Origin of the sequence: Variovorax paradoxus (genome assembly GCF_000834655.1) — a bacterium.
GTDB lineage: Bacteria > Pseudomonadota > Gammaproteobacteria > Burkholderiales > Burkholderiaceae_C > Variovorax > Variovorax paradoxus_F.
The window spans coordinates 1-57,546 of sequence record NZ_JXQQ01000028.1 but is presented as its reverse complement, the minus strand read 5'-3'; the positions used below and the strand labels follow the sequence as shown (position 1 = coordinate 57,546).

Below are 57,546 nucleotides of genomic sequence, written 5' to 3'. Positions count from 1 at the left end.
CCGGCATCGTCATCATCACCGGCGCAAGCCGTGGCCTCGGCGCCAGCGCCGCCATTCAGGCGGCCAAGCGCGGCATGGGCGTCATCGTCACGTACAACAGCCACAGCGCCGGCGCCGACGCCGTGGTCCGGCAGATCGAGACCGGCGGCGGCAAGGCTGTGGCGCTGGCGCTGGACGTCGCCAAGGTCTCGTCGTTCGCAGGCTTTCGCGACAGGGTCGCAACGGCGCTCGCATCGACCTGGGACCGCGACCGTTTCGATGCATTGGTCAACAACGCCGGCTATGGCCAGTTCAACGCGATCGAGGCGGTCACCGAAGCCGAGTTCGACGGCCTGCTGGGCGTGCACCTCAAGGGCCCGTTCTTCCTGACGCAGGCGCTCTTGCCACTGATGGCCGATGGAGCGCAGATCATCAACATGACCAGCGCGACGACCCGTGTGGCGACGCCGGGAGCAGCGCCGTATGCAGCCTTCAAGGGCGGTCTTGAGGTGCTGACGCGCTACATGGCCAAGGAGTTCGGCCCGCGCGGCATCCGCGCCAATTCGGTTTCTCCCGGAGCGATTCGTACCGACATGACCAGCGGCGCGTTCGACCAGATGCCCGAGTTCGAGACCATGCTTGCCGGGCAGACAGCCCTCGGCCGTATCGGCGCACCCGACGACGTCGGCCGCGTGATCGCCGGATTGCTGTCCGCAGACAGTGGCTGGATCAACGCGCAGAACATCGAAGTCTCCGGCGGCTACAACATCTGAGCGGGATCTCCAATGCTTGACCATGTCTTCATTTCCGTGAGCGACGTGCAGCGCTCGATCGACTTCTATACGGCAGCTCTGGCGCCGCTGGGCATCACGCGCCAGCACGACTACGACGGTCGGGATGGGCCGCCGGGGCACCCGGACCTCAAGGGCTTCGGAGCGAAGGGGCGAGTGTTTTTCTGGTTGCGTCAGGGCGTCGCTGACGGGCGGGCTGCGCATATCGGCTTCGTCGCATCGAACAAGCTCGAAGTCGATGCTGCCCACGCGGCCGCGATGGCTGCGGGGGCTATCGACAACGGCCCCCCGAGCGCGCGCCTCTACTACGACCCTCGCTACTACGCAGCCAACGTGTACGACCCGGACGGCTACAGCCTCGAGTTCGTCTACAAGAGCTGGCAGCAGGCATGAGCCGCGTCCTTGCCTGCACGCCGACGATCGCGGTCGAGGCGGCCCGGCGCATCCTGGGCGGCCAGCATTCCCCTGGGTTCGAGACGCGCGCCCGGATGTCTGGCGCGGGATTCGCCCAGGCTGCCGAGGGCACGCGAATCATCGACCTTGGGGAGTCGACGCGATAGGCGCGCACCGAGAGGCACAAAGGAAGCCGGGGGCGGAAGGACTCATCAGGCAGCGGTACCGACGCGCCGGAAGATCGATCCATTGCTGCGGATCTGCTCCACGCCATCCACAGTCTCCAACACCAGCTCGGTGAGGTCGCGGCCGTCGTTGACCGAAACCTTCACGGTCATGCCCGCGCGCGTGTCGTCCAGGGGGCGCAACAGTTCGCTGTCGGCCCACATCAGGTAGCCGGGCAGCTCGGCCAGCACGCCCAATGGCGCACGCATCGGGCCATTGCGCATGACCGCCGAGTCCGGCGACTCGTTGGCCAGCTCCCAGGTGGCGCCCACGCGCGCCAGCCAGGCCGCCGAGAGCGGCGCCTCCAGCGGCGGCAGTTGCTGGCCCAGGGGCGCCGTCGTCCAGTAATGGCCGGCGCCGCCGGGCCGGCGTTGAACGAGATAGCGCATGCCGCGAAGAACGACGAACTCGAATGCGAAGCCGTCGCCCGTCTCGCTCCACCATCTGCCGTCGCTGCGAAGCGCAAGGCGTTCGTGCATCGCGGTCCACGCTCCCGCCTTCCAGCGGTGCAGGTTCAGCCGGCCGGCCACGAACGCGGCCCGGATCGGTCCGAGATAGTTGCCGTAGATGCCGGCGACCGCCGTGTCGGGCGCCGCTTCGGCTGCGAGCGCAGGCGGCGCACGACCGACGGCCCCCGGCAACGTGGGCACGATGCGGCGGTCTTTCAGCGCTTGCAGCACGATCTTCTCGGCCAGCGGGGCGACGCCGTAGCCGAGGCTGCTGCCGGTCAGCATCAGCACCATGTCGTTCTCCGGCAGCACGTAGAACTCGCTGCTGAAGAAGGCGGTGCCTCCGTTTTTCTGCCAGGCCGTCTGGCCCGCGGCCAGCACGCCCGACTGGCGCACGTTGTCCCAGCCCAGCCCGATCTGGTACTCGGGGCTCGGGTTGATGAGCAGCTTCGCCGTCTGATTGCGGCCCATCTCGGCGACGCCCGCGGCCGAGACGATGCGCCGGCCCTCGAACATGCCCGCGCCGAGGAGCATGCGGCCCAGGCGCAGCATGTCTCCGGGTGTGGAGGCCAGGCCACCCGTCGCGTAGGCAGACACGAATTCCTGCTTCCATTGCTTGCCGTCGTAGGGGTGGGCGAAGCTGCCCTCGGCGAAGGGCGCCAGCGTGAAGCTCGACTGGGTCATTCCCAGCGGTTCCAGGATGGCCGCGCGCACGAACTCGGGATAGCGCGTGCCGGTGAGCTTCAGCACCACGCGCTCGATCATCGTGAAGCCGTCGTTGCAGTACACCGAAAGCTCGCCGGGCTCGTGCTTGAGGTGCGTGTCGGCCAGCGCGGCCTCGGCGTTGGCCGCGTAGTCGGTGTGCGGTGCGAACGCAAACACATTGCGGATGTGCGTGCCCGGCAGGCCCGAGGCATGGCTGAGCAGGTGCCGCACCGTGATGCGCCGGTGGCCGTCGGACAGCATGCGAAATTCCGGCAGGTACTGGACCACCGGCGTATCGAGGCTGAGGAGGCCCCGGTCTTGCAGGATCATGGCCGAGAGCGCAGCCAGCACCTTGCTGACCGAACCGACGTTGAAGCGCGTCTGCGTGCCGGCAGCGATGCGGGCCTCGCGGTCCGCCCAGCCGAAGGCTTCCTGCCACACCACCTCGCCGTCGCTCCATAGCGCGACGGACACGGCGCTGGTTCCGCCGTCGGCCATGGCGGCCTTGATGGCTTCGCGGCCCCACTCTGCGACGGGGGCGACGCCTGCCGATGCGCCCGGTGACAACTGCATCGCGGTGGCGTTATCGCCCCCGCCGCAGCCGGCCACGATCGGCGCCAGCAGGGTCGCGCCCGCGCGTTGCAGGTAGCGGCGGCGGTTCAAGCCTTGGAAGGAGTTGCTGGTCATGGCGTAGTGGGGGAGTGGAAGGAGACGGCAGGCTGATCAACGCGTGATCAACGCGTGATCAAGGCGTGATCAAGGTGTCTGGGAGGGCGCAAGGTCCTGCGCGATGCGGCGGAACAGCTGGTCCGACGTGTTTCCTTCCGGCGAGGCAGGGCCCAGCGTGGTCGTGACGGCGATGGAGATCTTTTTCGCGGGAAGGTAGGCCATGAGGCCCGAATAGCCGAAGAAGCTCGGGTTCTGCATGACCCAGCCGTTCGAGACCAGGATGCCCAGCCCGTAGTAGCGCTCGGTGGACATTCGCGGGAAAGACGCGGTGCGCGGCTCCAGGAATTGCGCGAATGATCGGGGCGAGACCAGGCGGCCGGTTGCGATGGCTGCCGCCGAACGCATCACGTCGGGAACGGTGCTCGTCATGATCGAGCCTTCGGCGATGGTCCACGACGGGCTCCAGTCGGTGCTGTCTTCGTAGCGGCCGCGGTCGGACGAGAAGGCGTGCAGCACGGGCGCCGGAATGAACGGCGTGGAGTCGCTGCGCGTCTCACGCATGCCCAACGGTTCCAGGATGCCGGTGCGTATGAGGTCGGCGACCGGCCGGCCGCTGGCCATCGTCATGACGCGGCCCAGGATGACGAAGTTGGTGTGGGCGTAGGAAAAGCAGGTCCCCGGCTTGCATTTCATCGGCTGCGCGAGCGCGGCGGCTATCAGTTCGTCCTGCGTCCATTGCCGGTGCACGTCCTTGTAGAGCGGTAGGACGTCCAGGTCCACGTAGTCCGCATAACCAGAGGTGGAGTTCGCCAGCATCGCGAGCGTGATGTCGGCGGCATGCGGAAAGTCGGGCAGCCATTTCGAGAGCTTGTCGTCGATGCTGAGCACGCCCCGGTCCTGCAACTGCAACAGCGCGGTCGTCAGGTAGGCGATGGCGATCGATCCGCTGCGCCAGTGCATGTCCACGGTGGCCGCCTGTCCCGGGGCGGATTCGCCCCAGGCTTCGGTCAGCAACGGGGTGTCGTCGACGCTCACGCTCACGATGGCCGAGCGCAGGTCGAGTTCGGTCATCGTGTCTCGCACGACACGCCGCACCCGTTCGGCCGCCTTGGCCGAATCCGTGCAGCCTGCCTCGAGCGACACCTGGCCGAGCGCACAGTTCTGGCCATCGCCGCCGCCGGCGCAGGCTGCAAGAAGCGAGAGCACGCAGGCGGAACAAACAACGCCAATGCGGGTGCGCAGATCCGACGACTTCCTGGCGAACATGCCCGCCACTGGGGCAAGCCGTTGCCCAGTGCACTGGGGCCGCATTGAGAGGTCGGTCGTCATCGAGTCGGTGTCCGGTTGGTGATCGACTCGGTCGCACAAGCTACGGCGTCACCGTTCCGGCATGCCGCATCGTCGAGATCGCGTCGATTCTCGCGATCTGGCCTGCTCGCTGGTGCTTAAGTTGCATGTGTAATGCGCGACCGCTGGTCTCGTTCATCGAGCCGCGCTTAAGCTCGACCGATTCAAGAGAAGAGGTTGTTGCAGCCGTCCCCGGATGGTCTGGATCACGCACGGGAACCATGACTGCAACGCACGACTTCGCCGGTCTTCCGGCCGCTTCGCGACGACCGATGACGCGCCGCCATTGCCTGAACCTGGCCACGGCAGGACTGGCGGGTTCGATGCTGCAGGCCTGCGGCGGTGGCAACTCGGGAGCGGGCAACGTGGCCGCGTTGCCGTCCGACACGACCGTTTGCGAAGCGGTTCGCTGGTGCCGCGAGGCCATACAGGCGACGCTGAGCCGGAGCGGCAGCAGCACCACAGCCGTGTCCGTGGCCCTGCTGGCCGATGACCGCGTGGTGTGGCAGGAGGCCTTCGGTCATGCCGATCGCGAGCGGGGCGTTCTGGCCGCGCCCGAGATGCGCGTCAACGTCGGCTCGGTCTCCAAGATGTTCGCGACGCTGGTCATCATGATTCTTCGCGACCGGGGCAAGTTGGCGCTGGAGCAGCCGGTCGTCGAACTGCTGCCTTCTTTCAGGATGCGCTCGCCGGGCTTCACGCGCATCACGGTGCGCCACCTGCTGTCCCACGCGTCGGGAATGCCTGGCACCAACTATCGAAATGCGTTCGCTTTCGTACCCATCGCCGACTACGCACAGGACACGATGCAGGCGTTGTCGCAGTCGCACCTGAAGCACGAGCCCGGCGAACTGGCGGTGTATTGCAACGATGGATTCACGCTGCTCGAACCGCTGGTGCGCGAACTCACCGGCAAGGACTTCACCGACTTCGTTCAAGAGGAAATCTTCGATCCGTTGGGCATGCGCCTGACCGGATATCCGGTCGCGCACCTGCCCCACCTGCCCGAAGGTACCTTTGTGCATCCGTACTACGAGGGCAAGCGACGGCCGCAGGAGATGATGCCGGGCTACGCCACTGGAGGCGCGTTCTCCACGCCCGGCGACATGATGAAGCTCGCACGACTGTTCCTCGACCGTGGCACCTTTCAGGGGCGGCGCATCGTCTCGGCCGAGGCAATCCGGCTGATGGGCGAGGACCAGAGCGCTCATGTCCGCATTTCCAACCCTGCCGCGTCGTCGATGACCTGGGGGCTCGGATGGGATGACGTCCGCCAGCAGGGCGTGGCGGCAGGGGGCTTGCAGGGATGGCAGAAGGGTGGGGACACCTGTTTCTTTTCGTCCCGGTTTTTCGTTCTGCCCGAGCCGCGTCTGGCCATGATGATCAGCGGCAACGGTTTCGACTACGGCGCGCTCGCGCTGGCAGAAGGTGTGCTGCTGCGCGCGGCCCGAGAGCGCAGGGCGATCGCGTCGCTGCCTCCTGCCATCGTCTCGACCGTGCCGCCGCTGGCGTCGTCCACGGCCGACATCTCGAAGCTGGCCGGCATCTATGCGAGTGAGTCCGGGCCGCTGAAGATCGTGGCCGCGCGCGACGGCTCGCTGACGCTGAGTCTCTGGTCCGCGGCAGGCCACTGGGAGAGCGTGCAGGGGATCGGGGAACTGCGTGAACGAAGCGATGGCTCCTGGTGGTCCGATGGAAACGCCGTCGCCTGCATTCGCTTCCAGACCGTGGGTGGGCATTCCTATCTGATGTCGCGTGTGCTCTCGGGCAACAGGCTCTACTGGAACGGCACTGTGCTGGGCGAGAGGTTGCCGCCGCTGGAGGCGTCTTTGCCGGAGGCCTGGCGCGCACGCGTCGGCAGCCGCTGGGTCTGCACCAACGAGTCCCCGCAGTCGATGGTCAAACTGCTTGGGCCGACGACCGGCACCATCGGCGAACTGGCGGAACTGGCGGGTTACGTGCTGTGGAACAACAAGCAACTGCTGCGAGTACTCGACGACTTCACGGCGGGCATGACGATCAAGGTTCCTGGCTTTGCAGGTCGCGACCTTGTCGAACTGCGCATGGCCACGGTGCAGGACCCGACGGATTTCCGGCGACTGTCGGAGGAACTGCGCGAAGGAAGCTTCGTGTTCCAGCCAGAACCGAATGCGCAGGGAAGGCCTCCGTCGTCGTAATGGCCGCGCATGGCGGGTGCGTCCAGTTCACGTCGAGCCAACGCCTGCGCATGAAGGTTGTCCAAGCGAGCGTCCCCGCGGCGCAAAAAGAAGCCCGCACGAGGCGGGCTGAATGGCCCGTACTTGCGCGGGGGCCGGAGGGAGGAGCCCGGCGCGGGACGCGGCGGGCAGGTCAATGATGAGTCCCAAGATAGGAGACTTCTGGGAGGAGTCGTCCGGGCAAAAAAATACCCGCCGAAGCGGGTTCGAGGAGCCCTGTCGGGGCGCTCTAAGGACGAAACAGAGAGCTCTTCTTGTATGCGGCCCTGTTGCGTGACAGCCGTTCGATAGTCGCGGAGATGGATCGAAACGCCTGTAAGCCAAATTTAGGCTGTCGGCGTAGGACACACTTAAAAACGTGAAGTAGTTGGCAGGCGACAACCGTTGCGGGTTCGCTATAGCGTTTGAAGTGTCGGTCTCGTCTGACAGGAGGTGCCTCTGTGAAGCCCTAGATTTTGCGAACTCGCTTCGAAGTGCGAGTTCTCTGTGTGTGACAGCACTTAAAGAGATTCAACCCAGCCTGGTGCTGGGTTTTTTTTGCGCGGGAGGTTTTTGGAGGCGTGAATTTGTGCCACTTCACGCCACGAAGTTTGTGTAATTGTGTCTTGCTGTGCCTTATGTCGCAGGCCAGGCATTCCAACGGGCACATCGGTGCAGCACACTCTTCGCAACAAGAAGAGGTGTCTCATGGGAGTTAAGAATGAACTGTCACCTGAGGTGGACACATTTCTGTGTCGCTTCAGCATTCCGATCTGGCTCGACGAAGAGCGGTTCCAGTATTTCCCCGTGGTGGGGGTCTTTCGCAGCATGCCGTTCGATCAGGTCGATCGCTGGGTGATGCGGCCCGACGGCCGGGCACGCACCGACCGCGAACTGGCGGCCGAGGTTCTGCTCGAACTGCGCCGGCCGCTCGGCTCGTCGGGAAAGACGGCCTTGCTCCAGTTTGGCATCGGCGATGTGCTCGAAGTCGATCGGGCTGCAGCCATCATCGTGGCGACGTTCCTGGCCGAGCTTCCGCGTGGCGCCGAGCGGGAAATGGAGAGCGAACTCGCGGGCTAGAGCAGGACGGCCAATGAAAAAGCCCGCACGAGGCGGGCTTTGGAATGTGGTCGTGAACTCTCACGCGGTCCACGTTACGGCAAATGTTCAATTGCGGAAGCCACTTGTTGTTTTTCTCGTCGTAGTGACTTCGACGCGCCGGTGTGAGATTCGGCTTGCCTGGCCAGGCAACGCTCAAAGCAAATCTGAGCGAGGCGCGATTGTACCAGACGACGTTTTTGTGCCCCGCAAGGAACGGAATTCGGGCAAAGCCAAATATTTTTCATCCACTGCCGCTTTTGCAGGCACCGTGTTGCAGGCCACGCCAGGCAACGATCCTGAACGCTTCACACACGGTTTTCCACAACATTGTCCCCATTGAAAATGGAAAACCTGAAACGGCCGTGTGTTAGGCAAAGGTAATCCTCGCGCCGACCCGGGGTAGGCGCGCGCTGACAGACTCCAGGAGAGCTCGAGGAGGAACATCTCCAGACCGCACTCTCGCGGCAAGGAGCATGAAATGACCTTCGACTTCTTGTTTCGTCCCAACCATACCGCCTACCTCAAAAGGGCTTCGGCATTGCTGGAGGAAGCGCAGATGGCGCGCATCGAGCACCAGGCTGCCGCGGAGCATCACAGCGCATTGGCGCGGATGTATGCCGAGCGCGTCCGGCGGCTCGAGAGCGAGCTCTACCGGCAGCCGCGTGTCGCGGAACACGGGCCTGCCGACGTTCTTGCGGACGATCGGCCCCAGTTGTATTCGCTGGATGGCACCCGCAAGCCGGGTTTGACCTCGGCGACCTGAGCGCCTGCCGGGCACGCAAGTCGGCCGTCCCTATCCCGGACATGAATATTGCCAAACCCCCGGCGTGCTCAAACACGGCACCATCAGCACTCACTGTTGGAGAGCCGTATGAAGATGTTCAGAAGAGTCATTGGTGGAGCCATCTCGTTGGCCGGCGCCGTGGTGATCGTTGCGCAGCATTTCTGAAGGACGGGTACAAGCGGTAGGCAAGCGTTGCCGCATCGGCCAGACCCTCGAATGACCTTCGGCACTGGCGAGTGGCCGGTCGCCGAACTAGCCTTGTCGCCGGATTGCAGGCATGACGACTTGTTCAGTTCGGCTTAAGTCTGGAGAACCATACTGGATCTTGACGGTCTTCCGGCGTTGGTAGAGGTTGCTTCTGTACCCGCTTTTGCACCCGCTCCTTGCAGCGGTTCCTCGAAGCCGAAGGTCGTCAAGATTTCCTTATCCACGCCTTGTGCGAGGCCTGCCGTTCGTCAAGGACTTCAAGAAGCATGCGCCACTCGCTGTTGCACTATCTCTCCACGCAGCAATTGCCCGCCACCGTCGCAGGTGCGCAAGGCATTGCCGCCGTCCAGGCCCTGCTGCACGAGGGCTGTGTGAAGGCGACTTTCCCGCTGCCTCGTTCTCCCGAAAGCGATATGCCTGTGGCGACAGTCACAGAACTGACGCCGCTCGGCCACCGCGCCCTGCGCTGGCTGGGCAGCGCCTGAAGCGCCCGTTCAGCTAGCGCTGCGCCAACCGTCGCAGGGCCGTCGACAGCTCTTCCATATCGACCGGCTTGAGCAAGTGATGGTCGAAGCCGGCCTGGGCGATGCGCACCCTGTCGTCGGGTTGGCCCCAGCCCGTGAGCGCGATCAGCGCCAGCCCCGTGTGCGCGGGGTCGGCCCGAAGCCTTCGGGCCAGCTCGCAGCCATCCATTCCGGGCATGCCGATGTCCAGGATCGCCAGCGAAGGACGAAAGTCGTCGGCCGTTTTCAGTGCTTCGGCGCCGCTGAAAGCCACCGCGGTGCGCGCCCCGAGAAGGCCCAGCAGCGCCGCCAGTGATTCCGCCGCATCGCGGTTGTCGTCGACCACCAGGATGCTGTGCCGGGCGATGGCCACTTCGGGCGCGGGGGCGGCGCGCTTTTCGGTGGCCGCGTCGTGAGCGATCGACAAAGGCAAGGTCACCACGAATTCGCTGCCCTGGCCCAGCCCGCCGCTCTTGGCGCTGACCGTGCCGCCGTGCAGCTCCACCAGGCTCTTCACCAGCGTGAGCCCGATGCCCAGGCCTCCCTGGGCGGCCCTGGCCGTGCCGCTCACCTGCACGAACATATCGAAGATCGACGCCAGCATGTCCGGCGGAAGGCCGGCGCCGTTGTCTCGGATGCGGACCACCGCATCCGCGCCGTCGCGCTCGACGAACACGTCGATCAGGCCGCCTTCGGGCGTGTACTTGGCCGCGTTGTTCAGGAGGTTCGAGAACACCTGCGTGAGCCGCACCCCGTCGCCCTCGACAGCCAAGGAAGCATCCGTCGCATGCACCTGCAGCTTGTGGCGGCCGGCATCCATCAGCGGCCGGCTGAGCTCCACGGCATCGCGGATCACGTGGTCGACCATCAACTCGGCCAGCTGGAGTTCGATCTTTCCGCGGGTGATGCGCGACACCTCCATCAGGTCGTTCACGAGCCGCACCATGTGGTCGATCTGGCGGCCCATGAGCTGGTAGTACGGCTGCGCGGCCTCGGGCGTGAGCGTCTTGCGCGTGAGGATGGCGAGCGCCGTGCTCAGCGGTGCCATCGGGTTGCGCAGTTCGTGCGCGAGCGTCGCGAGGAATTCCGTCTTGCGCTTGTCGGCCTCGTTCAGGTCGTTGAGGATCCGGCGCAGTTCGTACTGGCGCCGGCGGGCCCGCAAGGCGCTTCGCAGCGCGCTGACCAGCGCCGCCACGCGGATCGGCCGCTCCAGCACCGTGACGTTGGCCATTCCCTCCATGGCCACGGAAACGGCGCGCGAATCGGCCCCTTGCTTGGCCAGCACGAGCACCGGAAGGTCCGACCACGGTGGCTGCATCGACACCGCATCGGACAGGTAGGCGGCGTCGTTGCCCGACAGCATTTCCTCGGACACCAGCACGGCGCCCGCGCCCTGGCCGATTTCCAGCACCAGTTCGTGCAGCGTGGCGCAGACCCGGGTGGCGATCCCGGCGCGTTCGAGCACCGCTGCCGCCATCACGGCGTCCTTGGAGGTGGCCGTCCTGAGCAGGACGCGCAGCTGCGGGTCTTCGTGCGTGATCGTGGGGGGCGTCGCGTTCGTCGTCACGGCGGAGAGGCGGTGACGCCATCGACAGGCACGGGAATGCCGCTCAGGATGCCCCGGAAGTGGCGCAGGGGCTCGCCCACGTGCAGCCCGGTGCTGTCCATCGAGAAGTCGCGGATGGTCCGCTCGTGCGCGCCGCCGCGCTTCTTGAGCACCGAGATGGCCTGCCGGACCTCGCCCTCGAATTCGAAATAGCGCAGCAGCACGACCGCGTCCGCGAGGTAGCTGGCATCGACCGGCGTCTGCATCTGCATGCCGATCAGCCCGTGCTGCGCGCCGACCAGCAGCGTGGCCACGCCGGCCTGTCCGAGATAGGTCAGCAGTTCATGCAGCTGGACGATGAGGAAGCGCTCGTCGGGCATCGCGTTGAGATAGCCGTTCAGGCTGTCGATGACGACGACCTTGGCCGCGTGTTCCGTCACGGCCAGGCGGATCTCGTGGACCAGCTCGCCCGGCGAGAGCTCGGCGGGGTCGACCTGCTTGATGCGCAGGCGTCCCGACGCGAGGTGAGGCTCCAGGTCCATCCCCAGGCCGGCGCATCGCGTGCGCAGCGTGTTGATGCTCTCGTCGAAGATGAAAAGCGCCGCGCATTCCCCCCGCCGGGCAGCTGCAACGGCGAACTGAACGGCCACCGACGATTTGCCGGTACCCGGCGCGCCGACGAACAGGGTGCTCGTTCCCTTCTCGAGGCCGCCCCCCAGCAGATCGTCCAGTTCGGCGATGCCGCTGGGCATCTTGATCAGCGGTCCGCTGGTCGCGTGCTCGGAAGCCACGAGCCGCGGAAACACCTGCAGGCCCCCGCGGTGGATCTTGTAGTCGTGAAAGCCGCCGCGATACGCCTGGCCGCGGTACTTGACGACCAGCAGGCGCCGCCGCGCCGAGCCGTAGTCGGAATTGAGCTGCTCCAGCCGCAACACGGCGTGCGCGATGCTCTGCACCTGCAGGTCGTGCTCGGTGGCGGTCATGTCGTCCAGGAGCAGCACCGTGCACTGCCGGCCCGCGAAGAACTGCTTCAAGGCCAGGATCTGCCGGCGGTATCGCAGCGACGTGCCCGAGAGCAGACGCAGCTCGGACAGCGAGTCGAAGACGATGCGCGAAGGCTTGAGCGTGTCCACGTCGCTCAAGATGCGCAACGTGGTTTCGCTCAGTTCCACCTCCGAGGGGTGGAACATCGTGTATTGCTCTTCGGGCTGGAGGCTGTCCTGCGTGGGAAGCATCTCTCGCACGTGAATGCCCGACAGGTCCCAGCCGTGGGAGTTGGCGACGCCGCGCAGCTCGTTCTCGGTTTCCGAGAGCGTGACGTAAAGGACCGATTCGCCCCGTTGGGCCCCCTCCAGCAGGAACTGCAGCGCGATGGTCGTCTTGCCGGCGCCCGGCGTTCCTTCCACCAGGTAGAGGCGGTGGGGCTCCAGGCCCCCGCCCAGCACGTCGTCCAGCCCCGGCACGCCGACGCCCAGCAGTCTTCCTTGTCGTCCCCCCAGGCTCGATCCCTTGGCCTCCATCGTTTTTTGCTCCATGAACTCGAATACCAAATTCAATCATGCGAGCGCGAAAAAACCATGCAGGACAAGGCCGGGAAAACGGCCCAGCCTTTGTCGGCGGGGACCGATTTTTCCCGTGGTTCCCAGGGAAACAAGAAGTTGTGGCGCCGCGGCAGGCCTAACGCAGGAACACGTGTTGCATGAACTGCTTGATCGGATACTGGATCACCGTCTGCACCCGGGCCGGCAGTTCCAGCGGCCGCATCAGCATCTTGAGCGTGCTGCCGGCGCTCAGGTTGGTGCGGATGGTGCTGTTCATGCGGGCGCTCAGGTGCTGCACGTAGGCCGTGTCGTCGGCGCGGTGGGGCGCCCGGGCCTTCACGACGTGGCGGATCGCGCAGTCCGCGTCCTCGCTCTTGAGTTCCAGCGTGCGCCGGCCGATGGTGCCGATCACGCGGAAGCGGCTGAGTTGTTCCTGCTCGCGGTAGCGGCGGAAAAACCGGTAGAAGTGCTTGTAGTGGTTGACCTCGTCCGTCGCGATGCGGGTGGCCAGGTCGTGCAGCACGGGCTCGTCGGTGGCGCGGGCCATGGCACGGTAGTAGGTGGCGGTGCCGGTCTCGACCACGCAGCGCGCGGTCATCTCCAGGGCGCGGGTGGGGGCCAGCAACTCGACCTTGCAATAGGTCGCGTACTCCTCGAGAAAGCCCTGGTAGGCCGTGTCCCATTCGAATTCGGGCCACACGTGGCGCACATAGGCGCGCAGGGCCTGGCCGTGCTGCAGCTCCTCGGGTTCCCAGTAGTTGGAGAGCCAGTCGGTGACTTCGTCGTCGCCGCGGAAAAAATCCACCAGGTTGTGCGTGTACAGGTCCGAGCCGCTTTCGATGAACGAGGCGGAGGTCACGAGGTAGAAAAGATTCTCGTCCGGGCGCACCTTGTCGAGCGCGATGCGAGAGAAATCGAGGTCCTCGATCTTCCAGTGTTCGGCATCAAGACCTGCCATGCGGACTCCTTGATTCATGTTGTGCATATGAATAGGACGGGGGGCGCCGCGTTTGGTTCGGCCGCGCGGATGCCAGGGCGCATATTAGCCGCGGCGCCCCAATCTCGCCCTTGGCCCCGGGACCGCCCGGGCTCCATGGTCAAACCTATAATCGTTTGTTCAAGCAAATCAAGCAGTTAGGTCGGTTCGACGCAGTGGTTTCGACGAGAGGTCGCCATCGCCAGGCCGCCCTCGACAGAAGACGAAATCCAAAGATGAGCCAGCCCACATTCACGGTCGCGGACATCCGCAAGACCTTTCTCGATTTCTTCGCCTCCAAGGGCCACACGGTGGTGCCCTCCAGTTCGCTGGTGCCGGGCAACGACCCGACCCTCATGTTCACCAACTCGGGCATGGTCCAGTTCAAGGACGTGTTCCTCGGCGAAGACAAGCGCAACTACGTGCGCGCGGCCTCCGTCCAGGCGTGCCTTCGCGCCGGCGGCAAGCACAACGACCTCGAGAACGTGGGCTACACCGCGCGCCATCACACCTTCTTCGAGATGCTGGGCAACTGGAGCTTCGGCGACTACTTCAAGCGCGAATCGCTCACCTGGGCCTTCGAACTGCTGACCAAGGTCTACAAGCTGCCGGCCGAGAAGCTCTGGGCCACCGTCTACATCGAGGACGACGAGGCCTACGACATCTGGACCAAGGAAATCGGCCTGCCCCCCGAGCGCGTCGTGCGCATCGGCGACAACAAGGGCGGCCGCTACATGTCCGACAACTTCTGGATGATGGCCGACACCGGCCCCTGCGGCCCGTGCTCCGAGATCTTCTACGACCACGGCCCCGAGATCCCCGGCGGCCCGCCCGGCAGCCCCGATGAAGACGGCGACCGCTACATCGAGATCTGGAACAACGTGTTCATGCAGTTCGACATGCAGCCCGACGGCTCGGTCAAGAAGCTGCCCGCGCCCTGCGTCGACACCGGCATGGGCCTGGAACGCCTGGCCGCGATCCTGCAGCACGTGCACAGCAACTACGAGATCGACATCTTCGACGCGCTCATCAAGGCAGCAGCCCGCGAGACCGGCGAAAAGGACCTCGGCAACAACTCGCTGCGCGTGATCGCCGACCACATCCGCGCCACCTCGTTCCTGGTGGCCGACGGCGTCATCCCCTCGAACGAAGGCCGCGGCTACGTGCAGCGCCGCATCGTGCGCCGCGCAATCCGCCACGGCTACAAGCTGGGCCAGAAGAAGCCGTTCTTCCACAAGCTCGTGCCCGACCTCGTGAAGCTGATGGGCGACGCGTACCCCAAGCTCGTGGCCGACGAAAAGCGCATCACCGACACGCTCAAGGCCGAGGAAGAACGCTTCTTCGAGACGCTCGCCAACGGCATGGAAATCCTCGACGCGGCGCTGGCCGGCGGCGCCAAGACGCTGCCGGGCGATGTCGCCTTCAAGCTGCACGACACCTACGGCTTCCCGCTCGACCTGTCGGCCGACGTGTGCCGCGAGCGCGGCGTGAGCGTCGACGAGGCCGGCTTCAACGTCGCCATGGAAAGGCAGAAGGCCGCGGGCCGTGCGGGCGGCAAGTTCAAGATGGACCGCAACGTCGAATACACCGGCGCGGGCAATACCTTCACCGGCTACGAACACCTCGAAGAAAGCTCCAAGGTCGTTGCGCTGTACTTCGAAGGCGCAGCGGTGAATGAACTGAAGGAAGGCCAGCCCGGCATCGTCGTGCTCGACTCCACGCCCTTCTATTCGGAGAGCGGCGGCCAGGTCGGCGACCAGGGCGTGCTCAGCGCAGAAGGCGTGCAGTTCGGCGTCGAGGACACGCAGAAGATCAAGGCCGACGTGTTCGGCCACCACGGCACGCAGACCCAGGGCACGCTCAAGGTCGGCGACGCGGTCAAGGCCGCGGTCGACGGCGAGCGCCGCAACGCCACCATGCGCAACCACTCGGTCACCCACCTGATGCACAAGGCCCTGCGCGAAGTGCTCGGCGACCATGTGCAGCAGAAGGGCTCGCTGGTCGATGCCGACAAGACGCGCTTCGACTTCGCGCACAACGCACCCGTCACGCGCGAGCAGATCTTGGAGATCGAGAAGCGCGTGAACGCCGAAGTCTTCGCCAACGTCGCCACGCAGGCGCGCGTGATGGACATGGAATCGGCCCAGAAGACCGGCGCGATGATGCTGTTCGGCGAGAAGTACGGCGAGACCGTGCGCGTGCTGGACATCGGCTCGAGCCGCGAACTGTGCGGCGGCACCCACGTGGGCCGTACCGGCGACATCGGGCTCTTCAAGATCGTCAGCGAAGGCGGCGTGGCCGCCGGCGTGCGCCGCATCGAGGCGGTCACGGGCGCCAATGCGCTCACCTACCTGCAGGACCTCGAATCGACCGTGCAGAGCGTGGCCGCCACGCTCAAGTCGCCGGCCGCCGAGCTGCAAGGGCGCCTCACGCAGGTGCTGGACCAGGTGAGGGCGCTGGAGCGCGAAGTGGGCTCGCTCAAGGGCAAGCTCGCATCGTCCAAGGGCGACGAGCTCATCGCGCAGGCGGTGGACATCAACGGCATCAAGGTGCTCGCGGCCAAGCTCGACGGCGCCGATGCCAAGACGCTGCGCGACACCATGGACAAGCTGAAAGACAAGCTCAAGACCGCCATCATCGTGCTGGCCGCCGTCGACGGCGACAAGGTGCAGATCGCGGCCGGCGTCACCGCCGACACCGTGGGCAAGGCCAAGGCCGGCGAGCTGGTCAACTTCGTGGCGCAACAGGTCGGCGGCAAGGGCGGCGGCAAGGCCGACATGGCCATGGCCGGCGGCACCGATGCGGCGGGCGTGCCTGCCGCGCTGAAGTCGGTTCAGGGCTGGGTCTCGGAACGCGTCTGATGACGCAAGCGCTGCCCGGCGAAGAGTCTGGCGCGCCTCCCGGCGAGGTGCTCGTGATGGGCGCGGGCACCATCGGCTGCTACATCGGCGGCCGGCTCGCCGCGGCGGGCGTGCCCGTCACCTTCGTCGGCCGGCCCCGCGTTCTGAAGAAGCTCGCGGAACGCGGCCTCTCGCTCAGCGATCTCGACGGCGCGAACCACCACATCCTGCCTTCGGCGTTGCGCCTGTGCGAGCAGGTGCCCAGCGGCGCCAGGCCCGCGCTGGTGCTCCTTTGCGTGAAAAGCGGCGCCACCGCCCAAGCGGCGGGTGAACTGGCTTTCTCGCTGCCCGCGGGCACCACGGTCGTTTCGCTGCAGAACGGCGTTTCCAACAGCGCCGCCGCATCGCAGGCCGGCCCGTCGCTCAATGTGCTGCCCGGCATGGTGCCGTACAACGTGGCCGAGATCGGCGAGGGCGCCTTCCATCGCGGCACCCCCGGCCGGCTGGCCGCGAAGGACGACGCGGCGCTGCGCCCGTGGCTCCCTGTGTTCGAGCGTGCCGGCGTGCCGCTCGACCTGCACGACGACCTGCTGCCGGTGCAGTGGGGCAAGCTGCTGCTGAACCTCAACAATCCGGTCAACGCGCTCTCGGGCCTGCCGCTGCGCGAGGAGCTCATGCACCGCGGCTACCGCCAATGCTTCGCGGCGCTCATCGACGAAACCCTGGGCGTGCTCGGCGTGAGCGGCATCGCGCCCGCGCAGGTGGCGGCGGTGCCGGCACAAAGGTTGTCGAGCCTGTTGCGCCTGCCCGACTGGCTCTTTCGAATCGTCGCGGCGCGCATGCTGCGCATCGATGCCAAGGCGCGCTCCAGCATGGCCGACGACCTCGCGCTCGGCCGCCGCACCGAGATCGACGCGCTCAGCGGCGAGGTCGTGCGGCTCGCGCAGGAACACGGCCTGAGCGCGCCGCGCAATGCGCGCATGGTGGCGCTGCTCGAAGCTTGGCCGCAGCATCCCGATCGCTGGCCGGCACGGCGATTGCAAGACGCACTCGGCCTTTAGCGCTTAGCCTGTACCCTCGGGCCGCTCTGGCCATCAAGAAAGAGGGAGTTCCATGCAGGTCCTGATTCTCGGCAGCGGTGTCATCGGCACGTCGGTGGCGTACTACCTGGCACGCGCCGGCCACGAGGTTACGGTGCTGGAGCGCCAGCCGGCGCCCGCGCTCGAAACCAGCTTCGGCAACGCCGGAGAAGTTTCGCCCGGCTACTCCGCGCCCTGGGCCGGGCCCGGCGTTCCGCTCAAGGCCGTCAAGTGGATGCTGATGCAGCACAGCCCGCTGGTCGTCAAGCCGATGCTCGATCCGGCGATGTGGCGCTGGGGCCTCTCGATGCTGCGCAACTGCACGCAGGCGCGCTACGAGGTCAACAAGAGCCGCATGGTGCGGCTGGCCGAATACAGCCGCGATTGCATGAAGGCCCTGCGCGCCGACACGGGCATCGCGTACGACGAGCGCATGCAGGGCACGCTGCAGCTCTTTCGCACGCAGCAGCAGTTGGACGGCACCGCGAAGGATGTCGAAGTGCTCAAGGCCTCCGGCGTGCCCTACCAGGTGCTCGACCGCGACGGTTGCCTGCCTTACGAGCCCGCGCTCGCGGCGGTGAAGGAGAAGTTCGTCGGCGGCCTGCGCCTGCCGGGCGACGAGACCGGCGACTGCTTCAAGTTCACGCAGGCGCTGGCCAAGCTGGCGGAGGCTGCGGGCGTGACCTTCCGCTTCGGGGTGAACATCCAGGCCATCGAGCACGAGGCCGCCAAGGAAGTGACCGCGGTGCGCACCGACCAGGGCCGCTTCACCGCCGACCGCTACGTCGTCGCGCTCGGCAGCTATTCGCCGGCGCTGGTCAAGCCGCTGGGCATCGACCTGCCGGTGTACCCGGTCAAGGGCTTCTCGATCACCGTGCCGATCACCGACGCAGGCGGCGCGCCCGAATCCACCGTGATGGACGAGACCTTCAAGGTGGCCGTCACCCGCCTGGGCGATCGCATCCGCGTGGGCGGCACGGCGCAGCTCTCGGGCTTCGACCTCGCGCTCAACCCGCGGCGGCGCGACACGCTCGAACACGTGGTGACCGATCTTTTCCCGAGGGGCGGCAACGTGCGCGACGCCTCCTTCTGGACGGGCCTGCGCCCGATGACGCCCGACGGCACGCCGGTCGTCGGCGCCACCCGCATCCCCAACCTGATGCTGAGCACCGGCCACGGCACGCTCGGCTGGACCATGGCCGCCGGCACCGGCCGCGTAATGGCCGACCTCGTCGCCGGGAAGGCGCCGGAGATCGACATGGAAGGCCTGACCGTGGCGCGCTACGGCGGCTAGCACGCACAACCCCATCCCCAAGCAGGGCGTCCCCAAAAGGCCGCCTTGTTTACGTTGGGTTGCGACATATAGGGTTTCTACCTAGTCACGAAGTTGTCTTCGTGTTTATCCTTCGTGCGTTCCATTAATAAATCGTCGTTTCTCTAATGAAACAAAACGCCGACCACGACGGACCCATGAAACACACACGCCGACTTGCCATCGCAGCCGCCATTTCGCTGGCCGCCGCCTGCGCCACCGGACCCGCCTGGGCGCAGGGCTACCCCGCCAAGCCGATCACGTTGGTCGTTGCCTACCCGGCAGGCGGAGACACCGACGCGCTGGCTAGGCTCTTCGCCGAGAAGCTCTCGGCGCGGGTGGGGCAGCCGGTGGTGGTCGACAACCGCCCGGGTGCCAGCGGCATCATCGGCAGCGGCTATGTGTCGAAGGCCGCGCCCGACGGCTACACGCTGCTGCTCGCGCCCAGCACTTTCTCGATCGCGCAGCTGGTGCTCAAGACCAACGGCACCTCCGGATACGACGTGCTCGCCGGCTTCACGCCGATCGTGCAGACCGGCAGCCAGCCGCTCTTCCTGGTGGCGAGCGCCGGCAGCGGCATCGCCAGCGCAAAGGACGCAGTCGCGGCGGCCAAGGGCGCCGGCAAGTCGCTCTCGTACGCGAGCCCGGGCAGCGGCTCGCCGATGCACATCCTGGGCGAGATGTTCGCCCGCGCCTCGGGTGCGAGCCTCGCGCATGTGCCCTACAAGGGCGTGGCGCCCGCGGTCAACGACGTGCTGGGCGGCCATGTGCCGGTCACCTTCATCACGCTCGGCCCGGTGGCGCCGTACTTCGCCAACGGCAAGCTCAAGCCGCTGGCGGTGGCATCGAGCCAGCGCTCGCCGCTCGCGCCCACCGTGCCGACACTTGCCGAGCTGGGCTACAAGGACGTCGAGGTCGTCGCCTGGAACGGCCTCTGGGGCCCGCGCAACCTGCCGCCCGAGATCGTGAAGACGCTCAACGGCCACTTCAACGAAATCCTCAAGATGCCCGACATCGTCGCGCGCATGGCCGTGCTCGGCACCACGCCGGTGGGCGGCGAAGCCGACGTGCTCGGCAAGACCAACGCCGCCGACTACGCGCGCTTCGGCAAGGTCATCAAGGAGCTCGGCATCCAGGCCGACTGAACGACTGAACGATCCCATGACCGAACTCAAAGCCATTCCCGATCCGTCGAGCCTGCAGTCGCTGCTGGCCGAGCTGCCCGCCAACCTGCTGGCAGGTCGCCGCGTGCTCGTGACCGGCGGCGCCCGGGGCCTGGGCCTCGCGTTCGCACAGTGCATCGCCGCGGCGGGCGCGAGCGTGGTGCTGGCTGACATCCTCGGAGAACTCGCCGAAACCGAAGCGAAGGCGCTGCGCGATGCGGGCCACAAGGCGCACGCGCTCACCGTGGATCTGTCGGACCCGGCCTCCATCGACGCTTGCGCGGCCGAAGCGATCCGCCTGCTCGGCGGCCTGGACGGCCTGGTCAACAACGCCGCCATCACCAACTCGGGCGGCCGCGACGCGCACCAGCTCGAGATCGACATGTGGGACCGCGTGATGAATGTCAACGTGCGCGGCACCTGGCTCATGGGCCGCGCCTGCCGCAGCGCGCTGGCCGAGAGCGGCCGCGGCGCCGTCGTCAACCTCGCTTCCGATACCGCCCTGTGGGGCGCGCCGAACCTGCTGGCCTACGCCTCCAGCAAGGGCGCGGTCATCTCCATGACGCGCTCGCTCGCTCGCGAATGGGGCGGCGACAACATCACCGTCAATGCCGTGGCGCCGGGCCTCACGCTGGTCGAGGCGACCGAGTACGTGCCGATGGCGCGCCACCAGAAATACCTCGAAGGCCGCGCCATCCCGCGGGAGCAGCAGGCGGCCGATGTGTGCGGCGCCACGCTGTATTTGCTGTCCGGCCTCTCGCGCTTCGTGACGGGCCAGCTCCTGGCCGTCAACGGCGGCTTTGCGATGCACTGAATTTTCCGAAGAAGGAGTGAACCCCATGAGCGATTTGTCCGAGCAACAGAAGATCAACGACGCTGCCGCCAGCACCCTGGCCCAGCCCGAGGGCACGAGCCTGGCCGAGTGGATGAACACCCGCATCGCGCGCTACGAGACCCGCAAGTACGACTGGGACGCGCTGAAGTTCCAGGCCGATTTCGACCCGAAGTACCGCCGCGCGCAGATGCGCTACGTGGGCACCGGCGGCACCGGCGTCGCGAAGGACGTGAACACCGTGCCTTCGGAGCACTTCACCTTCTCGACCATGGTGATCCCGGCCGGCCACGAAGGCCCGCCGCACCTGCACACCGACGTGGAAGAAGTGTTCTTCCTCATCCGCGGCAAGCTCAAGGTCGTGATCGAGAAGGACGGCGAGCGTTTCGAGACCATCATGACCGACCGCGACCTCATCTCGGTGCCGCCAGGCGTGTACCGCGAAGAGATCAACATCGGCGACGAAGACGCGCTGATGTGCGTGATGCTCGGCGCGAAGAAGCCGATCACGCCGACGTATCCGGCCGATCACCCGCTCGCGAAGATCAAGCGCTGAGGACGAGATGAGCGACACGATGGCCACCGACGCATTGGCGCTGCCTGCCTCCGAGCTGGCGCTGCTGGACGACCGTTTCCCCGCACGCGACGTGCCGGTCGGCGGCGGTGCCGTGGTGTCGGTGCGCGAACGCGGCACGGGCCCGGCCATCATCTGCCTGCACGGCATCGGCTCCGGCGCGGCCTCGTGGCTCAATGTCGCGATGCTGCTCGCGCCGCAAGCCCGCGTGATCGCATGGGATGCGCCGGGCTACGGCGCATCGACGCCGCTCGCGCCTGCGGCGCCATCCGCTGCGGACTACGCGGAGCGCCTGCGCGCCTTGCTCGATGCGCTCGACATCCAGTCGTGCGTGCTGGTGGGCCATTCGCTCGGCGCGCTCACGGCGGGCTCGGCTGCACGCAACGGTTCGGCCCTGGCGTCGCGCATCCGCCGCCTCGTGCTGATCAGCCCGGCCGCGGGCTACGGCGCACCGTCTCGCGCGGAAGCCCGCGCCAGGGTGCGCACCGAGCGCCTGGCCACGCTCGACGAACTGGGCATCGAAGGCATGGCCGCCAAGCGTGCGGGCCGGCTCGTCTCCGACACCGCCAGCGTCCTCGCGCGCCAGTGGGTGCGCTGGAACATGGCCCGGCTGAACGACGGCGGCTACCGCCAGGCCGTCGAGCTGCTCTGCAACGGCGACCTGCTGGCCGACCTGCCGCCTGCGATGCCTGTGCGCGTGGCCTGTGGCACGCTCGATGTCGTCACCACGCCCGACGCCTGCACCGAGGTCGCTCGCGGCTGCGGGGAGACGCTCGAACCCATCGAAGGCGCCGGGCACGCCAGCTATGTGGAACGGCCCGAGGCCGTGACCGCGCTGCTGCGCGAAGCGCTCGCCGCCTGAGCCGGGCCACCGAAGAAGAACCAACGGAAACAACGAATCACCATGGCAACGAACGACAACGAAGTGATGGAAGAGGGCGCCGACCGCTACAACGTGCCGGCGCTCGAACGCGGCCTGCGCGTGCTGTGCGAGTTCAGCCGCGAGAACCGCACGCTCTCCGCGCCCGAGCTGGCGCGCCGCTTCGACCTGCCGCGCTCGACCGTGTTCCGCCTGCTCACCACGCTGGAGAACATGGGCTTTCTCGAACGTGCCGAGGGCGGCCGCGACTACCGCCTGGGCCTCGCGGTGCTGCGCCTGGGCTTCGAATACCTCGCCTCGCTCGAACTCACGCAGCTGGGCACGCCGCTGCTCAACCGCCTGTGCGACGAGCTGCGCACGCCCTGCAACCTGGTGGTGCGCGACGGCCGCTCGATCGTGTACGTCGCCAAGGTCGCGCCGCCCACGCCGTTCGCCAGCTCGGTCACCGTGGGCACGCGCCTGCCGGCCCACGCCACGGTGCTCGGCCGCGTGCTGCTCGAAGACCTCACGCTGCCGCAGCTGCGTGCGCTCTACCCCGAAGACAAGCTGGAGACCTTCTCGCCAAGCACGCCCAAGACGGTGAACGAGCTCTTCGACATGGTGCAGGCCGACCGCTCGCGCGGCTACGTGCTGGGCGAGGGCTTCTTCGAATCGAACATCTCCAGCATCGCCGCGCCGGTGCGCGACCACAGCGGCCACATCGTGGCGGCGCTGGGCGCGACCATCACCTCGGACCACATCGAGGAAAGCCGCATGGACGAGATGGTGCTGCGCGTGCGCGGCGTGGCCGACGAGATCTCGGGGCTTCTGAACTATTCGCCTGCGCGCAGCAACAAGGTGGTGCCGCTTCGCAGCGCATGACGACGTGACGGACATGACGATTCAGGCACCTTCCCAATTCTTTGCCGCCGATGCATTGGCGGGCCGCGTGGCGGTGGTCACGGGCGGCTCCTCGGGCATCGGCCTCGCGACCGTCGAGCTGCTGCTCGCAAGCGGCGCGGCCGTCGCGCTGTGCGGCCGCAACGCCGAGCGGCTGGACCGCGCGGTGGCCGGCCTGCGCGCGCAGTTCCCCGATGCGAAGCTCTTCGCGCAGCCGTGCGACGTGCTCGACGGCGTTGCGGTGAAGGCTTTCGCCGCCGCCAGCGAGGCCGCGCTCGGCCCGGCCTCGATGCTGGTCAACAACGCGGGGCAGGGACGCGTCTCCACCTTCGCCGACACCGAGGATGCGGCCTGGATGGACGAGCTTCACCTGAAGTTCTTTTCCGTCATCCACCCCACGCGCGCCTTCCTGCCGCAGCTCGCGGCGCAGCGCGCCGTGCTGGGCGATGCAGCCATCGTCTGCGCCAACTCGCTGCTCGCTCGCCAGCCCGAGCCGCACATGGTCGCCACGTCGGCCGCGCGCGCGGGCTTGCTGAATCTCGTGCGCTCGATGGCCACAGAATTCGCGCCGCAGGGCGTGCGCGTCAACGGCATCCTGATCGGCCTCGTCGAGTCGGGCCAGTGGCGCCGCCGCTTCGAGGCGCGCGAAGACAAGTCCGTGGACTGGGCCGCCTGGAGCGGCCAGCTCGCGAAGACCAAGCACATCCCGCTGGGTCGCCTGGGGCTTCCGACAGAAGCCGCACGCGCGATCCTTTTCCTCGCTTCGCCCCTCGCTTCCTACACGACGGGCAGCCACATCGATATCTCCGGAGGCCATTCACGCCATGCCTAAGCCCACCCCCAGCCTTGTCCACTTCGTGTGGCTTCTGCACCCTCTCGAGGGGGCAACACCAGCGGCCCGGCAGAGCCGGTTCCGCGGCGTTTCCCACCTCGGCCGCGCCGACATTCCGATGCGCGCCATCCAAACGCTCTCCGGGGGGATCTGATGACAGCCAAGCAAGTCACTGTCGGCGCTGTCGTCGCCGCTTTCATTGAGCAGTGCGGCGTCAAGGCAGCTTTCGGCGTGATCTCGATCCACAACATGCCGATCCTCGATGCGTTCGCGCAGCGCGGCACGATCCGCTTCATTTCCTCGCGCGGCGAAGCCGGCGCGGGCAACATGGCGGACGCCTACGCGCGCTCCACCGCGAGCCTGGGCGTGTGCATCACCAGCACCGGCCCTGCCGCAGGCAACATCGCGGGCAGCCTGGTCGAAGCGCTGACCGCCGGCGCGCCGCTCCTGCACATCACCGGACAGATCGAGACGCCGTACCTGGACAAGGGCATGTCGTACATCCATGAGGCGCCCGACCAGCTCACCATGCTCAAGGCCGTGTCGAAGGCGGCCCTGCGCGTGCGCAGCGTGGAGACGGTGCTCGGCACGCTCAAGCGCGCGGTGCAGCTCGCGCTCACGGCGCCGACCGGCCCGGTGAGCGTGGAGATCCCGATCGACATCCAGTCGGCGCTCACCACGATGCCGGCCGACCTCTCGCCGCTGCCGGTGGAACTGCCCGTGCCGTCCGCCGCCGCGCTCGATGCGCTGGCCGCACGGCTGGCGTCCGCCAGGCGGCCGCTGCTGTGGGTCGGCGGCGGTGCGCGCCACGCCCGCGCCGCCATCGAGCGCCTGCAGAAGCTGGGCTTCGGCGTCGTCACCACCACGCAGGGCCGCGGCACGGTACCCGAGGACGATGCCGGGTCACTCGGCGCCTACAACATCCAGAAGCCGGTCGAGGCCTTCTATCAAACCTGCGACGCGATGCTCGTGGTCGGCTCGCGCCTGCGCGGCAACGAGACGCTCAAGTACGAACTGAAGCTGCCACGCCCGCTGTACCGCATCGACGCCGATGCCGCCGCCGAAGGCCGCTGCTATGCCTCCGAGGCCTTCGTCTGCGGCGACTCGGCACTGGCCCTCGAAGGCCTGGCCGATCGCCTCGAAGCCGCCCGCTACAAGGCCGATGCGCAACTGCTGGCCGACCTGCGCGCCGCGCACGACCAGGCGGTGGCCACGCTGCGCGACGGCCTCGGCCCGTACGCCGAACTCGTGCGCCGGCTCCAGTCCGCCGCGGGCCGCAAGTTCAACTGGGTGCGCGACGTGACCGTCTCCAACAGCACCTGGGGCAACCGCGAGCTGCGCATCTTCGAGCCGAGCGCCGGCGTGCACGCCACGGGCGGCGGCATCGGCCAGGGCATGCCGATGGCCATCGGCGCGGCCATCGGCGCGGCGGTGACCGGCTCGGGCCGCAAGACCTTTTGCCTGGCCGGTGACGGCGGCTTCATCCTGAACCTGGGCGAGCTCGCCTGCATGGTGCAGGAGAAGGCGCCGATGGTGATCGTGCTCATGAACGACAAGAGCTACGGCGTCATCAAGAACATCCAGGATGCGCAGTACGGCGGCCGCCAGTGCTACGCCGAGCTGCACACGCCCGACTACGACCTGCTGTGCAAGTCGATCGCGCTGCCGCACGCCCGCGTGATAGACCTGGCCGACCTGCCGGCGCGGCTGGACGAAGCGTTGTCCACCGACGGCCCGTTCCTGCTGGAGATCGACATGCTCTCCATCGGCGGCTTCAAGACCAGCTTCGCCGGCCCGCCGACCAACACGGTCACGCAGATTCCCGCGCTCGGTACGGCCCGGTGAGAGCGAGCGCAGCCAAGCCCATGACCGCCATCACACGCATCGCACTCGTCGGCTGCGGCGCCATCGGCACCGCGGTGCTCGAACTGCTCAGGGGCGATCCCGCCCTGCGGGTGACGGTCGTCGTCGTGCCCGTCGAGGGCATGGCCGCCGCGAAGAAGGCCGTGCCCGGTGCGCAGGTGCTGAGCATGGTGCCTGTCGCCGGCATCGACCTCGTGGTCGAGACCGCGGGCCATGCCGCCATCGAAGAGCACGTGCTGCCGGCGCTTGCGCGCGGCACGCCGTGCGTGGTTGCCTCGGTCGGCGCGCTGTCGGCTGCGGGCCTTGCTGAAAAGCTCGAAGCCGCCGCCGTTGCCGGCCGCACGCAGGTGCAGCTGATTCCCGGCGCCATCGGCGCGATCGACGCGCTGGCCGCGGCCCGCATCGGCGGCCTCGACAACGTGCGCTACACCGGCCGGAAGCCCCCCAAGGCCTGGAAGGGCACGCCGGCCGAACAGGGCCGCGACCTCGATGCGTTGACGCAGGCCACGGTGATCTTCGAAGGCAGCGCGCGCGAGGCGGCCCTGCTGTACCCGAAGAACGCCAACGTCGCGGCCACCGTCTCGCTCGCGGGGCTCGGCCTCGACAAGACGCAGGTGCGCCTGATCGCGGACCCCGCCACCGCCGAGAACGTGCACACCGTCGAAGCCGAAGGCGCCTTCGGCAGCTTCGAGCTGACCATGCGCAACAAGCCGCTCGCGGCCAACCCCAAGACCTCGGCGCTGACCGTCTACAGCGCGGTGCGCGCGCTGCGCAACCGCGTGGCGCCGCTAGTCATCTGAATTGCTCCCCATGATTTCCTCCGAACTTCTTACGATCTGCATTGCCGGCGAATGGCGCCTTGGCGGCGGCGATGTGTATGAAAGCCTGTACCCGGCCACGGGCGAGCCGATCGCGCGCCTGAAGGCCGCGAGCCTTGCCGACGTCGAGGAGGCCATCGTTCGCGCAGACCACGCCTTTCGCACCAGCGGCTGGGCGCAGCGCCTGCCGCACGAGCGCGCGGCCGTGCTGCACCGCGTGGCGCAGCTGATCCGCGAAGAGAGCGAATCCCTCGCGCAGAAGCAGCGCCTGGACAACGGCAAGCCGATCAACGAAACCCGCAACCTCGTGGCGAGCGCGGCGGGCACCTTCCAGTTCTTCGCGGCCGCGCTGGAGACGCTCGAAGAGACCATCACTCCCTCGCGCGGCGCCTTCGTCACGATGAGCGTGCACGAGCCGATGGGCGTGGTCGCGGCCATCACGCCGTGGAACTCGCCGATTGCGAGCGAAGCGCAGAAGCTCGCGCCCGCGCTCGCGGCCGGCAACGCGGTGGTCGTCAAGCCCGCCGAAGTCACGCCGCTCATGGCGCTGGAACTCGCGCGCATCTGCGAGCAGGCCGGCGTGCCCAAGGGCATCGTGAGCGTGCTGCCGGGCAAGGGCTCGGTCATCGGCGACGCGATCACCAAGCATCCGCTGGTCAAGCGCGTGTCGTTCACCGGCGGCACGACCACCGGCAAGCACATCGCGCACATCGCGGCCGACAAGATGATGCCGGTGTCGCTGGAGCTGGGCGGCAAGTCGCCCACCATGGTGCTCGACGACGCGGACCTCGACCATGCGGTGAACGGCGTGCTGTACGGCATCTTCAGTTCGTCGGGCGAGTCGTGCATCGCGGGCTCGCGCCTTTTCGTCGCGCGCAGCATCTACGACGAATTCCTCACGCGGCTGGCCGAAGGCGCCAATGCGCTGCGCGTGGGCGATCCGGCTTCGGAGCGCACGCAGATGGGTCCGCTCATCACGGCGAAGCACCGCGAAGGCATCGAGCGCTATGTGGACCTCGGCGTGTCCGAAGGCGGTCGCATCCGCACCGGTGGCGTGCGCCCGCACGGTGCCGGCTACGACAAAGGCTACTTCTACAAGCCGACCATCATCGAAGGCCTGGACAACGGCGCGCGAATCAGCCAGGAAGAGATCTTCGGCCCGGTGCTCGTCGCGATGCCTTTCGACGACGAAGAGTCGCTGATCGCGCAGGCGAACGACAGCGTCTACGCACTGGCCGCCGGCGTGTGGAGCCGCGACTTCAAGCGCGCCTGGAAGCTCGGCCGCGCGGTGCAGGCCGGCACGGTCTGGGTCAACACCTACAAGCAGTTCTCGGTCTCCACGCCGTTCGGCGGCTGGCGCGACAGCGGCCTCGGCCGCGAGAAAGGCCGCGAAGGCATCTTCCAGTACATGGAGCAAAAGAGCATGTACTGGGGCACCAACGACCAGCCGCTCCCGTGGGCAGCAATATGAAACACCCCCAGGCTATCGCGCACTTCGTGTCGCTTCGCCCACCCCCTTGCAGGGGGCAATACCTGCGGCCCGGCAAAGCCGGTTCCGCGGTATTCCTGGAAGAAGTCCTTTCAAACCGTATCGAATCCAACGATGTGGCGGAGTTATTGATATGAGCGTTCTAGGCATCGACCAGATCACCTACGGGGCGGACGACCTGCCCACCTGCCGCCGGTTCTTCGAGGACTGGGGCCTCGCACTGAAGTCGGAGGCGGCCGACGAACTCGTCTTCGAGTGCCTCAACGGCTGCAAGGTCGTCGTCGCGGCGTGGGACAAGGCGGACCTGCCGCCCGCGATGGAAGAGGGCCCGACGCTGCGCGAAGTGGTGTGGGGCGTGCAAGACGAGGCGGACCTCGACCGCTACGCCGCAGCGATCTCGAACGACCCGGCCTTCTTCGACGGCATCGTCGACGGCGCACGCCGCATCGGCTGCATCGACCCCAACGGGCTCGCGGTGCGCCTGCAGGTCAACCGCAAGCACGCGGTCGATATCGACTGCGGCGCGATGAACACCTGGAACGCCAAGCCGCGCGTGAACCAGCCCGCGCCGATCTACGAGCGTGCGACGCCGATCGAAGTCGGCCACGTCGTGTTCTTCGTGAGCGACGTGGTGGGCACCAGCGCGTTCTATGCGAGTCGCTTCGGCTTCGTCTCGTCCGACAGCTACCCGAACCGCGGCGCGTTCATGCGCTGCGCGGCGGAGGGCGGTCACCACGACCTGTTCCTGCTGCAGATTCCCTCGGGCAAGCGCGGACTCAACCACGTGGCGTTCACCGTGCGCGACATCCACGAAGTGTTCGGCGGCGGCCTGCAGTTCTCGCGCCGCGGCTGGGAAACGCAGCTCGGCCCGGGCCGCCACCCGGTGTCGTCGGCGTACTTCTGGTACTTCAAGAACCCGGCCGGCGGCCTCATCGAGTACTACGCCGATGAAGACCAACTGACGGCCGAGTGGCAGCCGCGCGAATTCGAGCCGGGCCCGACGGTGTTCGCCGAATGGGCGGTCGACGGCGGCCTCGATGGCAACACGCGCCGCCAGAAGAACGCGGAAGGCCCGAAAGGCGCCTTCCTCACCGAGAAGAAATGACGGCCTCGATCACCATGCAACGACGTTTTTCCATCTCCCTTTTGATCGCCGCATTGGCGGCGGTCACATTGCCTGCACACGCGCAGAGCGATGCGCAGAAGCAGCTCTCCAGCGACCGCTTCACCATCGTCTCGCCATTCCCGCCGGGTGGTCCGGTCGACACGCTGGCGCGTGTGCTCTCCGACGGCCTTGCCAAGCGCTACGGCCAGGCGGCCGTGGTCGAGAACCTCGTGGGCGCGGCCGGCAACATCGGCATCGACAAGGTCAAGCGCGCGAAGGGCGATGGCCACACGCTGCTCGTGGTGCCGGCCGGCAACCTCACGATCAACCCGACCCTGATGCCGAACTTTCCGTTCGACATCGCGAAGGACTTCGTGCCCGTCACCATGCTGGCCAAGGCGCCCAACGTGCTGGTGGCCGCGCCGTCGTCGGGCATCAAGAGCGCCAAGGAGTTGGTGGCGATGGCCAAGGCCAAGCCCGACACGCTGTCGTACGCATCGCCGGGCGTGGGCAGCGGCCTGCACCTGGCGGGCGAGCTCTTCAAGCAGCAGGCCGGAATCGACCTGCTGCACGTGCCCTACAAGGGCACGGCCCCGGCGCTCAACGACGTGCTCGGCGGCTCGGTGCCGCTGATGTTCAGCAACCTGCCCGCGACCATGCCCTTCATCAAGAACGGCAAGCTCGTCGCGCTGGGCGTGACCGAGGCAACGCGCAGCCCGGCGGCGCCCGATATCCCGACGCTGGCGGAGCAGGGCATCCAGGGCGTCACCGTGACGTCCTGGTATGGCCTCCTCGCGCCCAGGGGCACGCCGCCGGCCGTGGTCGAGCAGCTTGCGAAGGACGCCGCGCAGATGCTGGCCCAGCCCGACGTGCGCGAGCGCCTGAAGGTGCAGGGCATGACCGATGCGGCGATGAAGCCGTCCGAATTCGCCGCGCACATCCGCGACGAGACCGCCGTGTGGGCCCGGATCATCAAGGCCCGGAACATCGTGGCCGAGTGAGCCGCATGCAGGAACAGGCAGAGCCATCCATGAAGACAAGCGAATCCACCATCGGCATCGTCGGTGCCGGCATCGGCGGCTTGGTGGCTGCCATCGCGCTGCGGCGCGCGGGGCACGACGTGGTCGTGTTCGAGCAGGCGAAGCAGTTTGCCCGCGTCGGAGCGGACATCAACCTCACGCCCAACGCGGTGCGCGCGCTCGACGGCCTCGGCGTGGGCGAAGCGGCCCGCGTGACGGCGGCACGCCCGTCGCACCGCATCAGCCGCACCTACGACACCGGCGAGGAAACCTCGCGCCTGGAGATGGCCGATTCGGCGGAAGCGCGCTACGGCGCACCGCAGCTCACCATCCATCGCGCCGACCTGCTGGCCGCATTGGCCGACATGTTCCCGGCCGAGCGCGTGGCCCTCGGCAAGCGCGCAGAGAAGATCGCCGCGGACGACGAGGGCGTGACCCTCTCGTTCACCGATGGCACCAGCGCCCGAGTCGGCGTGCTGCTCGGCGCCGACGGCATCCACTCGTGCGTGCGCACCGCGATGTTCGGCGCCGAGAGCCCGCGCTTCACCGGCATCGTCGCCTACCGCGCCGTGGTGCCCGCAGAGCGGGTGGCCGGCGTGCCCAACCTCGGCGCCTTCACCAAGTGGTGGGGTCCGAACCCGCAGAGCCAGATCGTCACCTTCCCGCTGAACCGCGGCAGGGACATCTTCATCTTCGCGACCACGCCGCAGGACACCTGGCACCTGGAGTCGTGGACTGCGCCCGGCAGCGTCGCCGAGCTGCGCGAGCAATACGTGGCCTACCACCCCGAGGCGCGCGCCTTGCTCGATGCCTGCGACGCGGTGCTCAAGACCGCGCTGTACGAACGCGACCCGATGCCCGCGTGGGCCGAGGGCCGCATGGCGCTGCTCGGCGATGCGGCGCATCCGATGCTCCCCTTCATGGCGCAGGGTGCGGGCATGGCGATCGAAGACGCCGTGGTGCTGTCGCGCCACCTCGAAGGCGCGTCGATGGCCGACGTGGCCCCTGCGCTCAAGCATTACGAGAAAGCCCGCATAGCGCGCGCCAGCCAGGTGCAGCTCGGCTCGCGCGGCAACAACTGGCTGCGCGAAGGCGGCAATGCGGACTGGGTCTACGGCTACGACGCCTGGGCCGTGCCGCTGGGCGAACCCGTCGCCGCCACCGCCTGATTTCATTTCCCCTCACCCCCGGAGGCCCACGATGCAACAAGACCGCTATCTCCAACCGCACCAGGCGCGCCAGCGCCCCGCGACCACTTACGAAGACCTGCTGGGCGACGTGATCGAACGCGCCTTCGCCGATGGCATCCACGACCTCGGCGGATTGGTGCAGCGCCTGAACGACAGCGGCCTCGCCACGCCCGGCGGCCAGCTCTGGACCGAGGCGCTGTACCGCAAGGAAATGGCCACGCTGGCCTCAGAGAAAGTGTGAGAGGAACCCCATGACCATCGCCATCACCCCCGTTCCCGCCGATCCGGTCGACCACCTGTTGGAGATCGGCCTCAAGGACCTCTGGTACCCCATCTGCCCCTCGCACTTCATCAAGGAGAACCCCATCTCGCTGCGGCGCCTGGGCCGCAAGATCGCGCTCTGGCGCGACGGCGAGGGCGTGCTGCATGCGCTGGAAGACCGCTGCCCGCACCGCGGCGCGCCGCTGTCGCAGGGCGTGATCCTGGGCGACCGGCTCTCGTGCCCGTACCACGGCGTCGAGGTGCGCCATGACGGCGTCGTCACGCGCGTGCCCGGCAGCCCGGGCTGCAAGCTCGAAGGCTCGCGGGCCACGCGGCATTTCCACGTGCAGGAGCGTGCGGGTGCCGTGTTCCTCTACAACTCGAAGGAACCCGTCGACGCGCCGCCGCCGCTGGTGTTGCCTGAGCAACTGACCGACGACGCCGAGTACGGCAGCTTCCTTTGCTACACCGAGTGGAAAGGCGACTACCGCTACGTGCTCGACAACGTGATGGACCCGATGCATGGCACGTACCTGCACAAGCAGTCGCACTCGATGGCCGAGGGCGATTCGTCGGCCAAGTTCGGCATCCGCCCGACCGACATCGGCTTCGTGTTCGAGAAGGAAGGCCAGCGCAACGTCAACTTCGACTGGACCGAATGGGCCGACACCGGCATCCACTGGATGCGGCTTGAAATCCCGTACCCCAAGACCGGCGGCCCCGGCGGCAACTTCATCATCGTCGGCGCCTTCTCGCCGATCGTGAAGGGCATGACGGCCACCTTCTTCTGGCGCGTGCGCAAGCTCCCGAAGGGCTGGGAGCGCGACACCTGGCGTTTCCTCTACAAGAACCGCCTGGAGGCGCGCCACTGGCATGTGCTGGAGCAGGACCGCGTGATGCTCGAGGAGATGGAGGCCGACGCCAACCAGCACGAGAACCTGTACCAGCACGACCTGGGCATCGTCCGCCTGCGCCGCCACATGCGCAACCTGGCGGTGGCGCAACTTGGCTAACCCCCAGGCTTGCCCACTTCGTGTGGCCTCCTGCCCCCTTGAAGGGGGCAACACCAGCGGCCCGGCAAAGCCGGTTCCGCGGTGTTTCTTGGAATGAATCCGGGTCTTTGAAGAGGTAGTTACCAATGTCTTCTCCCACGCTGAACGCCCTCGTGCACACCATGCGCTACGAGGCCGACGGCATCGTCAGCGTCGAGTTCCGGCCGGCCACGCCCGCGGTGGACTTCCCGCCCTTCGAGGCCGGCTCCCACATTGACCTGCACCTGCCCAACGGGCTGGTGCGCAGCTATTCGCTGTGCAATCCGTCCAGCGACCGCCAACGCTACGTCGTCGGCGTGCTCAACGACCGAAAGAGCCGCGGCGGCTCGCGCTACGTGCACCAGCAGCTGCGCGTGGGCATGACGCTGCCGATCTCGGCGCCGCGCAACAACTTCAAGCTGCAGGAGGGCGCCGAGCGTTCGGTGCTCGTGGCCGGCGGCATCGGCGTGACGCCCATCTGGTGCATGCTGCAGCGGCTCGTGGCCATCGGCCAGCCGGTGGAGCTTTTGTATTGTGCGCGCACCCGCAAGGAGGCCGCGTTCTGCGAGGCCATCGAGGCGCTCGCGAACGAAAAGTCGGTGCAGCTCACCTGGCACTTCGACGACGAGAGGGGCGCACCGCCCGACCTCGCCGCGCTGCTGGCCGGCAAGGGTGCGGCGAGCCACTATTACTGCTGCGGCCCGACGCCGATGCTCGATGCGTTCGAGAAGGGCTGCGAGCAGCTCGGCTACGCCAATGCGCACATCGAGCGCTTTGCCGCGGTGCACGTGGAGGCGCCCAGCGCCACGCAGGGCTGCGTGGTGCAGTGCGCGAAAAGCGGCAAGAGCGTGGAGGTGCCCGCCGGCAAGTCGATCCTGGACAGCCTCATCGACGCCGGCCTCAACCCCGACCACAGCTGCAAGGAAGGCGTGTGCGGCGCCTGCGAAACGGCGGTGCTCGAGGGCGAAGTCGAGCACCACGACGGCATCCTCACCAAGATCGAGCGTGCGTCCAACAAGACCATGATGATCTGCGTCTCTCGCTGCAAGGGCGAGCGGCTGGTGCTGGACATCTGAGGCTGCGGCCAGAGAAAAACCAACCGAGACATCCTTTGAAAAACTACTTGATCGCGCTGGCTGCGGCCAGCACGGCTGGCGGAGCGCTGGCCCAATCTTCCCTCACGCTCTTCGGCGTGGTCGACGCAGCCGTCACCTACACGCGCGGCAGCGGCGACGGATCGGCCCACAAGACGCAGCTGAGCAACAGCGGCAACATGTTCAGCCGCCTCGGCTTTCGCGGCACCGAAGACCTGGGCGGCGGCTACTCGGCCAACTTCTGGCTCGAGATGGGCCTGCAGAACGACAGCGCGATGGGGTTCCCCTCGAACTCGAACAACCAGGCGAGCGGCAACGGCACCGCGGGCGTGCTGAGCTTCAACCGCCGCTCGACCGTGAGCCTCGCTGGCCCCTTCGGCGAGCTGCGCCTGGGTCGCGACTACGTGCCCGCGTTCTGGAACACCGCCATCTTCGACCCCTTCGGCACGGGCAGCGGCATCGGCGCCAACCAGATCTATTTCTCGGGCCTCGGCGGCCTTGTCGCACCGACCGGCACGCGCGCATCGAACAGCATCGGCTACCTTCTGCCGGCCTCGCTCGGCGGCTTCTACGGGCAGGTGATGTACGCGATGGGCGAGAACGACTCCACTTCGGTGATGCCGGGCACGCTGGTGCCCAACAAGCGCGACGGCAACCACACGGGCCTGCGCTTGGGTTACCAGAGCGGCGGCCTCAACATCGCCATTGCGACCGGCAAGACGCGCTATGCGAGCGGCGACCTGCGCGTGACCAACCTGGGGGCGGCCTACACCTTCGGTCCGTCGCTCATGAACCTCAAGCTCACGAGCGAGCTGTACACCGAATCGAAGGGCACGACCGACGCCAAGGGCGCGCTCATCGGCTTCCAGCTGCCCATCGGCGTGGGCGAGATCAAGGGCTCCTATGCGCGCTACCGCCTCGAGCCGTTCGGTGCTGCGGTGAAGCCCACCTCGTCGAAGCTGGCCATCGGCTACGTGCACAACCTCTCCAAGCGCACCGCGCTGTACGCGACCATCGCGCGCATCAGCAACCGCAACGGCGCCGCGCAGGCGCTCTCGGGCGCCATCACCGCGCCGAACCGTGCCTCCAGCGGCACCGAGTTCGGCATGCGCCACATGTTCTAGGACCGGGCGCACGCGCCATCACCGCCGCCACGGCAGCAAGAGCAACACACATGCAGAGCAAACACCTTCGTTGGTACGGCGTCATCACGCTGTTCGTGATCGTCGCGATCTCGTACGTGGACCGCATCAACATCGCGGTGCTGATCACCGACGCCGCGTTCCTGGACCATGTGGGCCTCGCGGCGAACGACCGCGTGAGCCAGGGGCTGCTGGCGACGGCGTTCATGCTGGGCTACGGCGTGTCGGCCTTCGTGCTCACGCCGTTCTGCTCGGCGCTCTTCGGCGTGCGGCGCAGCCTGGTCTATGGCCTCATCCTCTGGGGCGTGGTGACGTGGGCCTCGCCGATGTTCAACAGCTACGGGCTGCTGCTGGCTTCGCGCATTCTCCTGGGCGTGTCGGAGGGGCCGCTGTTCTCGCTGGCTTCCTCGTACATCAAGGCGCACTTCCAGAGCCATGAGAACGGCAAGCCCAATGCGCTCGTCAACATGGGCACGGGCCTCGGCCTGGCCGTGGGCTATCCGCTGGTCGGCTACCTGCTTGCGCAGTTCCAGTGGGACACCTCGTTCCATGTGTTGGGCATCATGAACATCGCGCTGGGCATTCCGCTGGTGCTCGCGTTCGTGCGCATGCCGCCCGGCAAGGAAGACGCGGCGCGGCCTTCGTCGCTCGGCGAAGCGATGGCGCGCGTGGGCGCGATCGTGAAGGGCGCGCTGCAGACGCGGCACCTGTTCCTCATCACCTTGCTCACGTCGGCCGCGCTCGCCTACCTCTGGGGCAGCAGCAATTGGCTGCCCACCTACCTGCACGAGGCGCGCGGCTTCTCGCTGCGCGAGATGGGCTGGCTCGCTTCGCTGCCGCAGTACGCCACGGTGCTCGCCGTGCTGGTGAGCGGCGTGCTCATCGACAGGATCGAGCGCGCGCACGTGCCCGTCATCTTCATGGGGGCGAGCGTGGGCGTGGCGCTGTCGGTGCTCATGGCCATCAATGCACACGACCCGTATGCCGCGGCGTGCTGCCTCGTGGCTGCCAATTTCTTCTGGGGACTGCAGAGCCCCGCGATCCCCAGCACGATCCAGCATTGCTCTCGGCCCGAGCACACCGCGAGCGCATTCGGCGTGACCAACGGTGCAGGGAGCCTCGTGGCCGGCTTCATGCCGGCGTTGATGGGCGGCGTGATCAGCGCGGTGTCGCACGGTGCGTCCGCATCGGGCACGGCCACCGCATCGGCTGCATCCGCATCGGGCTTCTTCGCGGGCTTCGCATTGCTGATCGGCACGCAGGTCGTGGTGTTCGGCTGCGGCTTCGTGCTGTGGCTGCGCGAACGCACGCGCGTGGCGTCGAGCGTGGCGCATTCGCAGGTTTCGTAGCGCCTGTATCGCTTCGAGGCGGGGAGTGTGGCTGCATCGTCACATTCGATGTCTACGAGTTTTCGTGTCGATGCGGTGCATGCGCCGCATCCGCAGAACCATCTTCGTATCGCATGCCATGCATCGGATGCGATGACTCCATTCGTCGTATGACGCGCGAACATTTTGAGAGCGAAAAGTTCCGCGAGTCGTTGAGGGATCGCAGTCGATCAGCTACAACTGAGCGCATTCAATGGACGAGGGAATGCGCGTGATATCAACGACAAGAGCCGCAAGAATTCTGATCCTGACCAGCACAGCGCGTGTCGTTCCTGCCATGCATGAACGTCCGCCGACGATGCGCGGGCACTAAGGCACACACCCGCCTCGAGCCCGACCCGCCGCATCCCATCCACCCGCGCATCGACGGGAATGGAAGCCATCAACCCCCGCATCCTGGGGCCACCTGCATAGCTTGCAGCGTGGCTTGGCGTCGCACGTTCATCCGCTTGTTCGCGCTGCGTCGGCCGAAGACAGATTCCGGTGGTTCCCAGCTGTCCTGACGAACGTCTCGTTCGCCGGGAGGGTGCGGTGCTGCCTCTTCGCAGCGTCAGTTGTTCTTCCATCACCGCGCGTGTCCGCGCATCGCCGGCTACCCGCCGGTGCATGCACGGCAGCGCAATGTCCTTACCAGAAGGCGATCATGAAAAAACTCAATTACTCCCTCGTGAATCATCTTGCCATCACCGCAGTGACCCTTGCCGTTCTCACGGCTTGCGGCGGCGGCGGAGACAGTGGCCCTTCCTTCGGCGGCGGCTCGGGTGTCGGTCTTTCGAGCCCGATCACCTCCGGCCCCGCATCGGACAGTGCAGCCAAGACGCCGGACGATGGCGCGCCCGCGCCGGCCGCCGTTGCCGATGCCGCGGTCGACAAGTCCGCCAAGCCGATGGAACTGCCCGACACGGTCTGGCCGAGCAACTACAAGCTGTGGTTTCGCCCCGATGCGGCGCTCAAGACTTTCGTGGGTCGCGGCGATGTAGAGATCGAGGTGCTCAAGCCGGTCGATGCGATCGTCGTGGCTGCGCACAACCTGAACTTCGCCAAGGGCCGCACCACGCTGCGCAAGGTGTCGAATCCGGGCGAGGCGATCCCGCTGATCCCGACGCCGCAGACGCTCGGCGACTTCGTGCAACTGCGCCTGAACGACGGCCAGATCGCCAAGGGCAAGTACCTGCTGCACATGGAGTGGGACGGCAAGATCCAGTTCTCCGATGCGGAGTACTGCCCGCCCGCCGAAGTGGCGCGCAACCCGTTCTGCTCGGCCGCGACCGGCATCTTCAAGGTGGGCCTGTCCACGCCCGAAGGAGTGAGCAGCGATGCCATCGTGACGCAGGGCGAAACCAACTATGCGCGGCAGTGGTTCCCAGGCTGGGACGAGCCTGCGTTCCGCCACACCTTCGAGATCTCGGCCGAGGTGCCGGGCGACTGGAAGACCGTGTCCAACGGCGCGCAGAAGTCGGCGGTGAAGCTGCCCGACGGCTACCAGCAGGTGTCGTTCGAGAAGACGCCTTCGATGCCGATGTACCTCACCTTCTTCGGTGGCGGCAAGTTCGACATCCTGGCCGACACCTTCAAGAATCCGCTGGACGGCACCGACATGCCGCTGCGCTGGTTCACGCCGCCGGGACGCTCGGACTGGGCCAAGTTCGCGATGGAGTGGACCAAGGTGTCGATGGACTACTACTACAAGTACACCGGCATCCCGCTGCCATTCAAGAAGTTCGACACCGTCGCGGCGAACGACAGCTACAACAACAAGCCCAACACCGGCTTCGGCGGCATGGAGAACTGGGGCTCGATCTTCGAGTTCGCCGACTCGGTGCTGACCAAGCCCGGCGACACGCCCACGCTGTACTCGGTGACGGTGGTCACGCACGAGGTGGCGCACCAGTGGTTCGGTGACCTGGTCACGCTCGACTGGTGGGACAACGTGTGGCTCAACGAGTCGTTCGCGCGCTGGTTCGAGCGGCGCACCACGATCAAATTCCACCCCGAGTACTACAGCTTCTCGGACTACGTGCTGGACAAGCACAACGTGATCGTGGCCGACCTGAAGAGCACCGCGGTGCCGGTGCAGCGCAACCTGAACGACGCGGGTTCGTTCGGCTTCATCAGCCCGTCGATCTTCGTCTACAACAAGGGCAGCCACGTGCTGGAGACGATCCAGAACTACATCGGCGAAGAGGCGATGCAGAAGGGCCTGCAGATCTACCTGAAGGACTATGCGTACGGCAACGTCACGCCGTCGCGGCTGTGGAGTTCGCTGGAGAAGGTCACCGACAAGAAGGTGAGCGACATCGGCGACAGCCTCATCCGCCAGACGGGGATTCCGCTCCTGACGGTGGATGCGCAATGCGCCGGCGACCGCACCTACGTGAACATCTCGCAGGAGGCTTTCCCCAACCAGAACCAGTTCCCGGCCTCGACGTGGACCATCCCCGTCACGCTGGCGTACGGCGATGCGATGGAGCAGCGCAAGACCTTCGTGTTGTCGAACAACGCGGTGCAGCTGGAGCTGCCGGGTTGCACGGCGGTGCTGGCCGGGCCGACCGGGCAGGACTACTACGTGAGCAACTACAGCGCGCAGTCTTGGAGCGACCTCTTGGCCAAGGTGCAGAACCTGGCGGCCAACAAGCCGCTGTTGCTGAACATCGAGCGCGACGCGTTCCGCCTGCTGAGCGTGGGCCGCATCACGCAGGCGCAGTACGACCAGATCAAGGGCGTGCTGAACCTGCCGGCGCCGCTGCTCGCCAAGACGCAGCTGAGCCAGCAGAAGATGGCGGCGGTGGACGCGGGCGAGAAGGAGGAGTACCCGCACGCGCTGCGCTTCCAGGGCAGCCTGAAGCTGCGCGAGAACGACAAGCGCTGAGCCTCGTGACCCATGCGTGATGCCGGCCGGGCGCGCCTTCACGGGAGCGTTCGGCGGTTCACGCCTCACACCATGACCATCATGAAAAACCTATTCAAGTACATCGCGGCGGGCGCCTGCGCCGCACTGCTGGCTGGCTGCGGCGCGGGTGGCGGACCCGAGGCCGAACTGGTCGGCGTCTATGCCATCAAGAAGAACGGCGCGCTCAAGGAGGTCGTGAAGATCGAGCGCCAGGGCGACCGCTACATCATGCGGGACAAGGTGCGCACGCCCGAGTGGAGCGAACCCAAGATGCAGATGCAGCCGGTGACGCGCGAACGCTGGAACAAGATCACCACGGACGGCGAGAACACGCAGTTCGTCGGCGTCTCGAGCGACCAGCTGGCGATCTTCAAGGTGCCGCCGGGTTGGCAGAAGAACAGCTTCAAGACGGAGACCGGCTACTTCCTCTTTTATTCGCAGGGGCCGGTCGAAGCCTACAAGCTCTAGCCGCCTATGGCGCGACGATCGCGCCCTCGATGCGGTGGCGTTTGAGCGCATCGGCGACGAAGCCGCTCGCCTTCATCTCCTCGACGAAGGCGGCGAGCAGCGCCTGTGCCTCCGCGCCGCGGCTGGCCGGCGTGCCCATGGCCTGCTGGATCACCATGAAGCGGCCCGGCAGCACGCGCACGCCCGGTGCGCGCTGCGCCTCGCCCTCGAGCAGCTGGCGAATGCCGGCGGCCACCTCGACTTCGCCCGATCGCAGCGCGGCGAGCGCCGGGCCGGCGCCTTGCAGCCGGACGATCTCGGCGTGCGCGATCTTGCGCGTGAGGAACAGGTCGTAGGCGCTGCCCGAACCGACCGAGATGCGATGGCCTTGCGCATCGACCTGCGCGTTGTCTGCGAGCGCCGACGATTCGCGCACGAGGTAGCTGCCCTCGATCAGCACATAGGGCGCGGTGAAGCGCAGGCCTTCGCTGCGCGCGGGATCGACGGCGAAGAAGCCGATGTCGGCCTTTTCGTTCTTCACCGCATCGACCGAGGCCGCGGCCTTCTCGAACACCACGAGCTCGATGCCCACGCCCAGGCGCCGCGCGAACTCGCGCGCGAGGTCGATCGACACGCCCACCGGCTCGCCGGTCGCGGCGTCCTTGTTGGCGAGGATCGGGTTGCCCAGGTTGATGGAAGCGCGCAGCGTGCCTTGGGGCGCGAAGGCGGAGACGAGCGCGGGGGAGAGGGAGGGGGAGGGCTGCGGCTGGGTCATGGCGTCCATTCGTCGGCGGGGAGAGGGAAGGCTGAGGGAGCGAAGCGGCCAGTTTACGAGCGCCCCGGCCTGAATTCCTACTGCCGGATGGGAAGCGCGCCCACCACCGGCGTGCCGGCTTCGCGTAGGCTTGCCACACCCCCGGATCGGGGGTTTTTGTATCCTTTCGACCGCCGTTTTCGACCGCTTCATGACGACCAACCCGCCTGCCATTGCCGACGTGCTGCGCCCGTTGCGAACCGCCACCCACGCCTTGCACGAGGCGCTGGACAGCCGGCTGCCGATCGCACGCGCCGACGCCTCGCTGGCCGACTATGCCGCGCACCTGCGCGCGCTGCGCCCCTGGCTGCAGGCGGTGCGCGCGGCGCTCGCTGCACCGGGCGTGCCGGGCCTGGACCGCATTGCCCGGCGCACCGACCGCCGCCTTGCCGCGCTGGCGCTCGACCTTGACGACCTCCACGGGCCGCACGGCACCGCCCGCGAGGGCAACGACGACGCCGACGGCATGCCCGCCGGGTTGGTGGAGGAAGCCGCCCGCGAACCCGCCTTCGCCTGGGGCCTGGCCTATGTGGTCGAGGGCTCGCAGTTGGGTGGCATGGCGATGCACAAGCGGCTCGCCTCGCGCCTGGCGCCGCATCCGATGCGGTATTTCCAGCCGGTCGATGCGCCCGACGGACTGCCGGCCCAGTGGAAGGATTTCGTCGCCCAGCTCGGCGCCGCCTTGGCCGACCCGGCCTCCGTGGAGGCCGCCCGCCGAGGCGCAGTGGCCGGCTTTCGCAGCCTCATGCCTCGCTTTGGCGTGTGGGGAGTGGCCGAGGAGACAGCGAAGGGCGCCCAGGCATGATCCCGGCGATCCATTTTTTTCCGATTAGCCGGCGCGGCACCTCTTTTGCCTCTTGCGCCTCTCACGCCTCGTGCGCCCATTGAACGTGCCCCAGCTTCACGCGCCCCCCCCAGCCTCCCACAACTTGCGGCCGCCCGAGGTCGACCTGTCTTCCTGCGAGCTCGAACCCATCCGGGTGCCAGGATCGATCCAGCCGCACGGTCGCATGCTGGTGCTGCAGCCCGATTCGATGGCGTTCGTCGCCTGGAGCGACAACTGGCCAGATGACCAACTCGCCGCCGCGCAGGAAACCCTGCGCGGCCTGGCGCTGCCACCGCTCGAGGCCGGCGCCACGCCGGTCTCGCTGGGGGCGCTGCGCCTGGCGGGCGACACCTTCGACGTGGCGGCGCACCGCAGCGAGCGCCATCTGTACCTGGAGTTCGAGGCCGCGCTGCCCCCCGCCGGCAACGAGGCGCCGATCTATTCGCTCGGACGCGTCTTCCTGCCCAGGCTGCAGGAGGCGAACACGCTGGAGCGCCTCACGCAACTGGCCGCCGCCGAGATGAAGCGGCTGACCGGCTTCGGCCGATGCCTTGTGTACCGCTTCGATCCGGCAGGCCACGGCGAGGTGCTGGCTGAGGAGGCCGACCCCGGCTACGACAGCTACACCGGCCACCGCTTTCCGGCCTCCGACATTCCGCAGCAGGCGCGCGCGCTCTACCTGGTCAACCATTTCCGGCTCATCGCCGACGCCACGTACACGCCGGTCCCGCTGCGCGCCGCCGACGCGACGCTCACCGCGGCCGATCTCGACCTGTCGCAGGCGCAGCTGCGCAGCGTCTCGCCGATCCACCTCGAGTACATGCGCAACATGGGCACGCTCGCGTCGATGTCGGTGTCCATCGTCATCGACGGCAAGCTCTGGGGCCTCATCTCCTGTCACAACCACCAGCCGCGCTTTCTGGACACCGGCACGCGCCTGGCCTGCGAGCACCTGGGCCAGCTCTTGTCGCTGCAGATCCAGTCGAAAGAGAGCAACGTGGCCGTGGCCGAGCGGCTGGAGCTGCGCCAGCTCACGCTGCAGATCGTCTCGCACCTGGCCGACAGCGACGCCACGCTGCAGCGGCTGGTGGCGGAGTCGTCGCTCATGCTGCGCCTGGCGCGCGCCACCGGTGCGGCCGTCGTGCTCGACGACGAGGTCTGGAGCGTCGGCGACGTGCCCGCGCGCGAGCACGTGCAGGAGCTGGCCAACTGGATCGCGGGGCTCGGCGTGGAGGTCTACGAAAGCAGCGAGCTGCCTGCGCACTTCCCCTCCGCGGGCGAATTCCTCGGCGTGGCGGCGGGCGTGCTCGCGATCTCGATCTCGCAGGTGCACCGGCACCTCATCCTCTGGTTCCGTCCCGAGATCGTGCAGACCATCCAGTGGGCCGGAGATCCGCAGAAGCCCATGCCAGCGGCCAGCGGGCGCATCCATCCGCGGCTGAGCTTCTCCAGCTGGGTCGAGGAGGTGCGCGGCCGCTCGGCGCCCTGGACCCAGGCCGAAGTGGGGGCGGCCGCCGAATTGCGCCAGGCGCTCATCGGCGTGGTGCTGCGCCGCGCCGAGGAGCTGGCGGCCGTGGCCACCGAGCTCGGCCGGGTCAACAAGGAGCTGGAAGCCTTCTCGTACACCGTGTCGCACGACCTGCGCGCGCCGATGCGCCACATCGCGGGCTATGTCGACCTGGTCGCGCAGACCGAGGGCGCGCAGCTGAGCGAACGCGCCCACCGCTACCTCGGCCACGTCAAGGACGCGGCGGCCTTCGCGGGGCAGATGGTCGACGGGCTGCTCGACTTCTCGCGCATGGGCCGCGCCGCGCTCAAGCAGCGCATGGTCGATACCGAGTCGCTGGTGCAGGGGCTGGTGCGCGAGCTGGGCCGGCTGGAGCCGGGGCGCCGCATCGAATGGGACATCGATGCCGGGCTGCCGGTGCTTTACGCCGACCCGCTGCTGCTGCAGGTGGCGGTGCGCAACCTGCTGGCCAATGCCGTGAAGTACTCGCGCACGCGCGATCCGCAGCGCATCGCGGTGCGCGCCATACGCGCAGACCTGGGCAGCGGCCTGGAGGTGCAGGATAACGGCGTCGGTTTCCAGATGAAATACGTCGACAAGCTGTTCGGCGTGTTCCAGCGGCTGCACCAGGCGGAAGAATTCGAGGGCACGGGCATCGGCCTGGCCAACGTGAAGCGGATCGTGGAGCGCCATGGCGGCACGGTCTGGGCGAAAGGCGCGTTGAACGAGGGCGCGGCCTTCGGCTTCATCCTGCCGAACCGGGAACCCGGCAACGACAACGCGGCGGGCACGCCGCCAGACAATGGAGAAGGACATGCTTAAGCCGATCCTGCTCGTCGAGGACGACAAGCGAGACCTGGAACTCACCCTCATCGCGCTGGAGCGCAGCCAGCTCGCAAACGACGTGATCGTGCTGCGCGACGGCGCACAGGCGCTGGACTACCTGCGGCGCGAGGGCGACCACGCCGCGCGCGCCGAGGGCAACCCGGCCGTGATCCTGCTGGACCTGAAGCTGCCCAAGGTGACCGGCCTGGAGGTGCTGCAGGCGGTGCGTGCCGACCCGGCGCTGCGCAGCATTCCGGTGGTGATGCTCACTTCCTCGCAGGAAGAGTCGGACGTGCTGCGCAGCTACGAGCTCGGCGTGAATGCCTATGTGGTGAAGCCGGTGGCGTTCGACCAGTTCGTCTCGGCCATCGCCGAGCTCGGCGTATTCTGGGCGGTGCTCAACGAGCCGCCGCCCGGCTCCCTGAAGGCGACGCGCCGACATGAATAGCCCGGGCGTCGCGAGCGTGGAGAACGCGCCGGCCATGCCGGACAAGCCGGACATGCCGGCCGTGGCCGACGTTCCGTCCGGCGCGATCGACGTCCTCATCCTCGAGGACTCGCGCTTCGACATCGAACTCCTGGGCGAGGCCCTCGCCACGGCGCTGCCCGGCGCGCGCATGCACGTGGTGCGCGACGAGGGCGGGTTCGTCGCGGCCCTCGGGGAGCGGGGCCACGCGCTCATCCTTTCCGACTACGAACTGCCCGGCTTCTCGGGGGCGGAGGCGCTGGAGATCGCGCAGCGCATGGCGCCCGGCACGCCCTTCATCTTCGTCTCGGGCGTGATCGGCGAGGACAACGCGGTCGAGCTGCTCAGGCGCGGCGCCGTCGACTACGTGAGCAAGGGGCGCCTCGCGCGCCTGCCGGTCGTGCTGGACCGCGCGCTGAAGGAGGCGGCCGACCGCCGTGCCAAGCGCGTGGCGGAAGACCAGTTGCAGGTGGCGAGCGAGGCCTTGCGCGAGGCGGAGTTGCGCCGCCTTGCGCTGATGGAGCTGGGCGACCGCATCCGCGACATCGACGATCCGGGCGAGATCGCCTACGTGGCCTCGGCCATGCTGGGCCAGCGCCTGGCCGTGGACCGCGCCGGCTACGGGCTGGTGGACAAGGTGGCCGAGACGATCTCGATCGACCGCGACTGGACGGCTTCCGGCGTCGCGAGCCTTGCCGGCCTCTTGCACTTTCGCGACTACGGCTCCTACATCGAGGACCTGCGGCGCGGCGTCACGGTGGCTTTCGCCGATGCACGCCTGGATCCGCGCACCCGCGACACCGCCGACGCGCTGGAAGCCATCACCGCGCGGGCGGTGGTCAACATGCCGATCACCGAGCGCGGCGGGCTGGTCGGGCTGCTCTACCTGAACCACGGGCAGGTGCGCGAGTGGACGCGCGACGAGCTCGACTTCGTGCGCGAGACCGGCGACCGCGTGCGCTCGGCCATCGCGCGGCGCGAGGCGCAGATCGAACTGAAGGCCTTTGCCGAATCGCTGGAGCGCCAGGTCGAGGAGCGCGCCGCCGAGCTGGAGGCCGCGCGCGAGCAGTTGCGCCAGAGCCAGAAGCTGGAGGCCGTGGGCCAGCTCACGGGCGGGCTCGCGCACGACTTCAACAACCTCCTGGCGGCCATCAGCGGCAGCCTGGAGTTGATGCGCCGGCGCGCCATCGACGGCCAGCCGGCCGACATGGAGCGCTACATCGGCGTGGCGCAGGGCGCGGTCAAGCGCGCGGCCGCGCTCACGCACCGGCTGCTCGCGTTCTCGCGGCGCCAGACGCTGGCGCCCAAGTCGCTCAACGCCAACCGACTGGTCTCGGACATGGAAGAGCTGCTGCGCCGCACGCTCGGCCCGCAGATCGCGCTGGAGGCGGTGTCGGCCGTGGGGCTGTGGAACGTGCATGCCGACCCGAGCCAGCTGGAGAACGCGCTGCTCAACCTGTGCATCAATGCGCGCGACGCGATGCCCGAGGGCGGCAAGCTGGTGATCGAGACGGCCAACCGCTGGGTCGATGCGCGCACCGCCAGGGAGCGCGACATGCCCTCGGGGCAGTACGTGTCGCTCACGGTCAGCGACAACGGCGTGGGCATGACGCCAGAGGTGGTGGCGCGGGCCTTCGATCCCTTCTTCACGACCAAGCCCATCGGCATGGGCACGGGCCTCGGGCTCTCGATGATCTACGGCTTCGCCAAGCAGTCGGGCGGGCAGGTGCGCATCTATTCGGAGCCGGGCAAGGGCACCTCGGTCAGCATCTACCTGCCGCGCCACGACGAGCAGGAAGAGGCCGTCAGCGAGCCGGTGGAGGCCCCGCTCGCGCCGCGCGCGGACCAGGGCGACACGGTGCTCGTGGTGGACGACGAACCCGCGCTGCGGATGATCATCGTGGAGGTGATGCGCGGCCTCGGCTATGCCACGCTGGAGGCGGGCGACGGCGCAGGCGCGCTGCGCATTCTTCAGTCGCCGCGCCAGCGCATCGACCTCCTGGTGAGCGACGTGGGCCTGCCCGGCGGCATGAACGGGCGGCAGGTGGCCGACGCGGCGCGCACCGTGCGCCCGGGCCTGAAGGTGCTGTTCATCACCGGCTACGCAGAGAACGCGGTGCTCAGCCACGGCCACCTGGACCGCGGCATGCACGTGATGACCAAGCCCTTCGAGATGGACGTGCTCGCGCGGCGAGTGAAGTCGCTGATCGAATCGGCCTAGGGCGCCGCTCCATCGACGCGCCGGTCACCGGGCCGTCATCGGGCCGTCATCGGGCGGTGAGCGGCTCCAGCCCGGTCTTGGCGATGGTGGGGGCGGCGGCCGGCGAGTTGAGATAGCGGATCAGCTGCCGCGCCGCATCGGGCTGCTTCGACGCGGTCGCGATGCCGGCCGAGAACACCGTGTTCTGCTGCACCTCGGCGGGCAGCGGGCCGATGTAGTCGATGCCCGCGACCGGCAGCAGCTCGCTCACCTGCTGCAAGCCCAGCGCCGCGTCGCCGCGCGCGACGACGGTGCCTACGCGCTCGCTCAGGATGCGCTTGCTCTTGGGCTTGACCTGGTCCTCGATCCCCAGCTTCTTGAGCAGTTCGGTCTCGTAGTAGGTGCCGCTCGCACTGGCCGAGTAGGCGATCGACGGCGCCGCGATCAGCGTGCGCTTGAGCGCATCGACCGTGCCGATGTCGGGCCGCGGCGCGCCCTTGCGCACCGCGAATCCGATGGCCGAGCGCACGAGGTCGACCTGGCTGCCCGGCACCACCTTGCCCTTGGCGACAAGGTCGTCGAGCGCGGGGCGCGCAAGGATCACCACGTCCACGGGCTCGTTGCGCGCGAGGCGGCTCGGAATCGAGTCCTGCGCATTGCCCATCGAGGCGCCATAGGCCGTCTTCACCGTGCGGCCGCTGCTGCGCTCGAACTCGGGGCGCAGGTCGTTGTACGCGGCGGTGAAGCCGCCCGAGGTCATGACGTGGATGTCGCCGGTGGCCGGCTTGCTGTCGGTGTCGAAGCTGCCGCAGCCGGCGAGCGCGAGGGCTGCGACGAGCGGGAGTGCGGCGCGGCGGGTGAGAGAGGAAAAGGAAAGAAGGGGCTTCACGATGTCTCCTGGGTCCTGGCAAAAGGGGCATGGCGGCGTGGGCGCCGCCTGCTGTCGTCATCGTAGAGGGCGGGGCTGTCAATCCGCCTTCATCGATTCGGGGGTTAGTACCGACGCGGTCGGCAGTGGCGGATCACCTAGACGGCTTCGCCCGTGAAGGCCTGGCCGCCTCCTGAAGGCACAGCGCCAGCTGCGAGACCACCGGCGTTCCGGCCCGCGGCTTGCGCTGCAGGAGGCCGACCTCGCGGTGGAACGTGTGCGCGCCGAGCGACAACGTGCGAACCCCCGGCGGCAAGGGCAGATGCGCTTCGACCAGCGGCACGAGGCCCACGCCCAGTCCCTTGGCCGCCATGTGGATGAGGCCGGGGATCTCGTCCACCTCGATGGAGTCGTTCACCTGGAGCCCCTCGCGGCGAAGGAAGCGCTCGACCATCCGCCCGCCGAACGAGGCGCGGTCGTAGCGGAGAAAGGGTTGCGCCTGCAGCAGGGCGCGCCAGTTCTTTCCGGGCAGGTTCGCCGGCGCGATGAGCACGTAGGGCTCCTGCACCAGCGGCTGCCACGCCAGGTCGGGCAGGATGCCGAAGGGCGGCCGGATCATCACCGCGGCATCGATGTTGCCCGCGTCCAGGTCGTCCATGAGCCGCATCGACACGCCGGGCGAGACATGCACGCGCAGCAGCGGCAGGCTCTGGCGCAGCCGCGCGAGGGCCCGCGCCACCAGCGTCGGTTGCGCAGAGGCGATAGCGCCGATGCGCAGCAGCCCGCGGTTGGTGGCGTCGTCGGGCAGGTCGCCGAGCTTGGCGTAGAGGGCGCAGATTTCTTCCGCGCGCGCCAGCGTCGTTTCGCCCGCGGCGTTCAGCGTGGCGGACCGCCCCGTCCGGTCGAAGAGCGCGAAGCCCAGGCTTTCCTCGAGCCGCTTGATCTGGCTGCTGACCGCCGATTGCGTGAGGCCGATGCGCTCTCCCGCCGCGGCGAACGTGCCGTGGCTGCAGACGGTGATGAAGGTCTTGAGTTCGTCGATCATGGGCGAATCATCGAATTTATTGGGGCTCAGGGAAGAAATATATCGTTTTCGGTTATGTGGCCGATTGCTTAGAGTTCGGGCAATCAGATCTCTCAACCCCACGACGCCCATGAGCACCCAGGAAACCCGGATTCCATTCCACCTCGCATTCCCCGTGCGCGACATCGCCGAAGCTCGCGCGTTCTATGGCGAGCTGCTCGGATGCCCCGAGGGCCGCAGCGCGCCCCAGTGGGTCGATTTCGATTTCTACGGTCACCAGATCGTGGCCCACCTTGCGCCCGACGAATGTGGCCACAAGGCTTCGAGCGCAGTGGACGGGCACGACGTGCCCGTGCGCCACTTCGGCGCGATTCTTCCGATGGACAAATGGCAGGCCCTGGCCGACAAGCTCGTCGCACGCCAGACGAAGTTCGTGATCGAGCCCTACATCCGCTTCAAGGGCGAGCCGGGCGAGCAGGCGACGATGTTCTTCCTCGACCCCTCGGGCAATGCCATCGAGATGAAGTCGTTCGCGAACCTGGATTCGTTGTTCGCGGTCTGAGGCGGGTCGTCCTCTCGGCCTTGCCTATTCCAGGTTCTTTCGCAGGAACTGCTCCATCTCGGTCAACACCCGCACGCGGTCGTCTTCGCGGCTCATCCAATGATCGCCCAGCGGCAACTCGACGTAGCGCGCATCGGCGTGGTTCGCTTTCCTGAGCGCTTCGGCCATGTCGCGCGATTGCTCTACCGGGACGAGGAGGTCGTTGGCGCCATGGATCAACAGCACCGGTACGCGAATCTCGCTCGCACGCAGGGCGGGCGAGGTCTGGCGCAGCTTTTCGCGGTCGCCCCACCAGGTGCCGATCTCGGCTTCGGCACCCAGTTGGTAGCCCATGTAGTTTTGCGAATGGCTCAGCAGGTCGCGAAGATCCGAGGGGCCGGCGACGCTGATGGCGCAGCGATAGAGCGTGGGATCCTTCACCGCGCCCATCAGCGCTGCGTATCCGCCATAGCTGCCGCCTGCGATACAGGCACGCTGCGGGTCGGCGATGCCCTGGCCGATCATCCAGCGTAAGCCGTCCGCGAGATCGTCCTGCATCTCCAGGCCCCAGCGGCGGCGGCCGGCGTCGCGAAAATCCTGCCCGTATCCGATCGATCCGCGGAAGTTGATCTGCAGCACGGCCCAGCCGCGGCTGGCGAAGAATTGCGCCCAGTAATCGTAGCTGCCAGTGTTGGCCGCGGCCGGGCCACCGTGCGGCAGCAGGATGGTGGGCAGAGGGCGTGGCGCCGCAGCCGCGAGCGCTTCGGCCTCGCGTGCCGGCGGCAGCGTGAGATAGCCCTCCAGGGGAAGGCCGTCGCGGCTGCGCAGCGCGACGCGCTTGGGCGTCGCCAGCGCCTGCTTCTCGAGTGCGGGATGCGTGTCACTGATGAGCCCCAGCTTGCCGCTCGTCCAATCCATCGTGAAATAGCGCGGCGGCCGCGAACCCTGGACGGACAGCACTACGCTGCTGCGTCCCGCTTCATCGTCGTTCACTATGAAGTTGCTGCGCTGGGGGAACGCGCGATCCAGCGCTTCTTGTCGTTGCCGGGCCGTGTCGTCCCAATACAGCACGCGGGGGGCGTCGGTGTGGTATTCGATACCGACGACACGCTGCGTCACCGGGTCTCGGAGCAGATTGCCTCGCACGTCGAAACGAGCGTCGGCCAGCAGTGTCTGGCGCGTGAACGCAGGGTCGTGCAGGTCGATGCGCACGAGCGCATCGCGGCCATCGACGGGTGCGAGAGCGTAGAGGAAGCGAGGGTCGGCATCGAAACCCAGCGGCGTGAGCGCCTGGCGGCGGGCCTCCGCGGCATCCGTTCCGTCGTATGTGGCAAGCGCCACCCATTCGGACGAGCGCCCCTGGATTTCCGGCGGCTTTACCATTACGCGCAAAGTCGTGCGGGTCGCGCCGCTACCCAGTCGCACCACCCCCTGGGTGTCGGCCATCCAGTTGCGGATGCCACCGAGATTGCGTTGCAGTAGGCGCGATCGTCCTGTGCGCACGTCGAGGCGATAGACGTCGGGATGTCCGGGCGATTGGGAATCGAAGGCGATGAGTACGGTCTCCGGTTCGTCGCGCGAACCGCCCACGATGCGGTCCTGGTACTGCGGTGTGTGCCGCCGCTGCTCGAAGATGCTGTTGCCCTGCAAGGTGCCGAAAAGATCCGCCTTCATGTTGCCGCCGTCGCGATCAACAGCGATCAGTCGGGTCTCGCCCGTGGCCACGCCGCGGCGATGGTCCAGAAAGTAGGTGCCGACCAGCAGGCGCTGGTTGCCGGCCCAGCGCAGCGACGAAAAGACGTATTTGTCGTTGTCCGTGTGCAGCAGGACCTTGGGCTTGTTGCCGAAACCGCTCACGACCACATAACTCTGGCCGTCCATGTTCTGGACCATGGCCGCGCCGCGGCCGTCGGGCGACATCCGCAGCATCTGGACTGCGGGTAATTCGGCAAAAGCTCGAAGGGGTATTGGTGCGGGCTGCGACAGCGCGTGGGGCGCGTCGGGCGTTTCGGCCGCGAAGCCTGGGCCCAAGCCCATGGCCAAGATGGCGGCGAGGCCACGCGAAAGACGCCTGAAGGCGACGAACATTGCTCACTCCCCTGAATATGAAAAGCCGGGGCAGTGTACCGACCCGGCTTCAGGAGTGCAGAGGCTCGTCCCCCGGCTGCTGATGCGCCTCAGGCCAGATCGAAACAGCAGCCCGCGTAGTAGGGCAGGTCCCCGCCATCCACGAACGGCACTTCGATCGGCTTGCCCTCATTGCGCCACACGTCGCGCTTGCGGTAGCCCGAGCGCGTGAGCGTCTGGAGCAGGCCGTCGTGGTGCTCGATGCGGTAGGGGCACACCGCCACGCCGATGCTGTTGAGCGTGTAGATCGTGCGCTCGGGGTGAACAGCCGTCGTGTTCAGGACGATGCGCCGTGGCTTCACGGCCAGCGACGACAGGATCTCGTCGATGCGCACCGGCAAGTACTGCAGGCTGCCCGAGGCATACAGCACGTCGCAGCCGCTGGCTTCGCGGTAGTCGGTGGTGAAGGCGAGCTGTGCGGTCACCTCGCGCTGCTCGGCGACGGCGCGGCCGTTCTCGATCACGCTGGGCACGTCGCACACCGTCCAGCGCAGGCTGTCGGGATAGGTCAGCACGCGGCGGAACGCGTAGTACTTGATGCCGATGTGGCCGCCCAGGTCGAAGATGCGCGTGAGGCCCGCGTCGATCGAGCGCCCGAGCCAGAAGAGTCCGGGGTAGTCGTAGAAATAGATCTGCGGGCTGTAGAGGTTGGCGGCCTCGGCGTGGTCGTAGCCCACGGCCTTGGAAGGCGGAGCGCCGGCCTCGGCCGCAGCGAAGCTCTCGAACGAGCCCATGAAGAGGTTCTCGTCGGTGTTGTTCAGAAACTTGTGCTGGTAGGCGCTTTCGCGCGAAGAGAAGGGCAGCAGGTTCGAGCGCATTGGTTTCTCCGTTGACGTGGTCATTCTGCAGATCAATGGCCGTGCATTCAATGGCCGGAAAACCCGGGGGGTGGGTACCTACCCCTCAGGCCAGTTGCCCGCTCGCCAGTGCCGCCGCGGCCGCGCGCGTCTCCACGCCCAGCTTCTCGAAGATGTGCTCCAGGTGCTTGTTCACCGTGCGCGGGCTGGTGCCCAGGATCTCTCCGATGTCGCGGTTGGTCTTGCCCTTGGCGAGCCAAGACAGCACCTCGGTCTCGCGCGGCGTGAGGGCCGCCTCGGCGAGCCGCGCGGACGAGGTACCCATCGCGCCGTCGCGCTGCATCGCGAACAGCAGCATCGTCTCGCCGAGGGCCGCCGCGCCCAGGTTGCGCACCGAGAGGCGCATGCCCGTCGCCGTGCCGACGGCAATCGCCGCGCCCGCCACGAGCGCTGCCTCCAGCGACTGCGGCAGCAGTCCCGGCGACACCGGGTCTTCGAGCGCATGCAGCCACAGTGCAGCCTGCGGCGAGCGCCACGCGATGCGCCCGCGCGTGTCGACGAACACCACGCCCATGCCGGCCACGTCGACCGCATCGCGCGCCATGCGGGTGATGCGGGCGTTGCGCGCATGCGTGTGCAGCCGCGCCAGCACCTCCTGCGCGCGGATGGGCTTGACCACGTAGTCGACGCCGCCGCACTCGAAGCCTTCGACCACGTGCGCGGTTTCCGACAGTCCCGTCATGAACAGCACCGGAATGTGCGCGAGCGCCGGGTTGGCCTTGATGCGGCGGCAGGTCTCGAAGCCCGAGAGGCCGGGCATCAGGCCGTCCAGCAGGATGGCATCGGGCACCACCAGTTCGAGCCGCTGCAGCGCCGCCTCGCCGTCGGCCGCCACGAGCACGGTGTAGCCGCTGGCCTCCAGCGTGTCGCACAGCATGCCCAGGCTGCTGGGGGCGTCGTCCACCACCAGCACCACGGGGCGTTCGGATTCAGGACGAAAGGACGGGGCCGAGGGGAGTGTCTGCATCTTCTGCCAGTGCGTTGCGGAGGTTGTCCAGGTCGAAGCGCGTGACCATGCCGCGCAGCCACGTGCAGGTGGCCGCCGCCGCGGGCGATGCGGCGGTGAGCCTGTCGAGCGCGGTCTGCAGGCCGCGCACGTGGCCCATCTGCACGAGGCGCATGAGTTCGGCGCGGTCGTCTTCAGAGAGCACGAGCTGCGGCGGGCGCATCGCAATCTCTTCCTCGCCCGCGGGCGGCATCGCGTCACTGGCCAGCAGCCATTCGAGGCCCAGGTGCCGCTCCAGCGTGGCGATGAGTTCCGACTCGATCACCGGCTTGCCGACGAAGGCCTGGCAGCCCGCGGCGCGCAGGCGCTCGGTCTGGTTCTCGAACATGTTGGCCGAGACGATGATGATCGGAATGCTCTCGAAGCCCGACGCGCGCACCGAGGTGGCGGTCTGCCAGCCGTCCATGTCGTCCATCGTGAGATCGAGCAGGATGGCCGAGGGCAGCTCTTCGCGCAGGCTGTCGAGGCACTCGGTGCCGCTCGCGGCCTCGCGCACCTCGAAGCCCAGCGGCATCAGCATGCCTGCGAGCATCTGGCGCTGCACGGGCTGGTCGTCCACCACGAGCAGCGTGCGACGTGCGCCGATGTAGCCCGACACCGGCTGCCGCAAGGCGCCGCCCCTGGCTTGCGGGCCGGGGTCGGCCACCTCGCGCAGGTACACGCGCACGCTGAAGGTGCTGCCGGCGGGCGAGGTGTGAGCCATCACCAGTTCGCCGCCCATCAGCGAGGTGAGCAGGGCGGTGATCGTGAGGCCCAGCCCCGTGCCCGGCTCGCCGCGCCGGCGCCCCGCAGCCCCGCGCTCGAAGGGCTCGAAGATGCGCAGGTGGTCTTGCGGCGCGACGCCGATGCCGGTGTCGACCACGTCGAAGCGCAGCACCTCGCGCCGCGCATCGACATGCAGCGTGACGGTGCCGCTGTCGGTGAAGCGCACCGCGTTCGTCAGCAGGTTGATGAGGATCTGCCGCAGCCACTTCGCATCGGCATGCACCCAGGCTGGCAACTCCCCCGCGTGCGTGTAGACGAAGGCCAGGCCCTTGTTCTCCGCCTGCGGCCGCACCATGTGCACCAGCTGGTCGAGAAAGGCGGGCAGTGCGAGCGGCGCCGGCTCCAGCTGCAGGCGTCCGGCCTCGATGCGCGCGAGGTCGAGGAGGCCATCGATCAGCCCGAGCATGTGTTCGCCGCTGCGGTGGATGGTCTGCACGGCCTCGCGCGGAGGGGCGGCGGCATCGCCCTTGAGCAGGATCTGCGAGTAGCCCAGGATGCTGTTGAGCGGCGTGCGCAGCTCGTGCGTCATGCCCGCGACGTAGCGTGTCTTGGCCTGGTTGGCGGCCTCTGCGGCTTCCTTGGCGGTCTGCAGCGCGGCATCGGTGCGGCGGTGGGCTTCGATCTCCAGTGCGAGCAGGTTGTTGTGGCGGTTCGATTCCTCCTGCGCCATCTGCCGGCTCTCGCTGCCCAGCACCACCCACCATGCGGCCACCGCTGCCACCACGGAAAGGAGCGCGAACACTTTCAGAAAGGCCGTGGAGAGCGTCGGATCGCTGGTGCCCGCGATGGCCTCCTGCGCATAGACCACGCCGACCACCGTGGCCAGCAGCGCGATCAACGAAGTGGCGATCAGCAGGTAATGCGCCACGCGGAAGTTGAGCCGCGCCGACAGCGCCGGCGGCAGCAGCGCCTGCAGCCAGCCGCTCATCTGCTCGGCGGCGCGCGAGTCGGTCTTGCAGCGGTCGTGGCAACGCGATTCGAGCGTGCAGCACAGCGAGCAGATCGGCGCGCTGTAGGCGGGGCAGTGCGCCATGTCTTCCGACTCGAAGCTGTTGTCGCACACCGAGCATTTCACGCTCTGGCCGGGCGCCCAGCGGTCGATGTCGGTACGTGCGAGGTAGTAGCGGCCGCGCGTCTTCCAGGCCAGCAGCGGAGACACGGCCATTGCGGTGGCCAGTGCGATGAAGGGCGAGAACGCCTTGGCCCACTGGCCGAGCGCGCCCGAGTACGCCAGCATCGCGAGCGCCGCGGCCACCAGCATCGCGACAAGGCCCACGGGGTTGATGTCGTACAGGTGCGCCCGCTTGAATTCGATGGTCTTCGGGCTCAGGCCCAGCGGCTTGTTGATGACCAGGTCGGCCACCAGCGCGCCGACCCAGGCGATGGCGATGTTGCTGTAGAAGCCCAGCACATGCTCCAGCGCGGCGAACACGCCCAGCGCCATCAGCAGGATCGCGATGACCACGTTGAACACCAGCCACACCACGCGCCCCGGGTGGCTGTGCGTGAGCCGCGCGAAGAAGTTCGACCATGCGAGCGATCCCGCATAGGCGTTGGTGAGGTTGATCTTCATCTGCGACACCACGACGAACAGCACCGTGACGCCGAGAATCCATGCCGGGTCGCGCAGCACGTACGAAAAGCCCGTGAGGTACATCTGCGTCGGCTCGATCGCATGCGCGGCCGGTATCTCGTGCTGCAGCGCGAGGAACGCGAGGAAGGCGCCGCCCATCATCTTGAGCAAGCCCGGCACGATCCAGCCCGGGCCCGCGACCAGCACCGCGGTCCACCAGCGGCCGCGGTTGGCGGCGGTCTTCTCGGGCAGGAAGCGCAGGTAGTCGACCTGCTCGCCGATCTGCACCACCAGCGAGAAGGCCACGGTGGCTGCCGCGCCGAACATCAGCGGATCGAAGCCGCTGCTGTCGGAGGTGCGGCCCACGAGACCGGTGAAGTCGGCGTAGAGCTCGGGCTTCTTCACCATCACCGCGACGAAGGGACAGACGAACAGCACGATCCAGATCGGCTGCGTCCACAGCTGCAGCCCCGAGATGAGCGTGATGCCGCGCGCCACCAGCGGAATGATCACGATGGACGACACCAGGTACAGCAGCCACAGAGGCCAGTCCAGGTACATCTGCAGCGCCAGCGCGAGGATGGCGGCCTCCAGCGCGAAGAAGATGAAGGTGAAGCTCGCGTAGATCAGCGAGGTGAGGGTGGAGCCGAGGTAGCCGAAGCCCGCGCCGCGGGTGAGCAGGTCCATGTCCACGCCGTGCCGCGCCGCGTAGTACGAGATCGGCAGGCCGGTGAGGAAAGTGATGAGCCCCACCACCAGGATGGCCCACAGCGCGTTCGAGAAACCGTAGCTCAGCGCGATGGCCCCGCCGATGGCTTCAAGCGCCAGGAACGAGGTGGCGCCGAACGCCGCATTGGCCACGCGGAACTCCGACCACTTGCGAAAGCTGCGCGGCGTGTAGCGCAGCGCGTAGTCCTCCAGCGTCTCGTTCGCGACCCAGGCGTTGTAGTCGCGGCGGATGCGAAAGATCTTCTGTCCGGAGACGGATGTCATGGCGGGTTCTCGCGGCGGCGGTGGCATGGGCAGGTACAGCAAGAAGCGCTCCCTGTGCCGCTTGCCACCGGCGGGCCACCGATGTCTGGCTCGGGAGTCTGCGGGCAGGGCGGGTCGGCGCCGCTACGTTGAATGACGTATTCGCTTCGGCGCGAGTGATTTCTAAAGTACCAGCCATGGTGCTCGGGGCACCGTCCGATGCACTGCGATGGTGCGCGGCCCACTCGTTTTTCAACCTGCCTGGAGTTCCTGATGTCGCGTGATTCCGATCCTTCCTTCGATGCCCTCGACGCCATGGCCCTGCGCCGCCGCCGCCTGCTGCAGGGCGCCGCCGCCTTGCCCGTGATGGGCTTGAGCGGCCTGAGCTTCGGCCAGTCGCAATTTCCCACCGCCAAGGTCAACACCACCAAGCTCGCGGTGACCGACACCGAAGTCACGGTGGGACAACTGCATTCGTCCACCGGCACCATGGCCATCTCGGAGACCGGCTCCATCCAGGCCGAGCAGCTGGCCATCGACCAGATCAACGCCATGGGCGGCGTGCTGGGCCGCAAGATCAAGGTCATCAAGGAAGACGGCGCCTCCGACTGGCCGACCTTCGCCGAGAAGTCGAAGAAGCTCCTGGTCAACGACCACTGCGCCGCGGTCTTCGGCTGCTGGACCAGCGCCTCGCGCAAGGCGGTGCTGCCGGTGTTCGAGAAGGAGAACGGCCTCCTGTACTACCCCACCTTCTACGAAGGCCTGGAGCAGAGCAAGAACGTGATCTACACCGGGCAGGAGGCCACGCAGCAGATCATCTGGGGCCTCGACTGGGGTGCCAAGGAGAAGAAGGCCAAGACCTTCTTCCTGGTCGGCTCCGACTACATCTGGCCGCGCACCTCGATGAAGATCGCGCGCAAGCACATCGAGAACTTCCAGAAGGGTTCGGTCAAGGGCGAGGAGTACTACCCGCTGGGCCACACCAACTTCAACTCGCTGATCAACAAGATCAAGGTGGCCAAGCCCGACTGCATCTTCGCGGCGGTGGTGGGCGGCTCGAACGTCGCCTTCTACAAGCAGCTCAAGGCCGCGGGCATCACCGGCGACAAGCAGTTCCTGCTGACGCTGGCCGTGACCGAGGACGAGATGACCGGCGTGGGCGGCGAGAACTTCGCGGGCTTCTATTCGTCGATGAAGTACTTCCAGTCGCTCGACAACGAGAACAACAAGAAGTTCGTGGCGGCGTTCAAGGCCAAGTACGGCAAGGACGCGGTGATCGGCGACGTGACGCAGGCGGGCTACCTCGGTCCTTGGCTGTGGAAGGCTGCTGTCGAGAAAGCGGGCAGCTTCGACGTGGACAAGGTGGTTGCCGGATCGCCCGGCATCGAACTGAAGACGGCGCCCGAGGGCTACGTGAAGCTGGATGCGAACCACCACCTGTGGAGCAAGGCGCGCATCGGGCAGGGGCAGCTGGATGGGACGTTCAAGGTGGTGGCGGAGTCGGCCGAGTTGATCAAGCCGGATCCGTTTCCCAAGGGCTACCAGTAAGCCTTTGCGTTTCTCCCTCCCCCTTTGGGGGAGGGCCGGGGTGGGGGCAAGCGGCCGTTGATGAAGCCTTGCGCTTGCAAGTGCCGCC

Annotated in this window: 48 protein-coding genes (1 of these 48 only partly in view); 36 read left to right on the top strand and 12 right to left on the bottom strand. The window is 67.5% G+C overall.

Going from position 1 to position 57,546, the window contains the following annotated elements:
• The 3 genes in view from RT97_RS12820 to RT97_RS33120 are tightly spaced (at most 12 nt apart) and all read left to right on the top strand, a layout consistent with a single transcriptional unit that may run on beyond the window.
• Positions 1-752, top strand: partial view of an SDR family NAD(P)-dependent oxidoreductase gene (locus RT97_RS12820; RefSeq protein ID WP_042579170.1) — the 3' portion only. Its footprint begins 13 nt before the window's first position; only the last 752 of its 765 coding nucleotides appear in the window; its start codon lies beyond the left edge, outside the window; the stop codon is at positions 750-752.
• Between the two features lie 12 nt (positions 753-764).
• Positions 765-1,163 carry a VOC family protein gene (locus tag RT97_RS12815; protein WP_042579169.1) on the top strand — a complete coding sequence of 133 codons (399 nt, stop codon included), beginning with the start codon at positions 765-767 and terminating at the stop codon, positions 1,161-1,163.
• Positions 1,160-1,330 (top strand): hypothetical protein, encoded by a 171-nt coding sequence (locus tag RT97_RS33120; RefSeq protein ID WP_155403799.1) that lies wholly within the window; start codon positions 1,160-1,162, stop codon positions 1,328-1,330. The genes RT97_RS12815 and RT97_RS33120 overlap by 4 nt, the downstream gene beginning before the upstream one ends.
• A gap of 45 nt (positions 1,331-1,375) precedes the next feature.
• Here RT97_RS33120 and RT97_RS12810 read toward each other — a convergent pair whose 3' ends face one another.
• A complete protein-coding gene (locus tag RT97_RS12810; RefSeq protein WP_042579168.1) occupies positions 1,376-3,229 on the bottom strand; it encodes a serine hydrolase domain-containing protein in 1,854 nt (617 codons plus the stop codon).
• A gap of 69 nt (positions 3,230-3,298) precedes the next feature.
• Complete coding sequence (locus RT97_RS12805; RefSeq protein WP_042579387.1) at positions 3,299-4,477, bottom strand: serine hydrolase domain-containing protein; 1,179 nt, start codon at positions 4,475-4,477, stop codon at positions 3,299-3,301.
• Positions 4,478-4,779: 302 nt separating this feature from the next.
• On the opposite strand from RT97_RS12805, the gene RT97_RS12800 reads away from it, so the two are divergent.
• From RT97_RS12800 to RT97_RS12785, 5 genes are all read left to right on the top strand, one after another.
• Positions 4,780-6,735, top strand: coding sequence for a serine hydrolase domain-containing protein (locus RT97_RS12800; RefSeq protein ID WP_172672197.1), 1,956 nt, complete (start codon positions 4,780-4,782; stop codon positions 6,733-6,735).
• 756 nt (positions 6,736-7,491) lie between these two features.
• Positions 7,492-7,833, top strand: a complete 342-nt coding sequence (locus tag RT97_RS12795; protein WP_253278221.1) for a hypothetical protein — start codon at positions 7,492-7,494, stop codon at positions 7,831-7,833.
• Between the two features lie 13 nt (positions 7,834-7,846).
• Positions 7,847-8,194 (top strand): hypothetical protein, encoded by a 348-nt coding sequence (locus RT97_RS33115; RefSeq protein WP_155403798.1) that lies wholly within the window; start codon positions 7,847-7,849, stop codon positions 8,192-8,194.
• A 138-nt stretch (positions 8,195-8,332) separates the two neighbouring features.
• The gene (locus RT97_RS12790) at positions 8,333-8,617 is read left to right on the top strand and encodes a hypothetical protein (RefSeq protein WP_042579166.1); all 285 of its coding nucleotides are present in this window, start codon (positions 8,333-8,335) and stop codon (positions 8,615-8,617) included.
• A gap of 494 nt (positions 8,618-9,111) precedes the next feature.
• A complete protein-coding gene (locus RT97_RS12785; protein ID WP_042579165.1) occupies positions 9,112-9,330 on the top strand; it encodes a hypothetical protein in 219 nt (72 codons plus the stop codon).
• A 13-nt stretch (positions 9,331-9,343) separates the two neighbouring features.
• Here RT97_RS12785 and RT97_RS12780 read toward each other — a convergent pair whose 3' ends face one another.
• The 3 genes from RT97_RS12780 to RT97_RS12770 form a co-directional block, all read right to left on the bottom strand.
• Complete coding sequence (locus RT97_RS12780; protein WP_042579164.1) at positions 9,344-10,915, bottom strand: hybrid sensor histidine kinase/response regulator; 1,572 nt, start codon at positions 10,913-10,915, stop codon at positions 9,344-9,346.
• Positions 10,912-12,414 (bottom strand): ATPase domain-containing protein, encoded by a 1,503-nt coding sequence (locus RT97_RS12775; protein ID WP_042579163.1) that lies wholly within the window; start codon positions 12,412-12,414, stop codon positions 10,912-10,914. Before RT97_RS12775 ends, RT97_RS12780 begins: the two co-directional genes overlap by 4 nt.
• 157 nt (positions 12,415-12,571) lie before the next feature.
• Complete coding sequence (locus RT97_RS12770) at positions 12,572-13,393, bottom strand: ferritin-like domain-containing protein (RefSeq protein ID WP_042579162.1); 822 nt, start codon at positions 13,391-13,393, stop codon at positions 12,572-12,574.
• A 254-nt stretch (positions 13,394-13,647) separates the two neighbouring features.
• Here RT97_RS12770 and alaS point away from each other — a divergent pair, with 254 nt between their 5' ends.
• The 22 genes from alaS to RT97_RS12660 all read left to right on the top strand — a co-directional run bounded on the left by alaS (position 13,648) and on the right by RT97_RS12660 (position 39,560).
• Entirely contained in the window at positions 13,648-16,272 is a 2,625-nt protein-coding gene (gene alaS / locus RT97_RS12765) for an alanine--tRNA ligase (protein WP_042579161.1), read from the top strand.
• Entirely contained in the window at positions 16,272-17,312 is a 1,041-nt protein-coding gene (locus tag RT97_RS12760) for a 2-dehydropantoate 2-reductase (protein WP_042579160.1), read from the top strand. Before alaS ends, RT97_RS12760 begins: the two co-directional genes overlap by 1 nt.
• Positions 17,313-17,364: 52 nt before the next feature.
• A complete protein-coding gene (locus RT97_RS12755; protein WP_042579159.1) occupies positions 17,365-18,624 on the top strand; it encodes a D-amino acid dehydrogenase in 1,260 nt (419 codons plus the stop codon).
• A gap of 176 nt (positions 18,625-18,800) precedes the next feature.
• Entirely contained in the window at positions 18,801-19,787 is a 987-nt protein-coding gene (locus RT97_RS12750; protein ID WP_042579158.1) for a Bug family tripartite tricarboxylate transporter substrate binding protein, read from the top strand.
• A 16-nt stretch (positions 19,788-19,803) separates the two neighbouring features.
• Positions 19,804-20,619, top strand: coding sequence for an SDR family oxidoreductase (locus tag RT97_RS12745; protein ID WP_042579157.1), 816 nt, complete (start codon positions 19,804-19,806; stop codon positions 20,617-20,619).
• Between the two features lie 25 nt (positions 20,620-20,644).
• Complete coding sequence (locus tag RT97_RS12740; RefSeq protein WP_042579156.1) at positions 20,645-21,193, top strand: cupin domain-containing protein; 549 nt, start codon at positions 20,645-20,647, stop codon at positions 21,191-21,193.
• A 7-nt stretch (positions 21,194-21,200) separates the two neighbouring features.
• Complete coding sequence (locus RT97_RS12735) at positions 21,201-22,073, top strand: alpha/beta fold hydrolase (protein ID WP_042579155.1); 873 nt, start codon at positions 21,201-21,203, stop codon at positions 22,071-22,073.
• 42 nt (positions 22,074-22,115) lie between these two features.
• A complete protein-coding gene (locus RT97_RS12730; RefSeq protein ID WP_042579154.1) occupies positions 22,116-22,952 on the top strand; it encodes an IclR family transcriptional regulator in 837 nt (278 codons plus the stop codon).
• Between the two features lie 13 nt (positions 22,953-22,965).
• Positions 22,966-23,802, top strand: a complete 837-nt coding sequence (locus tag RT97_RS12725; protein ID WP_042579153.1) for an SDR family oxidoreductase — start codon at positions 22,966-22,968, stop codon at positions 23,800-23,802.
• 153 nt (positions 23,803-23,955) lie between these two features.
• Complete coding sequence (locus RT97_RS12720) at positions 23,956-25,647, top strand: thiamine pyrophosphate-binding protein (protein ID WP_042579152.1); 1,692 nt, start codon at positions 23,956-23,958, stop codon at positions 25,645-25,647.
• Positions 25,648-25,676: 29 nt separating this feature from the next.
• Positions 25,677-26,465, top strand: coding sequence for an aspartate dehydrogenase (locus RT97_RS12715; protein WP_172672203.1), 789 nt, complete (start codon positions 25,677-25,679; stop codon positions 26,463-26,465).
• Positions 26,466-26,475: 10 nt separating this feature from the next.
• Positions 26,476-27,954 (top strand): aldehyde dehydrogenase, encoded by a 1,479-nt coding sequence (locus tag RT97_RS12710; RefSeq protein WP_042579150.1) that lies wholly within the window; start codon positions 26,476-26,478, stop codon positions 27,952-27,954.
• 151 nt (positions 27,955-28,105) lie between these two features.
• Positions 28,106-29,077, top strand: a complete 972-nt coding sequence (locus tag RT97_RS12705; RefSeq protein WP_042579149.1) for a VOC family protein — start codon at positions 28,106-28,108, stop codon at positions 29,075-29,077.
• A gap of 14 nt (positions 29,078-29,091) precedes the next feature.
• Positions 29,092-30,078: a Bug family tripartite tricarboxylate transporter substrate binding protein gene (locus RT97_RS12700; RefSeq protein ID WP_042579385.1), complete on the top strand. Its 987-nt coding sequence runs from the start codon at positions 29,092-29,094 to the stop codon at positions 30,076-30,078.
• A 29-nt stretch (positions 30,079-30,107) separates the two neighbouring features.
• Positions 30,108-31,265, top strand: coding sequence for an FAD-dependent monooxygenase (locus tag RT97_RS12695; protein ID WP_042579148.1), 1,158 nt, complete (start codon positions 30,108-30,110; stop codon positions 31,263-31,265).
• A gap of 31 nt (positions 31,266-31,296) precedes the next feature.
• Positions 31,297-31,527: a recombinase-like helix-turn-helix domain-containing protein gene (locus RT97_RS12690; RefSeq protein ID WP_042579147.1), complete on the top strand. Its 231-nt coding sequence runs from the start codon at positions 31,297-31,299 to the stop codon at positions 31,525-31,527.
• 10 nt (positions 31,528-31,537) lie between these two features.
• The gene (locus RT97_RS12685; protein WP_042579146.1) at positions 31,538-32,560 is read left to right on the top strand and encodes an aromatic ring-hydroxylating oxygenase subunit alpha; all 1,023 of its coding nucleotides are present in this window, start codon (positions 31,538-31,540) and stop codon (positions 32,558-32,560) included.
• Between the two features lie 125 nt (positions 32,561-32,685).
• Positions 32,686-33,654 carry a PDR/VanB family oxidoreductase gene (locus RT97_RS12680; protein WP_042579145.1) on the top strand — a complete coding sequence of 323 codons (969 nt, stop codon included), beginning with the start codon at positions 32,686-32,688 and terminating at the stop codon, positions 33,652-33,654.
• A 35-nt stretch (positions 33,655-33,689) separates the two neighbouring features.
• Positions 33,690-34,796 (top strand): porin, encoded by a 1,107-nt coding sequence (locus tag RT97_RS12675; RefSeq protein WP_042579144.1) that lies wholly within the window; start codon positions 33,690-33,692, stop codon positions 34,794-34,796.
• A 50-nt stretch (positions 34,797-34,846) separates the two neighbouring features.
• Positions 34,847-36,163, top strand: coding sequence for an MFS transporter (locus tag RT97_RS12670; RefSeq protein WP_042579143.1), 1,317 nt, complete (start codon positions 34,847-34,849; stop codon positions 36,161-36,163).
• Positions 36,164-36,845: 682 nt separating this feature from the next.
• Complete coding sequence (locus RT97_RS12665) at positions 36,846-39,071, top strand: M1 family metallopeptidase (RefSeq protein WP_042579142.1); 2,226 nt, start codon at positions 36,846-36,848, stop codon at positions 39,069-39,071.
• A gap of 81 nt (positions 39,072-39,152) precedes the next feature.
• A complete protein-coding gene (locus RT97_RS12660) occupies positions 39,153-39,560 on the top strand; it encodes a hypothetical protein (RefSeq protein WP_042579384.1) in 408 nt (135 codons plus the stop codon).
• Between the two features lie 4 nt (positions 39,561-39,564).
• Here the strand turns inward: RT97_RS12660 and RT97_RS12655 are convergent, their stop codons facing one another.
• Positions 39,565-40,314 (bottom strand): transporter substrate-binding domain-containing protein, encoded by a 750-nt coding sequence (locus RT97_RS12655; protein ID WP_042579141.1) that lies wholly within the window; start codon positions 40,312-40,314, stop codon positions 39,565-39,567.
• Between the two features lie 190 nt (positions 40,315-40,504).
• Here RT97_RS12655 and RT97_RS12650 point away from each other — a divergent pair, with 190 nt between their 5' ends.
• From RT97_RS12650 to RT97_RS12635, 4 genes are all read left to right on the top strand, one after another.
• Complete coding sequence (locus RT97_RS12650; RefSeq protein ID WP_042579140.1) at positions 40,505-41,158, top strand: biliverdin-producing heme oxygenase; 654 nt, start codon at positions 40,505-40,507, stop codon at positions 41,156-41,158.
• A 124-nt stretch (positions 41,159-41,282) separates the two neighbouring features.
• Complete coding sequence (locus tag RT97_RS12645) at positions 41,283-43,508, top strand: ATP-binding protein (protein WP_155403797.1); 2,226 nt, start codon at positions 41,283-41,285, stop codon at positions 43,506-43,508.
• Positions 43,501-43,959, top strand: a complete 459-nt coding sequence (locus tag RT97_RS12640) for a response regulator (RefSeq protein ID WP_042579138.1) — start codon at positions 43,501-43,503, stop codon at positions 43,957-43,959. Before RT97_RS12645 ends, RT97_RS12640 begins: the two co-directional genes overlap by 8 nt.
• Entirely contained in the window at positions 43,952-46,198 is a 2,247-nt protein-coding gene (locus RT97_RS12635; RefSeq protein WP_042579137.1) for a response regulator, read from the top strand. The genes RT97_RS12640 and RT97_RS12635 overlap by 8 nt, the downstream gene beginning before the upstream one ends.
• 46 nt (positions 46,199-46,244) lie before the next feature.
• Here the strand turns inward: RT97_RS12635 and RT97_RS12630 are convergent, their stop codons facing one another.
• Together RT97_RS12630 and RT97_RS12625 are read right to left on the bottom strand one after the other, a co-directional pair.
• Positions 46,245-47,066, bottom strand: coding sequence for a substrate-binding domain-containing protein (locus RT97_RS12630; RefSeq protein ID WP_042579136.1), 822 nt, complete (start codon positions 47,064-47,066; stop codon positions 46,245-46,247).
• 133 nt (positions 47,067-47,199) lie between these two features.
• Positions 47,200-48,090, bottom strand: a complete 891-nt coding sequence (locus RT97_RS12625; RefSeq protein ID WP_042579135.1) for a LysR family transcriptional regulator — start codon at positions 48,088-48,090, stop codon at positions 47,200-47,202.
• Between the two features lie 109 nt (positions 48,091-48,199).
• Here RT97_RS12625 and RT97_RS12620 point away from each other — a divergent pair, with 109 nt between their 5' ends.
• Positions 48,200-48,631, top strand: coding sequence for a VOC family protein (locus RT97_RS12620; RefSeq protein ID WP_042579134.1), 432 nt, complete (start codon positions 48,200-48,202; stop codon positions 48,629-48,631).
• A gap of 24 nt (positions 48,632-48,655) precedes the next feature.
• On the opposite strand, the gene RT97_RS12615 is transcribed toward RT97_RS12620, so the two are convergent.
• From RT97_RS12615 to RT97_RS12600, 4 genes are all read right to left on the bottom strand, one after another.
• Entirely contained in the window at positions 48,656-50,698 is a 2,043-nt protein-coding gene (locus RT97_RS12615; RefSeq protein ID WP_080898272.1) for an alpha/beta hydrolase family protein, read from the bottom strand.
• A gap of 89 nt (positions 50,699-50,787) precedes the next feature.
• Complete coding sequence (locus RT97_RS12610) at positions 50,788-51,555, bottom strand: TIGR04325 family methyltransferase (RefSeq protein ID WP_042579132.1); 768 nt, start codon at positions 51,553-51,555, stop codon at positions 50,788-50,790.
• Positions 51,556-51,640: 85 nt separating this feature from the next.
• Positions 51,641-52,561 (bottom strand): response regulator transcription factor, encoded by a 921-nt coding sequence (locus RT97_RS12605; RefSeq protein WP_042579131.1) that lies wholly within the window; start codon positions 52,559-52,561, stop codon positions 51,641-51,643.
• A complete protein-coding gene (locus RT97_RS12600) occupies positions 52,524-55,931 on the bottom strand; it encodes a hybrid sensor histidine kinase/response regulator (protein WP_253278219.1) in 3,408 nt (1,135 codons plus the stop codon). The genes RT97_RS12605 and RT97_RS12600 overlap by 38 nt, the downstream gene beginning before the upstream one ends.
• Positions 55,932-56,183: 252 nt before the next feature.
• Between RT97_RS12600 and urtA the strand changes: the two genes are divergently transcribed.
• Positions 56,184-57,458, top strand: a complete 1,275-nt coding sequence (gene urtA, locus RT97_RS12595; protein ID WP_042579130.1) for an urea ABC transporter substrate-binding protein — start codon at positions 56,184-56,186, stop codon at positions 57,456-57,458.
• Positions 57,459-57,546: the final 88 nt, after the last annotated feature.

What these genes read in the sequence shown, in the direction of transcription:
- RT97_RS12815 (WP_042579169.1), top strand. Translation starts at nt 765, where the DNA reads ATGCTTGACCATGTCTTCATTTCCGTGAGCGACGTGCAGCGCTCGATC.
- RT97_RS33120 (WP_155403799.1), top strand. Translation starts at nt 1,160, where the DNA reads ATGAGCCGCGTCCTTGCCTGCACGCCGACGATCGCGGTCGAGGCGGCC.
- RT97_RS12810 (WP_042579168.1), bottom strand. Translation starts at nt 3,229, where the DNA reads ATGACCAGCAACTCCTTCCAAGGCTTGAACCGCCGCCGCTACCTGCAA.
- RT97_RS12805 (WP_042579387.1), bottom strand. Translation starts at nt 4,477, where the DNA reads ATGTTCGCCAGGAAGTCGTCGGATCTGCGCACCCGCATTGGCGTTGTT.
- RT97_RS12800 (WP_172672197.1), top strand. Translation starts at nt 4,780, where the DNA reads ATGACTGCAACGCACGACTTCGCCGGTCTTCCGGCCGCTTCGCGACGA.
- RT97_RS33115 (WP_155403798.1), top strand. Translation starts at nt 7,847, where the DNA reads ATGAAAAAGCCCGCACGAGGCGGGCTTTGGAATGTGGTCGTGAACTCT.
- RT97_RS12790 (WP_042579166.1), top strand. Translation starts at nt 8,333, where the DNA reads ATGACCTTCGACTTCTTGTTTCGTCCCAACCATACCGCCTACCTCAAA.
- RT97_RS12785 (WP_042579165.1), top strand. Translation starts at nt 9,112, where the DNA reads ATGCGCCACTCGCTGTTGCACTATCTCTCCACGCAGCAATTGCCCGCC.
- RT97_RS12775 (WP_042579163.1), bottom strand. Translation starts at nt 12,414, where the DNA reads ATGGAGGCCAAGGGATCGAGCCTGGGGGGACGACAAGGAAGACTGCTG.
- RT97_RS12770 (WP_042579162.1), bottom strand. Translation starts at nt 13,393, where the DNA reads ATGGCAGGTCTTGATGCCGAACACTGGAAGATCGAGGACCTCGATTTC.
- alaS (WP_042579161.1), top strand. Translation starts at nt 13,648, where the DNA reads ATGAGCCAGCCCACATTCACGGTCGCGGACATCCGCAAGACCTTTCTC.
- RT97_RS12760 (WP_042579160.1), top strand. Translation starts at nt 16,272, where the DNA reads ATGACGCAAGCGCTGCCCGGCGAAGAGTCTGGCGCGCCTCCCGGCGAG.
- RT97_RS12755 (WP_042579159.1), top strand. Translation starts at nt 17,365, where the DNA reads ATGCAGGTCCTGATTCTCGGCAGCGGTGTCATCGGCACGTCGGTGGCG.
- RT97_RS12750 (WP_042579158.1), top strand. Translation starts at nt 18,801, where the DNA reads ATGAAACACACACGCCGACTTGCCATCGCAGCCGCCATTTCGCTGGCC.
- RT97_RS12745 (WP_042579157.1), top strand. Translation starts at nt 19,804, where the DNA reads ATGACCGAACTCAAAGCCATTCCCGATCCGTCGAGCCTGCAGTCGCTG.
- RT97_RS12740 (WP_042579156.1), top strand. Translation starts at nt 20,645, where the DNA reads ATGAGCGATTTGTCCGAGCAACAGAAGATCAACGACGCTGCCGCCAGC.
- RT97_RS12735 (WP_042579155.1), top strand. Translation starts at nt 21,201, where the DNA reads ATGAGCGACACGATGGCCACCGACGCATTGGCGCTGCCTGCCTCCGAG.
- RT97_RS12730 (WP_042579154.1), top strand. Translation starts at nt 22,116, where the DNA reads ATGGCAACGAACGACAACGAAGTGATGGAAGAGGGCGCCGACCGCTAC.
- RT97_RS12725 (WP_042579153.1), top strand. Translation starts at nt 22,966, where the DNA reads ATGACGATTCAGGCACCTTCCCAATTCTTTGCCGCCGATGCATTGGCG.
- RT97_RS12720 (WP_042579152.1), top strand. Translation starts at nt 23,956, where the DNA reads ATGACAGCCAAGCAAGTCACTGTCGGCGCTGTCGTCGCCGCTTTCATT.
- RT97_RS12710 (WP_042579150.1), top strand. Translation starts at nt 26,476, where the DNA reads ATGATTTCCTCCGAACTTCTTACGATCTGCATTGCCGGCGAATGGCGC.
- RT97_RS12705 (WP_042579149.1), top strand. Translation starts at nt 28,106, where the DNA reads ATGAGCGTTCTAGGCATCGACCAGATCACCTACGGGGCGGACGACCTG.
- RT97_RS12700 (WP_042579385.1), top strand. Translation starts at nt 29,092, where the DNA reads ATGCAACGACGTTTTTCCATCTCCCTTTTGATCGCCGCATTGGCGGCG.
- RT97_RS12695 (WP_042579148.1), top strand. Translation starts at nt 30,108, where the DNA reads ATGAAGACAAGCGAATCCACCATCGGCATCGTCGGTGCCGGCATCGGC.
- RT97_RS12690 (WP_042579147.1), top strand. Translation starts at nt 31,297, where the DNA reads ATGCAACAAGACCGCTATCTCCAACCGCACCAGGCGCGCCAGCGCCCC.
- RT97_RS12685 (WP_042579146.1), top strand. Translation starts at nt 31,538, where the DNA reads ATGACCATCGCCATCACCCCCGTTCCCGCCGATCCGGTCGACCACCTG.
- RT97_RS12680 (WP_042579145.1), top strand. Translation starts at nt 32,686, where the DNA reads ATGTCTTCTCCCACGCTGAACGCCCTCGTGCACACCATGCGCTACGAG.
- RT97_RS12670 (WP_042579143.1), top strand. Translation starts at nt 34,847, where the DNA reads ATGCAGAGCAAACACCTTCGTTGGTACGGCGTCATCACGCTGTTCGTG.
- RT97_RS12665 (WP_042579142.1), top strand. Translation starts at nt 36,846, where the DNA reads ATGAAAAAACTCAATTACTCCCTCGTGAATCATCTTGCCATCACCGCA.
- RT97_RS12660 (WP_042579384.1), top strand. Translation starts at nt 39,153, where the DNA reads ATGAAAAACCTATTCAAGTACATCGCGGCGGGCGCCTGCGCCGCACTG.
- RT97_RS12655 (WP_042579141.1), bottom strand. Translation starts at nt 40,314, where the DNA reads ATGACCCAGCCGCAGCCCTCCCCCTCCCTCTCCCCCGCGCTCGTCTCC.
- RT97_RS12650 (WP_042579140.1), top strand. Translation starts at nt 40,505, where the DNA reads ATGACGACCAACCCGCCTGCCATTGCCGACGTGCTGCGCCCGTTGCGA.
- RT97_RS12640 (WP_042579138.1), top strand. Translation starts at nt 43,501, where the DNA reads ATGCTTAAGCCGATCCTGCTCGTCGAGGACGACAAGCGAGACCTGGAA.
- RT97_RS12635 (WP_042579137.1), top strand. Translation starts at nt 43,952, where the DNA reads ATGAATAGCCCGGGCGTCGCGAGCGTGGAGAACGCGCCGGCCATGCCG.
- RT97_RS12625 (WP_042579135.1), bottom strand. Translation starts at nt 48,090, where the DNA reads ATGATCGACGAACTCAAGACCTTCATCACCGTCTGCAGCCACGGCACG.
- RT97_RS12620 (WP_042579134.1), top strand. Translation starts at nt 48,200, where the DNA reads ATGAGCACCCAGGAAACCCGGATTCCATTCCACCTCGCATTCCCCGTG.
- RT97_RS12615 (WP_080898272.1), bottom strand. Translation starts at nt 50,698, where the DNA reads ATGTTCGTCGCCTTCAGGCGTCTTTCGCGTGGCCTCGCCGCCATCTTG.
- RT97_RS12610 (WP_042579132.1), bottom strand. Translation starts at nt 51,555, where the DNA reads ATGCGCTCGAACCTGCTGCCCTTCTCTTCGCGCGAAAGCGCCTACCAG.
- RT97_RS12605 (WP_042579131.1), bottom strand. Translation starts at nt 52,561, where the DNA reads ATGCAGACACTCCCCTCGGCCCCGTCCTTTCGTCCTGAATCCGAACGC.
- RT97_RS12600 (WP_253278219.1), bottom strand. Translation starts at nt 55,931, where the DNA reads ATGACATCCGTCTCCGGACAGAAGATCTTTCGCATCCGCCGCGACTAC.
- urtA (WP_042579130.1), top strand. Translation starts at nt 56,184, where the DNA reads ATGTCGCGTGATTCCGATCCTTCCTTCGATGCCCTCGACGCCATGGCC.